The organism is Deferrisoma palaeochoriense (genome assembly GCF_054656955.1).
The window spans coordinates 1-55422 of sequence record NZ_BAAHXI010000009.1 but is presented as its reverse complement, the minus strand read 5'-3'; the positions used below and the strand labels follow the sequence as shown (position 1 = coordinate 55422).

At 70.5% G+C, this 55422-nt stretch carries 48 protein-coding genes and 4 tRNA genes (1 of these 52 only partly in view); 24 read left to right on the top strand and 28 right to left on the bottom strand.

The window, feature by feature from the left end; genetic code table 11:
* Positions 1–1281 carry the 5' portion of a hypothetical protein gene (locus ACYQ8L_RS04300; RefSeq protein WP_459940538.1) on the bottom strand. Its footprint begins 939 nt before the window's first position, so 1281 of the gene's 2220 nt are visible here — the first part of the coding sequence; it begins with the start codon at positions 1279–1281; its stop codon lies off the left edge, out of view.
* A 143-nt stretch (positions 1282–1424) separates the two neighbouring features.
* On the opposite strand from ACYQ8L_RS04300, the gene ACYQ8L_RS04295 reads away from it, so the two are divergent.
* Positions 1425–1910: a WbuC family cupin fold metalloprotein gene (locus tag ACYQ8L_RS04295; RefSeq protein WP_459940537.1), complete on the top strand. Its 486-nt coding sequence runs from the start codon at positions 1425–1427 to the stop codon at positions 1908–1910.
* A 13-nt stretch (positions 1911–1923) separates the two neighbouring features.
* Here ACYQ8L_RS04295 and ACYQ8L_RS04290 read toward each other — a convergent pair whose 3' ends face one another.
* A complete protein-coding gene (locus ACYQ8L_RS04290; protein WP_459940536.1) occupies positions 1924–2472 on the bottom strand; it encodes a peroxiredoxin family protein in 549 nt (182 codons plus the stop codon).
* A gap of 293 nt (positions 2473–2765) precedes the next feature.
* Here ACYQ8L_RS04290 and relB point away from each other — a divergent pair, with 293 nt between their 5' ends.
* Both relB and ACYQ8L_RS04280 read left to right on the top strand, forming a co-directional pair.
* Positions 2766–2975, top strand: a complete 210-nt coding sequence (gene relB, locus ACYQ8L_RS04285; protein WP_459940535.1) for a type II toxin-antitoxin system RelB family antitoxin — start codon at positions 2766–2768, stop codon at positions 2973–2975.
* Positions 2959–3231: a type II toxin-antitoxin system RelE family toxin gene (locus ACYQ8L_RS04280; protein WP_459940534.1), complete on the top strand. Its 273-nt coding sequence runs from the start codon at positions 2959–2961 to the stop codon at positions 3229–3231. Before relB ends, ACYQ8L_RS04280 begins: the two co-directional genes overlap by 17 nt.
* A gap of 330 nt (positions 3232–3561) precedes the next feature.
* Here the strand turns inward: ACYQ8L_RS04280 and ACYQ8L_RS04275 are convergent.
* The 7 genes from ACYQ8L_RS04275 to ACYQ8L_RS04245 form a co-directional block, all read right to left on the bottom strand.
* Positions 3562–3636: transfer RNA gene (locus tag ACYQ8L_RS04275), tRNA-His, on the bottom strand.
* Positions 3637–3665: 29 nt separating this feature from the next.
* Positions 3666–3742: transfer RNA gene (locus ACYQ8L_RS04270), tRNA-Arg, on the bottom strand.
* A gap of 21 nt (positions 3743–3763) precedes the next feature.
* Positions 3764–3840, bottom strand: a tRNA-Pro gene (locus ACYQ8L_RS04265).
* A 57-nt stretch (positions 3841–3897) separates the two neighbouring features.
* On the bottom strand, positions 3898–4905 hold the full coding sequence (locus ACYQ8L_RS04260; protein ID WP_459940533.1) for a TIGR00341 family protein: 1008 nt from the start codon (positions 4903–4905) through the stop codon (positions 3898–3900).
* On the bottom strand, positions 4902–5963 hold the full coding sequence (gene corA / locus ACYQ8L_RS04255; protein ID WP_459940532.1) for a magnesium/cobalt transporter CorA: 1062 nt from the start codon (positions 5961–5963) through the stop codon (positions 4902–4904). The genes ACYQ8L_RS04260 and corA overlap by 4 nt, the downstream gene beginning before the upstream one ends.
* On the bottom strand, positions 5960–6811 hold the full coding sequence (locus ACYQ8L_RS04250; RefSeq protein ID WP_459940531.1) for a mechanosensitive ion channel family protein: 852 nt from the start codon (positions 6809–6811) through the stop codon (positions 5960–5962). The genes corA and ACYQ8L_RS04250 overlap by 4 nt, the downstream gene beginning before the upstream one ends.
* A 15-nt stretch (positions 6812–6826) precedes the next feature.
* Positions 6827–7621, bottom strand: a complete 795-nt coding sequence (locus ACYQ8L_RS04245; RefSeq protein WP_459940530.1) for a DUF432 domain-containing protein — start codon at positions 7619–7621, stop codon at positions 6827–6829.
* A 434-nt stretch (positions 7622–8055) separates the two neighbouring features.
* On the opposite strand from ACYQ8L_RS04245, the gene ACYQ8L_RS04240 reads away from it, so the two are divergent.
* Positions 8056–9087, top strand: coding sequence for a 2-hydroxyacid dehydrogenase (locus ACYQ8L_RS04240; protein ID WP_459940529.1), 1032 nt, complete (start codon positions 8056–8058; stop codon positions 9085–9087).
* Positions 9084–9683, top strand: coding sequence for a flavodoxin family protein (locus ACYQ8L_RS04235; RefSeq protein ID WP_459940528.1), 600 nt, complete (start codon positions 9084–9086; stop codon positions 9681–9683). Before ACYQ8L_RS04240 ends, ACYQ8L_RS04235 begins: the two co-directional genes overlap by 4 nt.
* Before the next feature lie 418 nt (positions 9684–10101).
* Here the strand turns inward: ACYQ8L_RS04235 and ACYQ8L_RS04230 are convergent.
* From ACYQ8L_RS04230 to ACYQ8L_RS04220, 3 genes are all read right to left on the bottom strand, one after another.
* Positions 10102–10178 (bottom strand) — tRNA-Met (locus ACYQ8L_RS04230).
* A gap of 193 nt (positions 10179–10371) precedes the next feature.
* Positions 10372–11259 (bottom strand): sigma-70 family RNA polymerase sigma factor, encoded by an 888-nt coding sequence (locus ACYQ8L_RS04225; protein WP_459940527.1) that lies wholly within the window; start codon positions 11257–11259, stop codon positions 10372–10374.
* A gap of 162 nt (positions 11260–11421) precedes the next feature.
* Complete coding sequence (locus ACYQ8L_RS04220) at positions 11422–11913, bottom strand: cytochrome P460 family protein (protein WP_459940526.1); 492 nt, start codon at positions 11911–11913, stop codon at positions 11422–11424.
* A gap of 128 nt (positions 11914–12041) precedes the next feature.
* Between ACYQ8L_RS04220 and ACYQ8L_RS04215 the strand changes: the two genes are divergently transcribed.
* Positions 12042–12911 carry a YitT family protein gene (locus ACYQ8L_RS04215; RefSeq protein ID WP_459940525.1) on the top strand — a complete coding sequence of 290 codons (870 nt, stop codon included), beginning with the start codon at positions 12042–12044 and terminating at the stop codon, positions 12909–12911.
* Between the two features lie 107 nt (positions 12912–13018).
* Here ACYQ8L_RS04215 and ACYQ8L_RS04210 read toward each other — a convergent pair whose 3' ends face one another.
* The 5 genes from ACYQ8L_RS04210 to ACYQ8L_RS04190 form a co-directional block, all read right to left on the bottom strand.
* Entirely contained in the window at positions 13019–13306 is a 288-nt protein-coding gene (locus ACYQ8L_RS04210) for a hypothetical protein (protein WP_459940524.1), read from the bottom strand.
* 251 nt (positions 13307–13557) lie between these two features.
* The gene (locus tag ACYQ8L_RS04205) at positions 13558–16578 is read right to left on the bottom strand and encodes a cytochrome c3 family protein (RefSeq protein ID WP_459940523.1); all 3021 of its coding nucleotides are present in this window, start codon (positions 16576–16578) and stop codon (positions 13558–13560) included.
* Positions 16579–16596: 18 nt separating this feature from the next.
* Entirely contained in the window at positions 16597–17019 is a 423-nt protein-coding gene (locus tag ACYQ8L_RS04200) for a hypothetical protein (RefSeq protein WP_459940522.1), read from the bottom strand.
* A gap of 80 nt (positions 17020–17099) precedes the next feature.
* Complete coding sequence (locus tag ACYQ8L_RS04195) at positions 17100–17954, bottom strand: cytochrome c3 family protein (protein WP_459940521.1); 855 nt, start codon at positions 17952–17954, stop codon at positions 17100–17102.
* Positions 17955–17971: 17 nt separating this feature from the next.
* Complete coding sequence (locus ACYQ8L_RS04190) at positions 17972–19315, bottom strand: hypothetical protein (protein ID WP_459940520.1); 1344 nt, start codon at positions 19313–19315, stop codon at positions 17972–17974.
* Positions 19316–19694: 379 nt separating this feature from the next.
* On the opposite strand from ACYQ8L_RS04190, the gene ACYQ8L_RS04185 reads away from it, so the two are divergent.
* From ACYQ8L_RS04185 to ACYQ8L_RS04155, 7 genes are read left to right on the top strand one after another with little or no spacing between them, the layout of a single operon-like run.
* Entirely contained in the window at positions 19695–20657 is a 963-nt protein-coding gene (locus ACYQ8L_RS04185; protein WP_459940519.1) for a DUF4388 domain-containing protein, read from the top strand.
* Positions 20654–22702 (top strand): chemotaxis protein CheA, encoded by a 2049-nt coding sequence (locus ACYQ8L_RS04180; RefSeq protein ID WP_459940518.1) that lies wholly within the window; start codon positions 20654–20656, stop codon positions 22700–22702. Before ACYQ8L_RS04185 ends, ACYQ8L_RS04180 begins: the two co-directional genes overlap by 4 nt.
* Positions 22695–23222, top strand: coding sequence for a chemotaxis protein CheW (locus tag ACYQ8L_RS04175; RefSeq protein WP_459940517.1), 528 nt, complete (start codon positions 22695–22697; stop codon positions 23220–23222). The genes ACYQ8L_RS04180 and ACYQ8L_RS04175 overlap by 8 nt, the downstream gene beginning before the upstream one ends.
* Entirely contained in the window at positions 23219–23689 is a 471-nt protein-coding gene (locus ACYQ8L_RS04170) for a chemotaxis protein CheW (RefSeq protein ID WP_459940516.1), read from the top strand. The genes ACYQ8L_RS04175 and ACYQ8L_RS04170 overlap by 4 nt, the downstream gene beginning before the upstream one ends.
* Positions 23676–25082, top strand: coding sequence for a methyl-accepting chemotaxis protein (locus ACYQ8L_RS04165; protein WP_459940515.1), 1407 nt, complete (start codon positions 23676–23678; stop codon positions 25080–25082). Before ACYQ8L_RS04170 ends, ACYQ8L_RS04165 begins: the two co-directional genes overlap by 14 nt.
* On the top strand, positions 25079–27196 hold the full coding sequence (locus ACYQ8L_RS04160; protein ID WP_459940514.1) for a methyl-accepting chemotaxis protein: 2118 nt from the start codon (positions 25079–25081) through the stop codon (positions 27194–27196). The genes ACYQ8L_RS04165 and ACYQ8L_RS04160 overlap by 4 nt, the downstream gene beginning before the upstream one ends.
* On the top strand, positions 27193–28239 hold the full coding sequence (locus tag ACYQ8L_RS04155) for a chemotaxis protein CheB (RefSeq protein ID WP_459940513.1): 1047 nt from the start codon (positions 27193–27195) through the stop codon (positions 28237–28239). The genes ACYQ8L_RS04160 and ACYQ8L_RS04155 overlap by 4 nt, the downstream gene beginning before the upstream one ends.
* Here ACYQ8L_RS04155 and ACYQ8L_RS04150 read toward each other — a convergent pair.
* Positions 28214–29929, bottom strand: coding sequence for a DUF6178 family protein (locus tag ACYQ8L_RS04150; protein WP_459940512.1), 1716 nt, complete (start codon positions 29927–29929; stop codon positions 28214–28216). The genes ACYQ8L_RS04155 and ACYQ8L_RS04150 overlap by 26 nt on opposite strands.
* A 241-nt stretch (positions 29930–30170) precedes the next feature.
* On the opposite strand from ACYQ8L_RS04150, the gene ACYQ8L_RS04145 reads away from it, so the two are divergent.
* The gene (locus tag ACYQ8L_RS04145) at positions 30171–31700 is read left to right on the top strand and encodes a M16 family metallopeptidase (protein ID WP_459940511.1); all 1530 of its coding nucleotides are present in this window, start codon (positions 30171–30173) and stop codon (positions 31698–31700) included.
* A complete protein-coding gene (locus ACYQ8L_RS04140; RefSeq protein WP_459940510.1) occupies positions 31697–33109 on the top strand; it encodes a M16 family metallopeptidase in 1413 nt (470 codons plus the stop codon). Before ACYQ8L_RS04145 ends, ACYQ8L_RS04140 begins: the two co-directional genes overlap by 4 nt.
* A gap of 509 nt (positions 33110–33618) precedes the next feature.
* Here the strand turns inward: ACYQ8L_RS04140 and ACYQ8L_RS04135 are convergent.
* Complete coding sequence (locus ACYQ8L_RS04135; RefSeq protein WP_459940509.1) at positions 33619–34068, bottom strand: putative metalloprotease CJM1_0395 family protein; 450 nt, start codon at positions 34066–34068, stop codon at positions 33619–33621.
* Positions 34069–34196: 128 nt separating this feature from the next.
* On the opposite strand from ACYQ8L_RS04135, the gene ACYQ8L_RS04130 reads away from it, so the two are divergent.
* A complete protein-coding gene (locus ACYQ8L_RS04130; protein ID WP_459940508.1) occupies positions 34197–34985 on the top strand; it encodes a dienelactone hydrolase family protein in 789 nt (262 codons plus the stop codon).
* Positions 34986–35031: 46 nt separating this feature from the next.
* Here the strand turns inward: ACYQ8L_RS04130 and ACYQ8L_RS04125 are convergent, their stop codons facing one another.
* Together ACYQ8L_RS04125 and ACYQ8L_RS04120 are read right to left on the bottom strand one after the other, a co-directional pair.
* On the bottom strand, positions 35032–35781 hold the full coding sequence (locus tag ACYQ8L_RS04125; protein ID WP_459940507.1) for an SIR2 family NAD-dependent protein deacylase: 750 nt from the start codon (positions 35779–35781) through the stop codon (positions 35032–35034).
* A complete protein-coding gene (locus tag ACYQ8L_RS04120) occupies positions 35766–36608 on the bottom strand; it encodes a flavodoxin family protein (protein ID WP_459940506.1) in 843 nt (280 codons plus the stop codon). The genes ACYQ8L_RS04125 and ACYQ8L_RS04120 overlap by 16 nt, the downstream gene beginning before the upstream one ends.
* Positions 36609–37207: 599 nt before the next feature.
* Here ACYQ8L_RS04120 and ettA point away from each other — a divergent pair.
* Positions 37208–38878: an energy-dependent translational throttle protein EttA gene (gene ettA / locus ACYQ8L_RS04115; RefSeq protein ID WP_459940505.1), complete on the top strand. Its 1671-nt coding sequence runs from the start codon at positions 37208–37210 to the stop codon at positions 38876–38878.
* A gap of 828 nt (positions 38879–39706) precedes the next feature.
* Here the strand turns inward: ettA and ACYQ8L_RS04110 are convergent.
* From ACYQ8L_RS04110 to speD, 7 genes are all read right to left on the bottom strand, one after another.
* Positions 39707–42808 (bottom strand): efflux RND transporter permease subunit, encoded by a 3102-nt coding sequence (locus tag ACYQ8L_RS04110; protein ID WP_459940504.1) that lies wholly within the window; start codon positions 42806–42808, stop codon positions 39707–39709.
* Positions 42809–42812: 4 nt separating this feature from the next.
* The gene (locus ACYQ8L_RS04105) at positions 42813–43916 is read right to left on the bottom strand and encodes an efflux RND transporter periplasmic adaptor subunit (protein ID WP_459940503.1); all 1104 of its coding nucleotides are present in this window, start codon (positions 43914–43916) and stop codon (positions 42813–42815) included.
* Positions 43913–44503 carry a TetR/AcrR family transcriptional regulator gene (locus ACYQ8L_RS04100; RefSeq protein ID WP_459940502.1) on the bottom strand — a complete coding sequence of 197 codons (591 nt, stop codon included), beginning with the start codon at positions 44501–44503 and terminating at the stop codon, positions 43913–43915. Before ACYQ8L_RS04100 ends, ACYQ8L_RS04105 begins: the two co-directional genes overlap by 4 nt.
* 511 nt (positions 44504–45014) lie before the next feature.
* Complete coding sequence (locus tag ACYQ8L_RS04095; protein ID WP_459940501.1) at positions 45015–46184, bottom strand: diadenylate cyclase; 1170 nt, start codon at positions 46182–46184, stop codon at positions 45015–45017.
* A 36-nt stretch (positions 46185–46220) separates the two neighbouring features.
* Complete coding sequence (locus ACYQ8L_RS04090; protein WP_459940500.1) at positions 46221–47210, bottom strand: mechanosensitive ion channel family protein; 990 nt, start codon at positions 47208–47210, stop codon at positions 46221–46223.
* 8 nt (positions 47211–47218) lie between these two features.
* Positions 47219–49066 carry an alpha-amylase family glycosyl hydrolase gene (locus ACYQ8L_RS04085; RefSeq protein ID WP_459940499.1) on the bottom strand — a complete coding sequence of 616 codons (1848 nt, stop codon included), beginning with the start codon at positions 49064–49066 and terminating at the stop codon, positions 47219–47221.
* 157 nt (positions 49067–49223) lie between these two features.
* Positions 49224–49658, bottom strand: coding sequence for an adenosylmethionine decarboxylase (gene speD / locus ACYQ8L_RS04080; RefSeq protein ID WP_459940498.1), 435 nt, complete (start codon positions 49656–49658; stop codon positions 49224–49226).
* Positions 49659–49954: 296 nt separating this feature from the next.
* Here speD and plsY point away from each other — a divergent pair, with 296 nt between their 5' ends.
* The 7 genes from plsY to mobA all read left to right on the top strand — a co-directional run bounded on the left by plsY (position 49955) and on the right by mobA (position 55031).
* The gene (plsY, locus tag ACYQ8L_RS04075) at positions 49955–50545 is read left to right on the top strand and encodes a glycerol-3-phosphate 1-O-acyltransferase PlsY (RefSeq protein WP_459940497.1); all 591 of its coding nucleotides are present in this window, start codon (positions 49955–49957) and stop codon (positions 50543–50545) included.
* Positions 50542–51945 (top strand): L-seryl-tRNA(Sec) selenium transferase, encoded by a 1404-nt coding sequence (gene selA / locus ACYQ8L_RS04070; RefSeq protein ID WP_459940496.1) that lies wholly within the window; start codon positions 50542–50544, stop codon positions 51943–51945. Before plsY ends, selA begins: the two co-directional genes overlap by 4 nt.
* Before the next feature lie 112 nt (positions 51946–52057).
* On the top strand, positions 52058–52648 hold the full coding sequence (locus ACYQ8L_RS04065) for a LemA family protein (protein WP_459940495.1): 591 nt from the start codon (positions 52058–52060) through the stop codon (positions 52646–52648).
* Positions 52649–52691: 43 nt separating this feature from the next.
* On the top strand, positions 52692–53429 hold the full coding sequence (locus ACYQ8L_RS04060; RefSeq protein WP_459940494.1) for a TPM domain-containing protein: 738 nt from the start codon (positions 52692–52694) through the stop codon (positions 53427–53429).
* 3 nt (positions 53430–53432) lie between these two features.
* Positions 53433–53885 (top strand): TPM domain-containing protein, encoded by a 453-nt coding sequence (locus ACYQ8L_RS04055; protein ID WP_459940493.1) that lies wholly within the window; start codon positions 53433–53435, stop codon positions 53883–53885.
* A 205-nt stretch (positions 53886–54090) separates the two neighbouring features.
* Entirely contained in the window at positions 54091–54357 is a 267-nt protein-coding gene (locus tag ACYQ8L_RS04050; RefSeq protein WP_459940492.1) for a carboxymuconolactone decarboxylase family protein, read from the top strand.
* A complete protein-coding gene (gene mobA / locus ACYQ8L_RS04045; RefSeq protein ID WP_459940491.1) occupies positions 54354–55031 on the top strand; it encodes a molybdenum cofactor guanylyltransferase in 678 nt (225 codons plus the stop codon). The genes ACYQ8L_RS04050 and mobA overlap by 4 nt, the downstream gene beginning before the upstream one ends.
* Positions 55032–55422: the final 391 nt, after the last annotated feature.

Here is a 55422-nt window from a genome sequence, read left to right as displayed (position 1 = left end):
GCTCAGGAACTCCAGGCTGTGGGGGGCCGTGTGGGCCACGAACTTCTTCTCGGGGCTCCAGCCCCGCCGATCGTTCGCGTAGGTGTAGGCGTAGATGCGCTCCTCGTCCTTGAAGTGGACCGACAGGGGCATCTCGATGAAGGTGGTCCGGGACCGCAGGGCCTCGAACGCCTCGTTGGCGAGGAACATGTTGTACTCGTGGAAGTTCGTGTGCCCGATGATCACCCCGTTGAACGGGATCGGGGGCTGGCCCTCGGGCTTGAAGAACCGGTCCTGGGTGGCAAACAGGAGCTCGTAGAGGAACCGGTCGGAGAGCTTGAGGATCTCGTGGATCTCCACGAACCCGTTGGCGCCCACGCACAGCTCCCCCTTGTAGTCGTGCACCAGGGGGTGCGACTCGCTCCCGAACCGGGGGAGCAGGCTGTAGTCGATGTTGCCCACGAGCGACCCGGCCTCCTGGCTCTTCTCGTCCCGGGGGGTGTAGGAGCCGATGCCGGTCTTGGTGCGGGCGTCGTAGATCATGCGGCGCACCTTGAGGTAGGGTAGGAGCCCGCCGAAGGTGAGGTCCTTGGCCCGCATGAACTCCCGGAGCACGAAGTCGCTGTAGGGGGAGATGAGCCCGTCGATCTCCACCCGGAACACCCCGTCGTAGTGGGGGTGGGCCTCGAAGAAGGCCTCCATGCCCTCGGGGGCGAGGCTGTCGTTGAGCTCCCGCAGGAACATGGGCCGCAGGGTCGGCGGCACCACCTGGAGCGGCCGCTCGTAGATGGGCGCCTGCAGATACCAGATGCCGTCCTCCTCGAAGAGCGCTTTCTCCCGGAGCCGCTCGTCCACCGTGGGCAGAAGCAGGGTGTAGGTCTTGCCCTCGTCGGTGCGGGAGTAGGCGTTCATGGCGGTCTTGATGCCGTCCATCGACCGGGACTTGGCGGCGCCCGGCGGACCCAGGAGGATCCAGAGCCGCTTGGCCGCCTCGAGCCCCCGGCTCGCGTTGGAGATCCGCTCCACCAGGTTCTCCTTGGCCTTCTGCTGGCCGAACACGGCAAACGGCCCCACCAGGGACTCGTCCTCGAAAAAGGCGTAGCGGTGGCGGATGGGCTTCCCGGGAATCACCTGGTACTCCACGCCCGAGCTCAGGAGCATGTCGTGGAGCAACTGGAACATGTTCCGGGTGATCCAGGGCTCCCGCCGCACGAGGTCCAGGTAGGCGGGAAAGGTGAGGATCTCCTCGTCGGGGGTCCGGGTGCCGGCCTGGTCGAGAAGGGTCTGGAGTTTTTCCCACATGGCGTTCGCTCCTGGGTGGGGATGGAGTTATCTGTAAACCTACCGCAGAGAGCCAGATAGGCAACGGTGCCGGGGGCGTGGGGAGCGCCCGCGGCGCCCTCGCCTCCGACCGCAGACCGCAGACCGGAGACGGAAGCATCCCCATGAAACGCATCGACGACGACCGCCTGGCGGCCCTGGCGGCCCGGGCCGCCGCAAGCGACCGCCGCCGGGCCAACGACAACCTGCACCCCGACCTGGGGGACCCGGTCCAACGGTTCCTGAACGCCATTGAGCCCGGCACTTACGTGCGGCCCCACCGCCACGCCGACCCGCCCCGGTGGGAGCTCTTTTTGGCCCTTCGGGGCCGGGCCGCGGTGCTGGGGTTCGATGAGGGGGGCAACGTCGTCTGGCGGGAGGAACTCGCGGCCGAGGGGCCGGTGCGGGGGCTGGAGATCGAGCCCGGCGCCTGGCATGCGGTGGCGGCCCTGGAGCCCGACACGGTCCTCTTCGAGTGCAAGCCCGGGCCCTACCGGCCGGTTTCGGACAAGGATTTCGCCCCCTGGGCCCCGGCCGAGGGGGAACCCGGGGCCGCGGCACTGGAGCGGTGGTACCGAACCGCCGCGCCGGGCGACCGGTGGGAGGGGTAGGCCCCCGGGGGGCTCAGCGGTGCCCGAGTTTTCGCAGCACCCGGTCGATATCCCGGGCCATGGCCTCCTCGAGGCCCACGGTGAAGCCCCGGTACACGGCCTCCACCGTGCCGTCGGGCGAGAGGAGGAAACTCGCCGGGGTGAACGTGACCCCGAAGGCGTTGGCCAGGGTGAACTCGGGGTCCCATGTAAACGGGAAGGGCAGGTCGTAGTCCCGGATGTAGCCCTCGAAGTCCCGGGCCTTCATGTCCACGAACACCCCGAGCACGGCGAAGGCCCCGTTCGACTCGGCGTGGAGCTTCTTGACCGCGAGCATCTCTCGCAGGCACGACCGGCAGGCGGTCTGCAAGAACACCACGAGCACCGGCCGGCCGGCCGAAAGCTCCGCGAGCGAGCGCACCTCACCCTTCGGGATCTCCGCGAACCGGAACCGGGGGACGGCGTCGCCGGGCTGCAGAAGCTTCTCCGTGCCCATGCCGGCCAGGGCGGGTGCGGCCCTCAGGACGGCGAGCAACGAGAGGGCGAGCACGAGAGGTCGGGAAATCGGACCGAATGGGCGCATGACAGGCCTCCTTGCGGACGCGGTCCTGTGTAGCAGAAAGTCTCATTTTTGCAAGGGGGTGGGGGGAAAGGGGGCGGGGCGAGGAGCTAGAATCTTCACCGCCCGGGCACGGACGCGGGTGGGGCACGCCGTGCGGGCGATGGAGAGGGCCGGCGAACGTTAGAGTTGGTCGACGCCCCCTTGCTCGTGTGGTGTAATGGAAAAAGGAACAGCGCCATCGCGGGGGAGCGTTGGCGTGATTTGAGCAGCCCGATCGGATCGTTGAATTCTCTCATCCGGCAGGAGACGCCCCGATGAACATTGAGATTCCCGAACCGATCCGTCGAAGGCTCGCCGCCTTGGCCGCGCAGTTCGGAAAAACCGAAACGGCCTGCGTGGTAGAAGCCCTCCAGGAGTGGGTCGAAGACCGGGAAGACTATCTCGCGGCGGCCGAGCGACTGAAGTGCCCCGGCCGCCGCTTGACCACGGAGGAACTGGAGCGGGAGCTTGGGCTGGCGGATTGAGTGGGACGAGGGGGCCCTGAAGGACCTCAAGGGGTTCGACCGCCAGGCCCAAAGGCGCATCGTCCGGTTCATGGCCGAGCGCGTAGCCACCCGTCCCGACCCAAGAACGATCGGCCGCGCACTGACAGGACCGCTTGGGGAGTTCTGGAGGTATCGCGTGGGGCCGTACCGTATCGTCTGCCGTATCGAAGGCGACCGCCTCGTGGTTCTCGTGGTCCGGGTGGGACACCGACGGGAGGTGTACCGGACCCCCTGACTCTCGCCCTGACCGAACCGTGGGCGGTTGGGGGGACGCCCCCCGGGCGCCCCGGCCCCCTTCGAAAAAGTAACTTCGGCTGGGCGGCTGGGCTGCTTGGCAGTTAGGCGGCTAAGAACATTCCGTGTTCCTGCGGGCCTTGCGGCCCGGGTCGCGCCTTCGACGGCGCTCCCACACCGGGGCCCTGACTTGCACGTTACCGTCCTGCGCCGCGGGACCCCCTGGGGAGCTTCCACATAGGCGATTCGATTCCCGTCTGGCGACATACCCCGAATATACCCGGAAAAAAAGCAAAGGGCTTAGCCGGTTTGGCTAAGCCCTTGTATTCATTGGGGTGAGTGATGGGATTTGAACCCACAACTCCCGGATCCACAGTCCGGTGCTCTACCGTTGAGCTACACTCACCATCGATCCGCTATGGTGGAACCGCCGTGTGGCACGCCTGGAGGGATTCGAACCCCCGACCCGCGGCTTAGAAGGCCGCTGCTCTATCCGACTGAGCTACAGGCGCAACGGGCGATCGCTGGCTGCGTGGTCGGGGCGAGAAGATTCGAACTTCCGACCCCCTGCGCCCAAGGCAGGTGCGCTACCAGGCTGCGCCACGCCCCGACAAGAAGCGAAATGCTATCACATCGCCTCGTCCAGCTCAACGGGGAAAACGGGGGATCAACCGCCCCACCGAAGAGCCCGCGACGCGGCTAGCGCGAGGGCCAGGAGCACGAGCAGGGCGCCCCACGTGGCGAGGCTTCGGCGCACGGCCTTCTTGGCTTTCTCCGCCTCCCACCACCGGTGGGGCCGGACCCCCTTGGCCAGGAACGTGACCACCCCGGCCAGGTTCAGGCACACCCAGTTGGCCACGAACAGGAGCCCCGCGCCGCCGGCGTCCGCCCAGTGCCCGGAGCCGGCGAGTAGCCCCGCCGTCACCAGCGGCGGCAGCAGGGCCACCGCGACCATGACCCCGATGAGCCCCCCGCCGGTTCCGCCCGTGGCGGAGAGGGCGCCGGCGGCGCCCGCGGCCAGGGCCAGCACGAGGTCCCCGAATCCCGCCCGGGTGCGGGAGGCGATCTCGGGGAGGCCGGGGTCCACGGGCAGGATCGCCCCGGCGGCCACGGACAGGGCGAGAGCCAGGCCGGTGCCGACCGCCCCGGCTCGCACGGCCCGGCGCCACAGGGGCCCGTCGCCCACGGTCACGGCCAGCGACGAGGCGAGGATCGGGCCGAGGAGCGGAGCGATCACCATGGCGCCGATCACCACGGCCGGGTTCGACCGCAACAGCCCCACCACGGCCACCACGGTGGCCAGCCCCGTGAGTACGAGGAAGTTCGCCCCGGCATCGGCCCCCGGCTCCACGTCGGCATAGAGTTCCTCGCGGCTGATCCTCCCCCGGGGCGGCGCCGCGGCCTGGGGTGTCGGGGAGGGCGGGGGTTCCGGCCGGGGCAAGGTGGCCTCCACCGGCAGCAGGAGGAGCCGGAAGTCCGGGGTGTGGCCGAAGTGCGTGTCCAGGTGGTCCACCACCTCCTCGGCGTGCTCGGCGTCCAGGAGGGCCCGCACGAGGACCTTGCCCTCGGCCAGATCGTCGATCCAGTGGCCAAGGACAGGCGCCTCTTCCAGGTGCCGGCGAAGGGCGTCCCGATGGGCCCGGGGCACCACGCCTTCGAGAAGCCGTAGGTTCACAACCAGCCCCGCCGCCGGAACCAGCGGACCATGCCGATTCCCACCGCCACCATGACCGCCCAGACCGCCGGGTAACCCCACCGCCATTTGAGTTCGGGCATGTGCTCGAAGTTCATGCCGTACACCCCGGCGAGGAAGGTGAGCGGGATGAAGATCGTGGCGATCACGGTGAGGGTCTTCATGACCTCGTTCATGCGGTTCGACAGGCTCGAGAGGTACACGTCGAGGTACCCGGCCAGGAGGTCCCGGTAGGTTTCCACGGTGTCGATCACCTGCACGCAGTGGTCGTACACGTCGCGCAGGTAGGGCCGCGTGGCCTCGTCCACGAGACCGCCCGCGTCCCGTTCCAGGTAGAGGAGGGCTTCCCGCAGGGGCCACACGGCCTTCCTCACGGCGCCCACGGCCCGCTTGGCCTCGTGGATCGCCTGGAGCACCTCCGGGGACGGGTCGGAGAGAATCGGTTCTTCGAGGCCCTCGATCCGGCCCCCGAGCCCCTCGAGGGCGAGAAAGTAGTGGTCCACCAAGAGGTCGAGGACGCAGTAGGCAAGGTAGTCGGCACCGGCCGCCCGCACCCGTCCCACACCCTTGCGGATCCGCTCCCGGAGGGGATCGAGGACGTCTCCGCTGCGCTCCTGGAAGGTCACGACGAACCCCCGGCCCACGACCAGGCTCACGTGCTCGACCCCGAGTCTTCCCGCCTCCTCGTCGAACCGGATCATTTTGGCCACCACGAAGGCGTACTCGTCGAACCCCTCGGCCTTCGGCCGCTGGCGGGTGTTCACCACGTCCTCGAGCACGAGGGGGTGGATCCCGAGGATTCGCCCCACCGCGGCCACGGCGGCCACGTCGTGGACCCCGACCACGTTGAGCCAGGTCACCGAGGGGCGGGAGAGATAGGCACGCAGGGCCTCGGGGCTTTCGAGTTCGTGCTCCTCCACCCGTGAGGCGTCGTAGTCCAGGACCTGGAGCCGGGCCGGCCCCTCCTGGGGTTCCCCCACGTGGACGAGGCTTCCCGGGGGAAGCCCCACCTTGGCGGCCCGGCTCTTGGCGGCGGTCAAGCCTGTCCCCCCGTGTCGCCCACGAGCCGCACCGGGAAGGGGTCGGTGACGCTGCCGGCGTATAGGGTGCGGTGGGGGAAGGGGATCTCGATGCCGGCCTCGTCGAAGGCCTGCTTGATCTCTTCCTGAATCGAGTTGCGAAGGTCGAGGAAGTTCTGGCGCAGGGCCCACACCGAGAACTGGAGGTCGAGCGACGACTCCCCGAACCCGAGGAAGATGATCAAAGGTTTGGGCTCCTCGAGGTACAGCGGGTTCTTGTCGGCCACCCGGAGGAGTACCTCCCGCACCCGGGAGATGTCCTCCTTGTAGGCCACCCCCACCTTCACGTCGAGCCGGCGGATGGGAAACCGTGTGTAGTTGGATATCTCGGCCTTGATCATGGTTTCGTTGGGGATGCGGACAAACACGTTGTCGAAGGTCCGCAGTTTGATGGACAGCAGGTCCACGGAGAGTACCTCGCCCATGGTATCGCCCACCTTGATCACGTCGCCCACGGTGAAGGGCTTTTCCGCCATGAGAAAGAGCCCGCTGATGAGGTTCGAGGCGGAGGTTTGGCTCGCGAACCCCACGGCCACGGTGAGCACCCCGGCCGCTCCCAAAAGTACGCTGAGTTCGAACCCCAGTTCCCGCAGAGCCGACACGGCTGCGAGGCCCATGACACCCCAGAAGGCCAGCCGCCGCACCATGGCGTGCTCCTGGGCGCCGGCGTACCGGGCGGCCACGCGGCCTGCCGCGTTCGCCGCGACCCGGCCGAGCACCCATCCGCCCGCAAGGAGCAGTACCGCGTGGACGACCGAGAGGAATCGTTCGCCGGTCAAAAGGTCCGTGAGAAGGGCTTTTGCATCCACGAGCGGTTCCTTTCGTCAGCCGATGAGCGCGGAGAGGGCCCGGGTCAGGAGGTTCCGGTCCGGGGTTTCCCGGGCCGGGGCGACCGGGGCCGGCCGAGGGGCCTCGGGCGGCGGGGCCCGGCGGATGTCCATCTGGATCCGGGTTTCCTCCTCCCCATCCCCCTCCATCCGCAGGTCTAAGGAGGGGGTCCAGAGGTTTCCGTCGTCCGCCGCAAACAGAGGCAGGTACACCACCGGCAGGTTCAGCCGTTCCACGGGAACCAGCGCTTTGGTCCGGTTCACCAGATCTACGGGCACCACGGCCCGGTGGGGCCGCCGAGGCACCTCTTCGGCCCGCGTGCGGGCCGAGGTCCGTGCCGCGTAAGCGAGTTCCCCCTCGCGGGTATTGGGGCCGAACCAGGTGTCCGAAGATCGGTAGATGGGCACCTCCCGCAACGCCACGGCGCCGGCCTTGACCCGCACCCACACGGGCACGCTCACGTAAAGGCGGGCCTTTTCCTCGGGGGCGAGGTAGAGGGGCACTGCGGGGCGGGAGACCACGGGACGGTCGGGCAGGCAGGGGTCCAGCCGCAGTTCATCCCCCAGGCTCCGGGCGGGGTACCGGCCCTGTTCCGCTCCCTCGTCGGGGAAGGAGGCGGTCGTGGGAACTTCGATCTCCACGGCGTCGTCGTGGGGATCGTGGGTGGAACGGGCGGCCAGGAGCCACTCCTCGGGCCGGCGCTCGGCCCACAGGGTCAGGGCGCCGATCCGCCAGCGGCCGGCGGTTCCGGCCGGAATCCGATACGCGTTCCACCAGGATCGATCGGCCATGGGTTCGTTCTCCTCCCTCCCTTGCCCGCCCCCGGGGAGTATACGAGATTGGCGGTCACGGGCAATAGGCAACCTCGCGGCGTCCGAAGAGCCTCGAACGTCTTCCTTGGTGTCGCTGCGAGTCTGGGCCGGCTTGGAGACGCCCATACTCAAATGGATTGCCGGATGCGGGTGGGGAACTGGCTCCGGCCGGGGGCGAGTGCAGTACCCGATTCGCCGCGCCTTCCCACGCCGTTATCGGCGCGGCAGGCCGCGGCGCCGGTGACGGAAGTTCCGGATCTTCCAAGGCGATCTAAGCCTGGTGGGGGCGCGGCGACGTGAGGGGCCCCATCCGGCTTTCCACCAGCCCCCCACCCGCCGGTTCCCGTAGCGACGACGGGGATCTGGCGAGACTTTCGTTGATAGTGATATACGATCGCCGAAGGTACGACCTGATGGCCGGGCACCGGCGAAGGGGAAGGAGAGGACCGGACGTGAACCGCGTGTTCGTGACCCGCAGGATTCCCCGGGAGGCGTTGGATCTCCTTAATCCCGCCTGCGCGGTGGATCTGTGGGACGACGACCTGCCCCCGCCCAAGGAGGTCCTGCGGGAGCGGGTCCGGGGGGCGGCCGGGCTCCTGTGCCTCCTCACCGACCCGGTGGACGGGGCGCTTTTGGACGCGGCCGGCCCGGGCCTACGGGTGGTGAGCCAGATGGCCGTGGGGGTGGACAACATCGATCTGGCCGCCTGCACCCGCCGGGGCATCCCCGTGGGCCACACCCCCGGGGTGCTCACGGAGACCACCGCGGATCTGGCCGTGGCCCTGCTTCTCGCCGCGGCCCGCCGGCTCCCCGAGGCCCAGGCCGCGGTGCGGGCCGGGGAGTGGACCGCCTGGAAGCCCCTGTGGCTCGCCGGGCGGGACGTCCACGGGGCCACGGTGGGCATCGTGGGGCTGGGCCGGATCGGCCAAGCCGTGGCGCGGCGGCTCCGGGGGTTCGGGTGCCGGCTCCTCTACACGGGCCCCCGGGAGGTGCCGGAGGCCCGGGAGCTGGGGGCCCGCTACGTGGACCTCGATACCCTGCTGGCCGAAAGCGACTTCGTGACGCTCCACTGCCCGCTGACGCCGCGGACCCGCCACCTGATCGACGCGGCGACCCTGGCCCGCATGAAGCCCACGGCCATCCTGGTCAACGCGAGCCGGGGGGCCGTGGTGGACACCGGGGCCCTCCACGAGGCCCTGGCCGCCGGCCGCATCGCCGGGGCCGCCCTGGATGTGACCGACCCGGAGCCCCTTCCGCCCGACCACCCCCTGCTTGCCCTGCCCAACTGTCTGGTGCTCCCCCACATCGGCAGCGCCTCGGTGGCCACCCGGACCCGTATGGCCGTGATGGCGGCCGAGAACCTGCTGGCGGGTCTCCGGGGGGAGCCCCTGCCCCACTGCGCCAACCCGGAGGTGTACCGATCCCAGGAGGGAACTAGGCGATGACCCCCGTGGAACCTGTTGTGCTCGTGGTGAATGGAAGCCCCCGGAAGGGGGGGAACTCGGATCTGGCCGCCGCGCGGGTGCTCGACGGGGTCCGGCAGGCCGGGCGGCGGGGCACCGAGGTGCGCCTGCGGGAGCTCGCGTTCCGCTCGTGCATCGGGTGCGAAGGCTGCCGAAGGGCGGGCCGCTGTGTCACCGAGGACGATCTGGCCGGGGTGTATCCGGAGGTGGAACGCTCCCAGGGCATCGTGCTCATCTCACCGGTCCACAACTACAACGTTACCGCCTGGATGAAGGCGTTCGTCGACCGGTTGTACTGCTACTACGAGTTCGAGGAGCCCCGGCCGGGGCCTTGGTCGAGCCGGCTCGCGGGGCAGGGTCGGAAGGCGGCGGTGGTGGCGATCGGCGAGCAGCACGCCCGCGAGGACATGGGGTTCACCCTGGAGGCCATGGCCTGGCCCCTCAAAGCGCTGGGATACGAGGTGGTGCGGGAGGTGCCGGTGCTGGGGGTGTTTGGCCGGGGGGAGTTGGCCGGCGCCCGGGACGCCTTGGCCGAGCTCGAGACCTGCGGGCGGGAGTTGGCCGCGGCTCTGGGGTGACGCCGTTGCCCGGTGAGGCGTTCCCGAAATCCCGCGGTGTTCCAAGTAACTTCGGCTAGGCGGCTGGGCTGCTTGGCAGCTAGGCGGCTAGGAACATTCGGGATTCCAGCGTCATCGGGTCGGCCACCCGTTGGGAGCGATTGCCGTACCAGGGGCCAGAATTCGGAGGTCAGAAGTCGAAGGACCCCTGTCCTCTGTCGTCTGGCCTCTGGTACCTGACACGGTCTCCGGTCCCGTCGTCCGAGCGTCTGTGATTCGCCGCTCGCACGACGCGGAAGTGTTGTTTTTGCAAACAGGCCGCGTCCCGCGGCCTGCGGGAGTTTCTGTGTAGCCGCCGGAGTAATAAAACTTTTTGCGAGACGGGCCACTGACATGAAAAACGGGCACCCGGCGAAACCGGGTGCCCGTTTCCGTTGCCTGGTAGCGGGGGCAGGACTTGAACCTGCAACCTTCGGGTTATGAGCCCGACGAGCTACCAAATTGCTCCACCCCGCGACACGCAAGTCGCATTATACGCAGCAGCGGGTTGGTGTCAACCCCTTGTGAACGCTTTTCCTTGACCGGGGCCGCTCGTCACTCGTACTTTGTCTGTTTCCCCCCGACGGTCCTCGGCACGCTCCCTTCCGGCGTTCCCCCACAGGAAAAGGGGCCCCTGCGAGGCCCCTTTCCCAACACGCCCCGGCCGGCGCTAGGCCAGGTCGTGGAACCCGACGCCGTCGGCCTCCAGCGCCTGGCGCATCTTCTCCAGGGCTTCCACTTGGATCTGCCGGATCCGCTCCCGGGTCACCCCGAAGATCTTGCCGATCCGCTCCAGCGTCATGGGTTCCCCGCCGTCGAGACCGAATCGCAGGGTGAGGATTTTCTTCTCCCGATCGGTCAGCACGCCGATCTTGGCGCGCACGAGCTGGACAACCCTCTCGCGCAGGAGGCCCTCGGTCGGGTCCGGGGCGTCGGGGTCTTCCAGCTTGTCCTGAAGGGTGAAATCCCCGTCCACGTCCAGCGCCTGGTCCATGCTCAGGGTGCGCCGCTGGATCTTGAGGAGCCGGTCCACGTACTCCATTCGGAAGCCCGTTTCCTCCGCCAGTTCCTCCACGGTGGGCGTCCGTCGAAGCGCCCGCGTGAGGCTCTCGGTGACCCGACGCAACCGGTCGAGGTCGTCCGAGACGTGCACGGGAAGCCGGATCGTCCGCACCTGGTTCGTGAGGGCGCGTTCGATGGACTGGCGGATCCACCAGGTGGCGTAGGTGGAGAACCGGCAGCCCTTGGAGGCCTTGAACCGTTCCACCGCCTTGATGAGCCCCACGTTCCCCTCCTCGATCAGATCGAGGAACGGCAGACCCCGGTTCACGTACCGCTTGGCAATCTTCACCACGAGCCTGAGGTTCGATTCGATCATGCGGCGGCGGGCCGCCTCGTCGCCCTTCTCGATCCGCAGGGCCAGCTCGATCTCCTCCTGGGGGGTGAGGAGCCGGGTCTTGCGGATGTCCTTGAGATAGAGGGCCATGGAACTGGCCGAGGTGTGGGGATCGCGGCGTTCGGAGGGGGCGGGCGTGCTGGCCAGGGCTTGCGGACTCATCGACGCGCTCCTTTCGGGAAAAGCGATACGAACGAGTCCGCAATATAGCGGTCCGGTGCCCGCGGCCGAAGGGGGGGAGACGGCGTTTTACCCGATCGGGCTCTAAAGATACCCAAACGGTCCACAATGGGGTATCCGTCCGGTTCGCCCCCGGCTTTGCTGCTAGGGCGCCCACCGGGTGAACACGAAATCGTGGTCCTTGACGTTGGCCTCGTGGCAGGGAAAGCAGGTTTCGTAGAGCATCATGTCCCCCACCGGGGTTCCGTCGGGTCGGAACCGGCCGAATCCCCAGCCCCCGGTCTTGGCGAAGCGCTTCGTGTCCTTCTCCATGATCTCCACGCTCACCGGCTCCCCCGGCACGGTGGCCGCCTCCCACTCGGCGCTCTTCACGGCCTTGTACACGAGTTTCGCGATCTTCGAGCCGTCCGGGAAGGGAAGGGTGCCGTTGCGGTACGCCTCGGCCATCACCGGGTTGGCCAGCATCATCCGAATGTGGCCCTTATCGGTCCGAAGGCTCGGCGCCACCGCAGTCCAGTTGCGGTAGTCGGCCGGGAGTTCCACGCCCGTGGGGGCGGTGGGCCCGCCGGCGCCGACGGGAACGGTCCAAAGGAAGAGGGCGGCCAGGGCCAGGAAAACGCGCGTTGCGGGGCGCATCTGGTCCTCCTTTCGTCGCGGTGGCGGTGGTAGGATGTGCCGACCCGAGCCTATCTCCGCGAGAACGGGTGTCAAGGGCGCGGAGATGCCGACCCCTTCGTGGGCGGTTCGGCGAAACGGAGGCCGAGATGGGAAGATCGGACGTCGTGTGGGAGGCGGGGGAACGCCTTTTCCAGAACCTCGCGTTTCTCGCCGCGGGAAGCGCGCTGTGCGCCCTGGCCATCAACGGGATTCTCGTACCCCACGGGTTTTTGAGCGGGGGCGTGGCCGGGGTGGCCCTCGAGATCCACTACCTGTTCTCGAAGATACCGGTGAGCTGGGCCTACCTGGCCCTCAACGTGCCGCTCTTCGCCGTGGCGTGGCGGTTCGTGGGGCGGCGGTTCTTCCTTTACAGCCTGGTGGGCGCCGTCCTGTTCACCCTGGCCTTGGACTGGATCCACTGGGCCGTGCCGGTGGGGGACCGGATGCTGGCGGCCCTGCTGGCCGGGATCCTGAGCGGCGCAGGGTCCGGGTTGATCCTGCGCTCCCGGGGGTCGGCCGGGGGGACCGACGTCCTCTCCGTCATGCTGTACCAGCGCTTCTCCGTGCGGCTCGGCACCACGGTGCTCGTGTTCAACGCGATCGTGCTCAGCGTCGGGGCGGCGATCTTCGGGCTCGACCCCGCCCTGTACACACTCGTGCACATCTTCGTGGCGAGCCGAGGCGTGGACCTGGTGGTCACCGGGTTGAGCCAGCGCAAGGCCGCGTTCATCGTGTCCCGGCGCTGGGAGGAGATTCTTCGGCACGTTTTGGCCGAGATCGGGCGGGGGGTCACGGTGCTCGAGGCCCACGGCGGGTACACCGGGGAGGAGGAGCATGTGCTCTACACCGTGATCACGTTCCGGGAGTGGCCGCGGCTCAAACGGGCCGTGCGGGCCATCGACCCGGAGGCCTTCGTGGTGGTGACCGACACCCTGGAGGTCCTGGGCCAGCGCATCGGAAACGAGCCCCACTGGTGAGGAGGCGGGGAGGCTCGGATCCCGCCCCCTCGGAACTCGGAGCCGGCCTTCTCGGGGGCCGGACGCGTCGGGACATCCGGGGACGCGTTCGCGCCCCGGATGGCTGTTCACGCGCCCGGTGCGGCTTCCATGATGCGCCAGCCGACCCGTCCGTCTTCCTCCATCCATATCTCGTAAGTGACTTCCCCGCGGGTTTCCAGGAGTTCGGCGGCCTGTCTCCGGAGCCTCGGGAAGTCGGCCGTGGCGAGGAACCGCCCCAGGATCTCGACCCTGCGGCCCGACTCCGGGTCCGGTTTGTCTTCGGCCAGGAGCCGGGCGGCGGCCTCGCGGTAGGCTTCGGCGGCAGCGTGCTGGATGCACCGATCCTTTCGGGCCCTCAGGACGACGGGCCCCATCCTTGACCTGCTTTCCCCGTTTTGGCTTCTCACGAAAGCCCTCCGAGGCCCCTGCGGGGCCCTACCACGCGGGAACATGACGGCCGGACCGGGGCACGGTGTGCGAACTCCTAGCGGAAGTCCCACGGATCTCCCTCGGGTCGCGCGTCGCGGGGGACCACGGCGTATCCTCGCGCGGGAGCCGGGCAAAAAAAAGCCCCGGGGGGAGGAGGAACCCGCCCGGGGCGTACGGGGGAATGCGACCCTGTGGATCAGGGTCGGGACAGGGTCTGGAGGAAGCAGCCGGTGGATCCGCTGTCCCCCTCCGGGGTGGGGGTGGGTTGCGGCTCCTCGGCCGTCACCGGCTCCTCGCCCGGCTCCACCGGGGTGAGGCCGGCCAGTTTCGCAAACGCGTGGGCCGCCTCCTCGGTGTGCTCCAGGATCTCGGCCTGGCTCGCGCCGATGAGGTCACCCGGGGTCACCATGCCGGTCGCCGGAACCGTGGAGAAGTCGGGGCTCACGTCGTCCGTGTCGCCGTCGCGGTTTACGTCCACGCCGTGCACGTACCCGATCTCGGGCTCGACCCAGATCTTCCCCTTGGCCACGAGTTCGTCGAAGTTCTCGATGGTCCACGGCAGGAACGTGACCGTGCGGTTCGACAGTCGGGCGTTCATTACCACGTCCGGGTCGCCGCCGTACACGGGGTTCGTCCCCTGGGCGTGGCAGTCCACGCACTGCCGGGTCTTTCCGGCCTCCGCCGCGCCCGGGGGCGGCAGCAGCTTCCCGGTGTCCGGGTCGATCCCGCCGAGCTTGTCGTAGTCCTTGGCCGCCCCCAACGCCTGAGATGCGGGAAGCACATTGTGGGTTACGGTGAAATAGTGGGCCACGATCGCAAGCCTAAGGCCCGTGTCGTAGTCGGGGGAGGGCCGGCCCGCGTATTCGTCTTCCTTCTCCAGTACGGTGACGAGGGCGCTGCGCACGAGGTCAAGCTCGGTCTCGTTGGAGATCTCGGGCCGCAGGTCGAAGTTGTCGTCCCACACGATGGTGGCCGGGTCGTAGTCCGTGATCGTTCCGTTCTCGTCCCGGGTGACGGTGCTCGAGAGCAGCACGATCCCCATCTGGTGCCGGCCGGGCATGACCTCCCGGGACACCGCGCCCGCGAGCATCGAATTCAGTTCCCGCGGGGCCAGCACGCGCATGCTGGCCGGGTCGTCCGGCTCGTAGTACACCCAGGTCACGGCGGCCACCGGGTTCCCGGGGTAGATCTTAATCTTCCCGTCCCGGTCGGGCTTCTTGTAGAGCACCGGGGTGAACTCGAAGTAGCTCTTGCCGTTGGCCGTGGCGAAGAACTCCCCGATGCTCTCCGGCGAGAAGTTCCCCTCGGCGTCCGGGGTGGGGATCGTGGCCGAGCCGTCCGGGTCGGTCATGAGGGTGTAGAACATGGCATAGGGGTCCAGGGGCCGGTCCGTGCCGAACCCCGGCGTCTTCCCGTCCATCTGCAGCTTCGCGGCCACCAGAGGGTCGGGCCCGTTGGGGTCGAAATAGGCGATGGAGGTGACCATGTCCATGCCGAACAGCGGGTTCGACTGGCCGGCCCACTGGAGCCCGCCGATGCCGTAGAAGGGCGCCGCCGCGTAGTAGCCCGGCTGGGGGTCCTGGATGCCGAAGGCGCCGAAGAACGAAAACGGCACCATCTGGCTGACGTCGCCCGGGTCGGCCGGGTTCGGCATGAACCGGGAGTCGAAGTTGTAGGTGAACCCCATGGAGTAGTCGAAGGCCCGGAACGGCCAGTAGCGCTTGTAGGGGATGTGGCAGGTTTCGCAGGCCACGTGCTCGAAGTGGTCCGCCACGATCTCCTCGGAGCCGAAGTTCTCCCGGTGGGCCAGGGTCATCTGCTCGAGCCCGTGGCAGTCGGTGCACACCTTGACCTTCTCGAAATCGAGGTCGTTTCGCACCGTGCCGCCGGTGTCGATGCCCTTGCCAAAGTTGTGGTCGGGCGCGGCCGGCCCCTCGGCCTTGGTGGCGTGGCAGTCCACGCACTCCACGCCCCGGGCGGCGTGCACGTCGTATCCCACGAGGTCCCCCGGGCTTTTCTGCCCGGCCTCCACCTGCTCGAGGGCCCGGTCGTAGTCCTCCTCCCCCTCGTACTCCATCTTCCAGAAGGTTCCCCGCTTGGGGACGTCGGCCTTCATGCCCATGACGTCGGGCCGGATGTAGAGGCCCTTGTTCACCGGGTCGCGGAAGCCCACGTGGCAGCGGCCGCAGATGAGGTCCCACTTGTGGCCGCCGGTGTCGTCGCTCGCCAGTAGCGGCGCCTTCGTGCCGCTTTGGGCCGCGAACAGGGCAAGATCGTCCGGGTCGTAGTAGGTCTCGACCGTGAAGTAGTTTTGGACCTCGTCGGGCACCTGCCCCAGGGTCACCCCCGGCTTTTTCACCAGCTTCACGTAGGCCAGGGGCACGCCGTCGCCGTCGAGGTCGAGGCCCATGAGGCCCCCGGTGGCCGCGTACTTGAAGTAGTACCCGAGGAATTTGCGGCTGCCCCACACCTTGTCGCCGTTCGCCGCCGTCACGACGTTCACGGCCGGGTTGTAGGCGTTGTGCATCTTGAACCCGCTCGTGCCCCCGGCTTCGTCGGGTTTTCCGCCCTCCACCATGGGGACCTTGACCGAGTCGCGGGTGCTCGCCACCGGCGAGTTGGGTGCCGCGTAGAAGTTCCCGCCCTCGAACGTGCCGGACAGCGGGCTCGAGTACCGGTCGATGGAGAACACCTCGTACCCTTCGGGGACCTCCTCGGCCGTCGGATAGCGGCCCACCGAGATCGCCAGGATGTCGGCGTAGTCGTCCCGGGCCTCGTTCATCTTGGCGATAACGAAGATCTTGAGCCGGGGCGCGTAGTTCTGGGCGTCGATGCCGTCGGCCGTGTGGAGCCGGTTCTCGTAGGGGTCCAGGTGGCAGGTGAGGCACTCCGCCTCCAGCACCCCGCTCTCGCCCCAGTCGTGGAGATGGGGGGCCGAAAGCGCCGGCGAGGGGCCGCCGCCCATGAGGTCGCGGGCCATGTGGAAGGGCGCCGCGCCGATGTCCTCGATGTCGTAGCGGTAGTAGTCCCCGTTCAGACGGCCGAACTCACCGGCCTCAATGGCCTCGCGGTTCTCGGTGAAAAACTCGTCGTACCGGTTTCCGAACCGATCGATCTCATAGGCCCCTCCCCCCATGTGGCAGGAGGTGCAGGTGGCGATCTCGTCGGCCGTGCCGATGTCGAACCGGGTGTGGTCCTCGTTGTTCTGTGCCGCCAACTGGCGGTACGAGGGCGGTCACCAGGCCCCGAACTGGCCGGGCGACGAGATGTTGTAGAGGGTCGGCAGGGTTTCGAGCACGCCGCCGGGGCCCGCGAGCACCTTCCCCAGGTCGTCGGCGAACCCGTCGCCGTCGGCGTCCACCCGCTCGTCCAGGCCGAGCTGGAAGTGGTAGGCCGAGGTGATCTTCTCGTAGGAATGGCAGAGGCTGCAGGTTTCCTTCGGGCTCATGGGCGGGCCCGCCACCAGGGCAGCGTCTTGGCCGTTGGCCGGGAGGGTTTTCGCGGCGTCGAGGTTTTGCCGCACCGGGTCCCCCACGCCGTCTCCGTCGGCGTCGGCGTAGGTGCGGATCTCGATGGCCGGGTGCGCCGCGGCGGGCGCCGCCGCGGCCAGGAGCCCGGGCAGGGCGAGGCTGGTGACGAGGATCGGGATCTTTCGCATGGCTCCTCTCCGTGGGGTTGGGTCTGGGGGGCCGGGTGGGCCCCTAGGTCAAAATCGGTGTCGCGGGTCCGCGTTTCGCGTCAGTACCCCTGGGGGTGGCACGCGAGGCACGCGGCCTCGGTGCGGGTGTGGCACACCCGGCAGTTCTCCCGTTCGGCTGCGCCCCGGATCCGGTGGCCCGAGGCGAGCCAGCCGTTGCGGGGCGAGTGGCTCCGGGGGGCCTCCCGGTGGCAGTCCGAACAGAACGTGGCCGTGTGGCACGCCCGGCAGTTGTCCCGGTCGTGCCGGGCCTCCAGGCCGTGGCTGCGGTCTTTCCATCCCAGGGTGTGGCTCCGGGGCTTCTCGGTGCGGTGGCAGGTCCGGCAGGCGTCCGGGCCGGGGTGGCAGAGGCGGCAGGCGGCCTCCGTGAGGTCTTCCCGCTGGCCGTGGCGCTTCTCCCAGAGCCCGTCGTGGGAGGGGGGCTTTTCGCCCACACGGATCCGGCGATGGCAGGTCGAGCACTCGGCCGGCGCCTGGTCGCCGTCGTGGCAGCCCATGCACACCTCCATCCCCGGAAACTCCACCCCGGCCAGGTTCTCCGCCCCGGGGGTGGCGCCGTGGCACCGGGAGCAGTCCACGTCCTCGTGGGGGCCGTGGTCGAACACCACGTCCCCGTACGTGCGGCCCCGTGGTGCCTTGGACACGGCGTAGTCCTCGTCCCCGGACCGGGTGTGGCAGGTGAGGCACGCCTCCGAGGGGTTCCCCTCGTCGATCTCGTGGCACTCCTTGCACGGTTCCATGCCGGTCCGAAGCCCGTCCGCCCGGTGGCAGTCGGTGCAGGCCGCCTCCCCGGCGTGGAGGGCGTGGGAAAACCGCAGGCCCGTGTCCTCGCGGCACCCGGCGGCGAGGGCGAGGGCGGCGGCGAACGCGGCTATCGAAACGGATCGCAGCTTCATGGCGTATCCCCTGGGCATCAGAACCGGACCGTGAGGCGGGTTTCCAGCGTGTGAACCTGGTCCACGCCGTAGAGGTCCTCGAGGAGGTCGTCGGTTTCCCGGCGGTAGACGAGGTCGGCCGACCACCGGGACGCGTGGCGGTACCCCAGCCCCAGTTCCAGGCTGTGGGCAACCAGGTTTTCCAGGTCGTTGTTCAGGTCCTCGTCCTTGCGATAGTAGGAGGCCGAGGCGAGGAACGAGCCGAGGAAGGCCTGCTCGGCGTCCGCCCAGTAGGAGAGGCTTCGGGCCTCGTGGCCGGCCAGTCGGTCCTCCCTCCACCACGAAACCCCGCCGCGCAGCACAAATCCCGGGATCCCGGGTTCGAAGAGACCGAGCCCCAACTGCACCACGTCGAAGCTCGTGTTCGAGGGGTCCTCGTAGTGGTCCTCGTCGATGAGGTCGCGCTTGGTGTAGGCGCCACTCAGGGTCACGTGGCGTCCAAGGGCCTGCTCCACGGAGAGGCGAACCTGGTTGTACGGGCCCTGGCGCTCCAGGCTCAGGCGCTCGAGCCGGTAGCGGCCGGGATCGGCGTCGGCCGTGAAGTCGAGGAGAAAGTCGTCGTCCTCCTCGTTGCCGATCTTCTTGTAGATCGAGGCGGTGACCTCGGTCCCCGTGGGGTCCCACCAGGCCGTCACCGACGCCTCGGCCTCCCGCAGATCGCCGTTGACCCACTCGGCGGTGGCCTTGCTCCACGCCAGGTCCGCGAGCCGGTGCCGGAGGGTCAGCCGGGTGAGATCGTCGAACGAATCGAGGTAATCGGCCCGCGCGGTCACGTTCCACGGAAGGCCGAGCTCGAAAGCCCCGCCCCACACGTTGTCGTGTTCGAGGTCGTCGTAGTACTGGACCAGCCGTCCCCCGAACCCCTCCAGGGCCACGCGACCCATCGGGCCCGGGCCTTTCGCCGTGAAGCGCGCGGCGCCTCCGTCCAGGTGCACGGCCTCCGCGCTCTCCCAGGAGAACCGGCCGGCCGTGAGGCCCGCCCACGGCGCCGGGTTCACCTCGAGCCCCAGGTCGTAGACGAACAGGTGGCGCCCGTTGGGAAACCGGTCCACGGAGGAGTAGAAGACCGAGTCCTCGCCCTCCTGGCCGAGATCCCACCGGAACGCGCCCGACGCGAACGCCCGGGCGCCCAGGGGCAGGCCGTCGGCCTCGAGGACCAGAAACTCGGAGCCGTAGGCGCCCCGATCGTCCTGGCCCGGGTCCGCGTCGGCCCAGGAAGTCCGGAGCTCGGTGCGCGAGGTGCCCGAGAGATCCCAGGCCGGGGCGGGAGCGGCCGGGGTGATCCAAAGAACCGTGCCCAACACCAAGAGGGTTCGTTTCATGGCTTCCTCAAGAGCCGGGGTGGGGGGGACGGGTTACGCACGAAGGGCGCCTTGATGCAGGCACCGTACCACCGAGTGCCCCAGGCGCAAGAAAAGTCATAACCTGTTGAAATGCCGTCAGGTCTAGACCGTCTCCGCCCCGCGGCCAGGCCGCGTTCCGAGGGGTAAATGTTTCAGGTGTTGCGCGTTTCTGAAACGCAAAGAAACGTTTGGTGAAAAATTGCACTAAATCTGCGGCGATCTCCGCAGGTATTCATCTTAATCCGACCGGGGAATGACCACCCCGACCTGGACGGCGCGGGCGATGGCGCGGCTAAAGCCCGGGGCCCTCCGCGCCGATCCGGTACCCCGAGCGCTCGTTTTCGGGGAGAGGACCGTCATGCCGCTGGAAGGGACGCTGAGCTACCGGGATCTGGCCCACCTGCTCCAGGTGGTGGGCAGTTCCAGAAAGTCGGGAGTGTTGGAGATCCGCCACGAGGACCGGGTGGCCCGCCTCGTGTTCCGGGACGGTCGGCTCATCCGGGCCGAGTCGAACCAGCGCCATCCGGAGATCGGGGAGCTCCTGGTGCGCGCGGGGGCGTTGAGCCCCCAGGATCTCCAGCGGGCGCTGACCCTGCAGCGGGCCACCGGGGAGGACCGGCGGCTCGGCACGCTCCTGTGCGAGGAGTTCGGGGTGGCCCCGGAGGCGATCCAGGAGGTGCTGGCTCGGCAGTTCCGGGAGATCGTGTTCGATGTGCTGCGCTGGCCCGGGGGCCGGTTCCGGTTCGAGTTTGGGGCCCCGGACGAGGTGATGGACCGGTTCTCCCTAAACCCGTCGGCCTTCATCTTGGAGGTCGGGCTCCAAGCCGGGTTCCTGGCGGAGGAGGGGCTGGCGGACGACGACGAACTGGGCGTGCCCAAGGTGGTCATTGATCTGGGCACCGAGAGCCTTCGGGACGCCTGTGCCGATCTGTTCCGGCGGAAGGGCCGGGAGGTGGTCCTGGTGCCGAACCCCGAGCGGCTCGGCGCGGTGCTGGGAGAATGGCCGGTTCGGGCGCCCTTGCCCTGGATCGTGACCGGGTTGCCGGCCGAGCCCTCCGAGGCCGACTGGGCCCGGCTCGAGGCGATCCGGGCGGTGCAGCCGGCGGTGGCCCTGGTGGTCGTGGGCGAGTCCCGGGAGCCCGCGGTGCGGTCCCGGGCCCGGGCGGCCGGGGCCGACGCCTACGTGCCGGCGCCCCGGCCGGGCGATCTGGCCGGGCCCCAGGCCGAGGCGCATCTCGAGGTGTTCCTGCTCCAGCTCCAACGGGCGATGGAGCAGGCGTCGGCGGGCGGGCCGCCCAGCGCCCGGGAGGCCGAGGCGTGAGCGCGGCCGACGCGAGCGTCCAAGAGTTCTTGGCCGAGGCCGAGGACATCCTGGAGCACCTGGAGGACGACCTCGCTTCGCTGGAGCAGACCGCCGAGGGGGACGAACCCGACCCCGAGGTGGTGAACAGTATCTTCCGGGGCGCCCACAGCCTCAAGGGCATCTCGGCCATGTGCGGGTTCTCCCAGATCACCGAGGTGGCCCACAAGACCGAGACCCTCCTCGACGCGATCCGCATGGGGCGGGTGGGGTGCTCCCGGCCAGTCATGGACCTCCTCTACCAGAGCGTGGACCTCCTCAAGACCCTGTGCGGCCGGCTGGCCGGCGGGGGGGAGCCCGAGGACCCCACGGTGCCGGGGTTCGTGGAGCGGTTGATCCGGGCGGCCGAGGGGGACACGGCCGAGCCCCAGGATGAGATGGCCGGGTTGGGGCTCGGCGAAGACGTCCTCGCGGTGCTCACCGAGTACGAGCGGCACCGCCTCGAGGCCACCCTCAAGAATCCCAAGCGCACCCTGGTGCGGGTGCGGGTGTCGTTTCCGTTCGAAACCTTCGACACCGACCTCGAGGTCCTGAACGCCACGCTCAAGGAGCTCGGGGAGATCATCTCGACCCTGCCGGGGGCCGGCGACGCCGCCCCCGACCGCATGGAGTTTCAGCTCCTCGTGGGGCTCAAGGCCGACGTGGAGGCCGCCCGGAGCGCGGTGGCCCTCCACGGGGCCGAACTGGAGGTGATCGGGCCGCCGAAGGCGGCGCCCGGCTCTGCGGCGCCGGAGCCGCCCCCCCCACCGCCGCAGGAACCCGCGGCCCCCGAGCCGGTCTCCGCCGGCCGGCCCGACGCGGCCGGGGGGGAAGGGCTTCGGAGCCTGAGCCAGTCGATCCGGGTCGATCTGGGCAAGCTCGACGCCCTCATGAACCTGGTGGGGGAACTCGTGGTCACCCGCAGCCACATCCACCTCGTCGTGGACCGGCTCCGGCAGGAGCAGGGCCTCACCGGGGACGTGCTCGAGCTCGCCAAGGCCCAGAAGGCCCTGGACCGGCGGCTCGCCGAGCTCCGGGAGGCCGTGATGGAGGTGCGGATGGTGCCCCTGGGGCAACTCTTCTCGAAGCTCCAGCGCACCCTCCACAAGATCCTGCGCACCATCGACAAGGAGGTGGACCTGGAGATCCGGGGCGCCGACACCGAGATCGACAAGCTGATCGCCGAGGAGCTCAGCGACCCCCTGATCCACGTGATCCGAAACGCCGTGGACCACGGCATCGAGCCCCCCGAGGAGCGCGAGGCCAAGGGCAAACCCCGCAGGGGCCGGATCGAGCTCGCCGCGTACCAGAGGGGGAACCACGTGGTGATCGAGGTGGCCGACGACGGGGCCGGCATCTCCCGGGACCGGGTGCTCCGGAAGGCGGTGGAACGGGGCCTGGTGGAGCCCGGGGCCGAGCTCACGGACAAGGAGGTGTTTGCTCTGCTGTTCCAGCCGGGGTTTTCCACCAAGGACCAGGCCACCGAGATCTCGGGCCGGGGGGTGGGCATGGACGTGCTGCGGAAGAACATCGCCCGCCTGTCCGGCATGATCGAACTGGTGAGCCAAGAAGGGCGGGGCACGAAGGTCACCGTGGTGCTCCCCATCACGATGGCCATCATCCAAGCCCTGATCGTGCGCACGGGGGATGCTCGGCTCGCGGTGCCCCTGAACAGCGTGCTCGAGACCGTGTCGCTTGAGGAGGCCGAGACGGACCGGATCGAGGGCCGGCCCGTGCTGCGGCTGAGGGCCGATACCCTTCCGCTGGTGCGCCTGGATCGGGCCCTGGGGATCTCGGGCACCGCGGAGCCCGACGGCGGCTACGCGGTGGTGGTCGGCGTGGCGGAGAAGCGGATGGCGTTCGCCGTGGACGAGTTGTTGGTGCAGCAGGACGTGGTGATCAAAAGCCTCGGGTCCCGGCTCAAGGAGGTGCCCGGGATCGCGGGCGCCACGGATCTGGGCGACCAAAGGCCGATTCTGGTGGCCGACGTCGCGTCCCTGGTGAAGGAGGCTGCGGCCCATGCCTGAGGCGGGTGACGGGCTAGCCCGGTGGCGGGAGCGGCTTCGGGCCGCCCTGGACGCCGACGCGGCGTCCGAGGCGGGGGGGCCGGAGGCGCGGCCGGCGGACCGGCTCGAGTTCCTCGAGGTGGAGTCGGCGGGAGAGCGCTACGGCTTCCCGGTGGGAGCGGTGGCGGAGATCCTACGGCCCCGGCCCGTGACCCCGGTTCCCCGGACGCCCCCGTGGGTCCTGGGCATCGCGAGCCTGCGCGGGGCGATGCTGCCGGTGGTGGACCTTGCGGCGCGCATCGGGATCGGGCCGGGGGGAGAGGCCCCCGGGGAGCGGATCGTGGTGCTCCGGGACGGGGCCGAGGCGATGGGGTTTCGGGTGGACCGGGTCCTGGGGGTGGTCCGGTTCGACCCGGCAGAGGTCCGGCAGATGGAGGACGACCCGTTCCTCACCGGCATGGCGAGCGATCACGAGGGGCGGACCCTGGGGATCCTCTCGCCCGGGGGGCTCTGCGCGTTTCGGGTGGAGGAGGCCGGATGACCGAGGGCGCGTTCCAGTTTCTGTGCCTCGAGGTCGGGGGGCGCCGGTTCGCCTTCGACATCCGGGTCGTGGGCGAGATCCTGACGCCCCGGCCCCTGGTGCCGGTGCCGGGGTCCCCGCCCGAGCTCCGGGGGGTGTTCAACCTGCGGGGCGAGCTCGTGCCCGTGGTCGACCTGCACCGGATCCTGGGCCAGCCCGGGCCGCCCGAGGAAGGGGAGGAGGCGAAGCTCCTGGTGCTGCGGTGCCGGGGACGCACCTTTGCCGTGGGGGTGGACCGACTGGGCGAGGTGGAAACCGTGTCCCCCGAGGGTTTGGAGCCCATTCCCGGGGTGGAGGACCCGGCCCGGGGGCTCGTGGTGGCCATGTTCCGGCGGCGGGATGCGGCCGAAGACGTCGTGTTGGTGATCCGGGCGGGCGCGGTGCTGCCAGGCCCGGCGGGTGAGGAGGTGGTGCATGGACCGCTCTGATGCCAAGTGGTGGGCCGCAGCCGGCATTCTGGCCGGCGCCTCCGCCGGAGCGGGGCTCGCGTTCGGAACCTGGGCGCTCGCCGCGGCAGCGGCCGCAGGGGTGGGGCTCGGGGTGCTGGGAGGGCGCGCCGTGCGCGAGGCGTGGGCGAATCGGGAACGCGAACTCGAGGCCGCGGTGCGCGACCCCGACCGACCACGGCCCGCCTGGCTCGCCGAACTCGTGGAGGAACTGGAGGAGGTCCGCCGGGCCCGGGCCGAGGCCGAGGCCCGGGCCGCAGCCGCGGAGGCCGAGGCGGCCGCCACCCGCCAGGCCGCCGAGGCCGAACTCTCGGAGATCCGCGCCACCGTCCGGCAGGTGCTCTCCCAGGCGGCGCCGGCGCAGCCGGCGGAAAACCCGTGCCGGCTCCTCGACCCCGTGCTCTCCGACGTCCTGGCCCACGCCGAGGAGCAACGAAGGGGGATCGAGGACCTGGCCGAGGCGCTCGCCGAATGGGTGGGCCGCATGGGGACGGCCGCCCGGGAGTGGGAGGAGACGGCCCGGGCCCTGGAGGATCTCTCGGCCTGGCACGAGGGGGCGGCGGGTGCCCTGGGGCTGTTGGAGACCGTCTCCTGGCCCGCGACCCGGGTGCCGGAACTGGAAGCCATGGCCGAGGCCGCGGGACCCGTGGCCCAGGGGCTCGAGGACTGCGTGCGACGGTTCGAGCGGCTGCGGGCGCGGTGGGACGAGGCCACCTCGGCCATCGGAACCCTGGGAGAACGCATCCAGTCGGTGGGGGCGATCCTCACGGTGATCGAGGACGTGACCGAGCAGACGAACCTGTTGGCCCTGAACGCGGCGATCCTGGCGGCCCAGGCCGGGGAGCACGGCCGGGGGTTCGCCGTGGTGGCCGACGAGATCCGGGACCTGGCCGAGCGCACCGCGGAGTCCACAAAGGAGATTGGGAATCTCGTGGAGACGATCCAGGCCGAGTCGGCCCGGGCCGTCCGGCTCCTGAACGACGAGCGGACCGCCCTGGCCGACGGGGTCGAAGGACTGGCGAAGGCGGTGGCCGGTGCCACCGGGTGGGTCCGGGGGCTCGGGGAGGTCCGTGAGGCCCTGGGGGGCTGGGCGGCTGAAATCGAGGCCCTCCACCGCCGGGTGGAGGAGGTCACGGGGAGGCTTCGAGAGGCGCCGCCGCCCCCGAACGCCCCGGCCGTGCCCGAGGTGCCCGAGGATGCGGACGCTCTGGGCCTCGCCAAGGTCCGGGACCTGTGCGAGGAGGGGGCTTTCCTGGCCGGGCGGCTCCGGGACGCCGTGGAGGAGGCGGCTGCGGAGCATGAGCGAAGCGTGCCGGATCCGGCGCAGTTGCTCGAGCCCCTGCGCCGGTTCGCGGGGGAAGGGGGAGCGCCATGACCCTGGGGCTTCGCTTCCGGATCACCGCGGCCGTGGCCGCCGTCCTCCTCCTGGGGAGCGGCACGGCCTTCGTGTGGTACGCGGTCTACCGGTACAACGGGGTTGAGGCCGAGGCCGTCCACTACGGCCGGGCCTTGGCCGACGGGCTCTCGGCCACGGTGGAATCCCATCTGACCGAGATGGACGTGGGCGGTTTGCGCCACACTTTCGCGGCGATGGCCTCCACCGGGCTCTACGAGTCGGCCGCGGTGGTCGGCCGGAGCGGCCGCATCCTGGCCTCCTTTCCGGAGTTGCCGGACCGGGTGGACCCCGACGAAGAGCCCCGGTGCGCCGGGTGTCACGGCCAAAGGCCGCCCCTTCCCTACGAGCACCTCGACCGCACGGTGGCGGATCACCCGGTGGCCCGGGTGTTCCGACCCATCGCCAACGGACCCGACTGCCGCGGGTGCCACCCCGGAGACGAGGCGGTCCTGGGTTATCTGTTCCTCGACGCCGCGGTCGGAACCCCCTACCAGAGGCTCCGCCGGGAGGCGTGGACCGTGCTCGGCGCCGGGGGGGTCACGATCGCCCTGGTCCTGGTCGGAACCTTCCTCGCCGTGCACACGCTGGTGACGCGGCGGCTCGGCCGGCTCGCCGAGGCCGTGGAGCGGTTCGAGGCGGGTGAGCCGCTCGACGACGTGGCGGAGACCCGCGACGACGAGTTGGGCCGGGTGGAGCGCGCCCTGGTGCGGGCGGCCGCCCGGCGGCGGGAGATTCTCGACGAGGTCTCGGGTCTTGCGTCCATGCTTCGGGACCGGAGCGTGGAGGTCCAGCTCGCACTGAGCCGGGTGCGCGAGGGGGTCCAGCGGGGGCGCACCGCGGCCGAGGCCATCCTCACGGCCGTGCAGGGGCTCGACCAGGCCATGGAGGACACTCGGTCGCACCTGGACGCGATCGCCTCGTCCACCAGCGACAACTCCACGAGCCTCGTGGAGATGTCGGCCAGCATCGACGAGGTGGCGGGAAGCGCCGACGAGCTCGCCCAGCAGGTCTCGGCCACGGCCGCGAGCGTGCTCCAGATGGTGCAGTCCATCGGGGAGGTGGCCGAGAACGTGGAGGGGCTGGCCCGGGAGACCGAGCTCACGGTGTCGTCCATGAGCCAGATCGACGCCTCCACCCGGCAGATCGAGCAGAGTGCCCGGGATGCGGCGGAGCTCGGGGTGCGCATGGCCGAGGCCGCCGAGGAGGGGGCCCGGGCCGTGGAGGCCACCCTGGGGGGCATCCACGACTCCTACGAGGTGATCCAGGACACGGCCCGGGTCATGGGCGAGCTGGCCGAGGCAAGCCGCGCCATCCGCCGGGTGGTGAAGATCATCAACGAGATCAACGACAAGACTAAACTCCTCGCCCTCAACGCCGCGATCATCGCGGCCCAGGCCGGCGAGCACGGCAAGAGCTTCGCCGTGGTGGCCCACGAGATCCAGGGGCTTTCCGACCGGACCTCGGCAAGCACGGGGGAGATCTTCCGGCTGGTCCGGCGGATCCAGGACCAGGCCGAGGCGGCCAACGAGGCCGTGGCGCGGGGGCAGTCGGCCACGGCCCGGAGCGTGGAGCTGGCAGAAACCGCGGGCCAGGCCCTGCGCCACATCCTGGAAACCGCCCGGACCTCCAACGAGATGAACCAGCGGATCCTGGCGGCCACCGAGGAACAGGCCCGGGGCAGCCAGAGCGTGATGGGGTCGATGCAGCAGGTGGCGGCCATGGTGGAGCACATTCGCCAGGCCGCCCGGGAACACCGGAAGAGCGGCGATCTCGTGGGCCGGTCCACCGAGATCATGCGGGACCTGACCGAGCAGGTGAAGCTCGCCACGGCCGAGCAGGCCGAGGTGAGCCGCTACATTTCGGACGCCGTGTCCGCCATCGACCGAAACCTCCAGGACCTCCTCGGAGCCGTGGAGCGGGAGCGGGAGGAGACGGAGCGGATCCTGGCCCACATGCAGGAGCTCTCCGGCCGCACGGGTGACCAGGACGCGGGCGTCCAGGGCGTGGAGGAGGTGATCCGCGAGCTCCAGGCCCAGATCGAGGGGCTCGACCGGAGAGCCCGGGCCCTCCTGGGGGGCGGAGGCGAGGCATGAAGACGGCCCGGGTCTTGGTGGTGGACGATAGCCCCTACGTGCGCCGGTTCCTGCGGGAGGCCCTGGAGGGCGAACCCTGGGTGGCCGGGGTCGAGGGCGCCACGAACGGCCAGACCGCCCTGGCCAAGGCCCTCCACGCCCCCCCCGACCTCGTGACCCTCGATCTCCACATGCCGGTCATGGACGGGTTCACGTTCCTGCGGCTCTTCCGCCAGCGGTCCCGGGCGCCCGTCCTGGTGGTGAGTGCCTACGCCGACCTGGAGAACGTGGACCGGGCCATGGAGCTCGGGGCCAACGGGTTCATCTCGAAGCCCGAGGACCCGTACCGGGATCTCGAGTCCATCGTGGAGGAGGTGCGGGCCAAGGCCCGGGGGGCCCTGGGGCTCTGGGCCGAGCCGGACCCGGCCGGGCCCCCGCCCCAACCGGCTCCCGCCGACCAAGACGGGTTCCCGGTGCTCGCCATCGGGGCCTCGTCGGGGGGGCCGCCGGGGCTCCAGTATCTCCTGTCGGCCCTGCCCCCGGAGCCCCGGGCCGCGGTGCTCATCGCCCAGCATATGCCGGCCGGGTTCACAGCGGCGTTCGCCAAGCGGCTCGACCGGGTGCTCCCGTTTCCGGTGCGCGAGGGCCGCGACGGGGCGCCGGTGCGGCCCGGGGAGGTGTGGATCGCGCCGGGGGGGCGCCACATGGTGGTCCGGGACGGCCCAGGGGGCGTCCGCCTCGGCCTCGAGGAGGCCGCCGGGAGCCTCTACAGCCCCAGCGTGGACCGGCTGTTCGAGACCGCGGCCGAGGCGTTCGGGCCCCGGCTCACGGCCGTGGTGCTCACGGGGATGGGCCGCGACGGGTCCGTGGGGGTCCGGGCCGTGAAGGCCCGCGGGGGCAGGGTGATCGCCGAGTCGGCCCACACCGCCCTCATCCACGGCATGCCCCGGGAGGCCGCGGCCACCGGGTGCGTGGACGAGGAGCTCCCCCTGCCCGAGATCTCGGTGCGGCTGCTCCGCCTGGCGGCCGGGGAGCGGCTCAACGGATCCAGAGTCCCCGCGTGAACCGGGGGTCGGGCACCTCGTCGGGCGCCAGGTGCCCGAACTCCTCCTCCAGCAACCCGAAGCAGTCCCGCACGAACTCCTCGAGGAACATCCGGTCGGTGCCCTCCAGGGGCATCAGGAGTGCCACCCACTCCACCGAGGCATCCACGAGCGACGGCTTCACCCTCCGGGGCGGGCGGTCCTCTTCCCAGACCCGGGCGAGCCCCTCCCGGGCCCTCTCCCGGGGGATCGGGGCGAACCGGAATCCCCGGTCGAGCGCCGCGTTCACGAGGGCCGTGAGGAACACCGTAGAGGTCTTTAGGAGTTCGGGTTCCAGGTCCCGCAGGGCGTTCTTGCAGTCCTCGAGCCGGAGGTCCACCACCGAGAGCAAGAACCGCCCCAGGAACTCCGCCTTGTCCACGGCCCGCACGGCCCGGTCCACCTCGGCCAGGGCTCGGAACTCCCGGTAGGCCGGAGACGCGTCCTCCCCCTGGTACCAGAGGGGATGGGGCCGCAGGAGCCCGTCGAGGATCTCGCCGAGGGGGGGGTCGAGGAACAGGAGCCGCTCCTTGTGCCCCTCGGGCCAGCCCTTCCGGAACACGTGGCGGGCCCGGTTTCGGGCCTCGGCGACCCGCGACCACCCGGCCCGAAACAGGTGTTGGAGCCAGTGGCGCTCCAGGAGCCGCGCCGCGGCCTCCTCGTCGGGTCCGGCCAGGGCCTCGAGCCCGATGGCCAGGTACCCGGCCACCTTCGAAAGGGCGCGGCCGTAACTCTCCAGCCGGTCCAGGTCGAGCCGGTCGGCCACCAGCACCCGGTTCGTGAGGGTGGCGAGCTCGGTCTGGATGGATTCGGCCACGGCGGGGTCCCGCACCCGGGCGAGGGCCCGCACGACCAGGTCGGGGGCCACCGAGGGCGCGGCGATGGGGTAGCGGGGCGCGGCCTCGGGCTCCCCGTCGGGGTCGGGGACGAGAGACGGGCTGCGCACGGGCAGCTCTGCCGGGCTCGAGACCGCCAGGGGCACGTACACCTCCATGGCCTCGTCCCATTCGGGAAACCCGCGCACGGCGAGTCGTCGGACCCGCTCCTGGTACACGTGCTCCTCGAGCTCTGAGTCCACCTCCCGGTGGAGCGCCTCCATGAGCCGGAGGTAGCGGTCGGGGTCCTTTTCCCGGAGCACCAGGAGGAGCGAGCGCACGAGCCCCTCCCGGTCCTTGGGGCAGCGCACGTGGTAGAACCCGTCCACCGTGATGGGGGCCCGGCCCTTTCCCTCCTGAAACGGGTCGTCGTCCGGGTCCTGGGGTCGTACCACCCGGAGGATCTGCCCGAGGTAGAGGGTCAGGTCCGCCAGGTCGAGCTGGGAGAGCCACCGGCCGAGCGGGGCCTCGCCGCAGGAGGCCAGGAGCTCGAGCCACGGCCCCACTCGGGCGGGCCGCACCCGGTCGCCCCTCCAGAGTTCCAGGTCCAGGAAGAACTCCACCTGCTCGGGACGGGCGTGGACGAGCACCAGCGGCACATGGTCCGGGTCCATCTCTTTGAGGGTGAAGTAGAGTTCCTCGGGTGGCATCAGGGCCACCACGGCCGGAAGGTGCGGGCTCGCCAGCAGCCGCTCCTCCCGGGCCTCGCCCCGTAGGCTCAGGATCTCGTCGAGTTCCCGCCGAAGCGGGGTGGCGACCACCACCCCCCGCCCGGCCGGCGTGAGCGCGTCGGTCATCGGAACCTGCCCTTTCTGGGGGTGTCCGGTGTCGGGTCGTTCGGTTCGCAGGGCAAGAAGCCTAGCACGCCGGCGCGCCGGCCCGCCAGGTCCGGTTGCCGGGGCCCCGGGAACCCGATACCATCGCCGGCTTGGCGGCTTGGCGGCTTGGCGGCTTGGCGGCTGGCGGCTGGCGGCTGGCGCGGTAGTGCCGCGGGAATAGCGCGGACGTCCCGGCACGGGGCGATCGGAGGAGAACAGGGTGAAACGGATACGAAATGCGCGATCCGCACGGGTCGGAGCGGTGCTCGTGGGGCTCGGGCTCCTGGGGGCCGTGGCGGCCTGGGCGAGCCCCGGCGGCTCCCTCGAGGGCCGGGTCCAGGAATACCGGCTGGCAAACGGGCTCACCGTGCTCACCCTTAGGAGGGGCATCGCGCCGGTGGTGAGCCTGCAGATGACCTTCCGGGTCGGCGGGGTCGATGAACCCTCGGGCCACACCGGCATGGCCCATCTCCTGGAGCACCTGCTCTTCAAGGGCACCCGCACCCTGGGCACCCGGGACTGGGCCCGGGAGCGGCCGCTCCTGGAAGAGATCGAGCGGGTGGGCCGGGCCTTGGACCGGGAGCGCCGCAAGGGGGGCCGGGCCGACCCGGCCGAGGTGAGGCGCCTTCAGGAGCAACTCGGCCGCCTTCAGGAGAGGCACCGGGAACTCGTGGTCAAGGACGAGATCGACGCCATCTACACCCGAAACGGCGCCGTGGGGTTCAACGCGTTCACGAGTTCGGATCTCACGAGCTACATCGTGAGCCTGCCGTCGGACCGCCTGGAGCTCTGGGCCCGCATCGAGTCCGAGCGCATGCGCGACCCGGTGCTCCGGGAGTACTACGTGGAACGCGAGGTGGTGATCGAGGAGCGCCGTCAGCGCTACGGCTCCGACCCCGACGGCCGGCTCTACGAGGCGCTCCTGTCCACGGCGTTCGTGGCCCACCCCTACCGGGACCCGGTGATCGGCTGGCCCTCGGACCTGGAAACCCTGGACCTCGGGGCGACCCGGGAGTTCTTCCGCCGGTACTACGGTCCGGACAACTGCGTCGTGGTGGCCGTGGGCGACGTGGATCCGCCGGCGTTCTTCCGGCTGGTGGAGCGGTACTTCGGCGACCTGGAGCCCCGGGGGGCGCCGGACGACCGGCCGATTACCCGGGAGCCGGCCCAGGCCGGTCCCCGGCGGGCCGAGGTGTGGTTCGACGCCGAGCCCCGGCTTGCCGTGGCGTTCCACAAGCCCACGCTGCCCCACCGGGACGACTACGTGTTCGACGTGATCGAGGCCGTGTTGACCGACGGCCGTAGCTCCCGGCTCGTGCGCGAGCTCGTGGACCGCCGCCGGATCGCGGCCTCGGTGAGCGCCGCCAACGGGCTTCCGGGCGCCCGGTACCCGAACCTCTTCGCCGTGTTCCTGACCCCGCTCCAGGGGGTTGCGCCCGAGGAGGCCGAGCGGGCCCTCCTGGAGGAACTCGACCGCCTGGGCCGGGAGCCGCCCACCCCGGAGGAGCTCGAGCGGGTGCTCCGGCGGCTCGAGGCCGACCGGGTGAAAAGCCTCCTCTCGAACGGCGGGCTCGCCCGTAGGCTCGCCTACTTCGAGGCCGTGGCCGGCGACTGGCGCTACATCGAGGAGCACCCCAAGGTGCTTGGTACCATCACCCCCGAGGAGGTGGCCCAGGTGGCCCGAAGATACTTCACGCCCGAAAATCGCACCGTGGTGGTGCTCCGGCCTGGGCGGGAGGGGCGGCCATGAGGCCCGCGTCCTTGCGGGCTCTGGCCCTTGCGGTTGGGATCCTGACCCTCGCCGCCTGCGCCGGGCGCCGGCCCCTGGATCCCCGGACGGCGGTCTATCCCCCGCCCCGGTTGCCCGAGATCGAGGTCCAAGGCGGCCGGCTCGCCCCCGGGGGGGCCGAGTGGTTCTGGGTGGAGGACCACGACGTGCCCCTCATCCGCCTCTATCTGGCCGTTCGGGGGGGCGAGGTGTACGACCCGCCCGAGCTCGCGGGGCTCGCCCGGGTGGCGAGCCTGGCCTGGCGGACCGGGGGCGCCGGGGATCTGGACCCCGAGGCGTTCGACCGGGCCCTCGAGAACCGGGGCATGGACCTCTCGGTGCACCTGGGCCGGGACAAGGGCTGGATCACCCTGACCGTGCTCCCCGAGGACCTGGACCGGGGGCTCGACCTCTTGGCGAAGCTCCTCTGGGAACCGGCGCTGCGGGCCGACCGGGTCGATTGGGCCAAGGCCCAGGTGGCCGAGGCCCTGCGCCGGGAGGCCGACGAGCCCCAGAGCCTGGGCTTCCGGGAGATGCGGCGGGCCCTGTTCCGGGGCCACCCCCGGGGCCGGGTGCCCACCGAGGAGACGGTGGGCCGGATCGGCCGGGACGACCTCGTGGAGATCCACCGCCGGCTGGTCTCGGAGGGAACCTGGGCCCTGGGCGCGGTGGGGGATTTCGAGCCCGAAGACCTGCGGGAGAGGCTCGCGGCCCGGTTCGGCCGGCTTCCCGGCCGGGGAGGCGCGTTCCCGCTCCTGACGCCCCCGGCGGAACCGCAGCCGACCGTGGTGATCGTGCCGAAGGCGCTCCCCCAGACCACGGTGATCTGGGCTCGCATCGGGCCCGCGCGGTTGTCGGAGGATTTCGCCGCCCTGGAGGTGTGCGACCACGTGCTGGGCTCCGGCGGGTTCACGGCCCGGCTCGTCCGGGAGATCCGGTCCAACCGGGGGCTGGCCTACAGCGTGGGGAGCTTCTACCAGGCCCTGCCCCGGTTCGGGGTGCTGGGGGCCTACGGGCTCACGAAAACCCAGAGCGCGGGGGAGGTGGTGGACCTCATGCGGGCCGAGATCCGGAACCTGGCCGACGGCATCACCGCGGCCGAGGTGGAGGAGGCCCGTCGCAGCCTGGTGACCCGCCACGTGTTCCGGTACGACGACCCGGCGAACCTCGTGCGCGACCGCCTGGAGAATCTCCTCGACGGCCTCCCCCTGGATCTCGGGGAACGCTACCCGGACGAGGTCGCGGCCGTGACCCTCGACGCGGCCCGCCGGGCCGCCCGCAGCCATCTCGATCCGGCCCGGGGCGTCTGGGTGCTCGTGGGGGATCTGGACCCGGCCGACCCGCGGTGGGGCCGCATGGGGGCGGTGGAGGTGGTGAAGCCGGGGGAATAGTACGGCCTTCAGCACCGTTGCCGGGGGCGGGTGGGGGACTGGTTCCGGCCGGGCGCGAGTGCGGCACCTGATCGCCGCGCCTTCGCATGCCGTTGCCGGCTCGGCAGGTCGGGGCGCCGGCGGCGGAAGTTCCGGATTTTCCAAGTAACTTCGGCTGGGACGCTGGGAGGCTAGGAGGCTAGGACGCGAAAATACTTTGCGATTCCAGCGTCATCGGCTGTGCCAACCTGTGCGAGCGGCTTCCAAGCCGCGACGCCCTTTCCTTCGGGCCTTCGGCCCGGATCGCGCCTTGGAAGGCGCTCCCACACCGAGGCCCTGACTCGGACGTTGCTGTCCTGCGCAGTGGGGCCCCGAAGGGGCCCTGGGGAGCTTCCAAGTCGGTCCAAGCCTCTGGGGCGCGGCGACGTGAGGGGCCGCACCCGGCTCTCCACCAGCCCCCCACCCGCTGGTTTCCGTAGCAACCACGGGGATCTGACAACACTTCCGTTGGTGTTGTTAACCGGGGTGGGTCAGGCCTTGACGTCCAGGAGGTTTCCCTTCGTGGGGTCCCCGTCGGGCGCCCGAAGGAGTTCGGCCCGGGCCCGGGCCTCGGTCTGGGCGGCCTGGGCGGCCACCGCGAGGTCCTGGGCCGAGGGGCGGGCCGGGGCTAGGGCCGCCCGGCGCACCCGCTCCATCTTCGCGATTGTGGCCTCGGGGTCGCCGGGTTCCGGGGAGGAGTCGATCTGGACCTCGCCGGCCACGGCGTAGGGCCGGCCGTCGGGGCCCATGCGGTACCGGAACGAGGGCCCGCCCCGCACGAGCCCCCCGCCCGCGGCAGCATGGGCCGCCTCGTGGGCCCGCACCTCCCGGTCGGTCCGGCGCAACTCGGCGAGAAGCGCGCGGACCTGGGGGTCGGACACCTGGCTCGCCCGAGCCCCGTTCCCCCCGTGAGCGATCGAGACACCCGCTTCCACCCGCACGGCAGCCCCACCTCCTCGCCACCCCGATCGGCAGGTTAAGGGTCGGGCTTGAGCCGGCCTTGACGCCGACCCCCGCCGGGGTACGGTGGAGGCCTCTTGGCCCGATCCACCCCTGCCGGAGGGTTCCCATGCCTCGGACGGTCTTGATCTTTGTCGCGTTGCTCCTTGGGGTTCCGGCCCCGTCCCCCGCCGGCCTCGTCACCCGGAGCGTCGAGTACCGGCACGGCGACGCCGTGCTCGAGGGGTACCTGGCCTACGACGACGCCGTCGCCGGCAAACGGCCGGGGGTGCTCGTGGTCCACGAATGGTGGGGGCTCAACGAGTACACCCGGATGCGCACCGAGCAGTTGGCCCGGCTGGGGTACGTGGCGTTCGCCGCGGACATCTACGGCAAGGGAAAGCGGGCCGCCGACCCGGCCGAGGCCCGGCACCTGGCGGGGCTGTTCCGCAAGGACCAGGCGCTTTTACGGGAGCGCGCGCTGGCCGGCCTCCGGGTGCTCCGGGAGCACGAACTCGTGGACCCGGACCGGGTCGCGGCCGTGGGGTACTGCTTCGGGGGAACCACGGTGCTGGAGCTCGCCCGGGCGAACGCGCCGGTGCGGGGCGTGGTGAGTTTCCACGGGGGGCTTCGCATGGCCGACCCGAAGGCCACCCGGGAGGTGGGGCCCCGGGTGCTCGTGTGCCACGGTGCGGACGACCCGTTCATCCCCGAGGAGGACATCCGCGCCTTCCAGGAGGAGATGCGCAGGGCCGGAGCCGACTGGCAGATGATCTTCTACGGCGGCGCGAAGCATAGCTTTACGAACCCCTGGGCCAAGGGGAAGCTCGCCGGCGCCCAGTACCACGAGCCCTCCGCGAAGCGCTCCTGGGAGCACATGAAGCTGTTCTTGGCCGAGCTCTTCCGGGAAGGGACGTGAACGGAGAGGGGGGGTACCCCTCAGGGGGCCCGGGACTCCCAGCCTTCTACCCCTCCACGTACGCCGCCACCCGTTCCCCGAGGTCCCGGAGCACCCGGCCGGCCTTGCCCTGGAGGAACACGTCGGTGATCGAGCCGGTGAGGTGGGTGGGCTCGAGGTTCACCTCGATCACGGCGGCCCCCGCCTGCTTGGCGATCCAGGGCATCTGGTTCGCGGGCGCCACCTCGGCCGAGGTGCCCACGACCAGCATGACCCGGCACGAGGCCGCGAGCCGGTAGGCCTCCCGCAGGGCCTCCTCGGGGATGGGCTCGCCGAAAAAGACCACGTCGGGTTTGAGGACGCTGCCGCACTCGCAGGCGGGCGGCACCCCCCGGCGGCGGGCCTCCTCCCGATCCACCCGCCCCCCGCAGGCCAGGCACGACAGGGTGCGGTGGCTTCCGTGGAACTCCACCACCCGGCGGCTTCCGGCCGCCTGGTGGAGCCCATCGATGTTCTGGGTGATCACCCCCTGGACGATCCCGGCCTCCTCGAGCCGGGCCAGGGTTTCGTGGGCCGGGTTCGGCCGGGCCGCGTCGAGCACCGACTCCATCTCGGCCAGCATCTTCCAGACCTTGGGCGGGTTGGCCCGGAAGGCCTGGATCGTGGCGTATTCGGCCGGGTCGAACCGCTCCCACAGCCCCCCGCGGCTGCGGAAATCGGGGATCCCGCTCTCCACGCTGATCCCGGCTCCGGTAAGGGCCACGGCCCGGCGGCGCACCGCGAGAAGGCGGGCGGCCTCGTCTAGCTTTGCTTCCACGGCTCCCCTCCGTTTCGGAAGGCCTCGACCTTCGCCTTGATCTCCCGGATCCGGCCCTTGAACCGGGGGCCCGAGGGCAGGATCCGGTCCGAGAAGTGGTGCTGCATGGACTCGTCGCTCCACCGGGCCGGGGCCCCGGGCCGGGGCACGAACCGGACCCGGCCGTCGGCCTGCTCCCAGGTCCCGGGTAGGTCGCACAGGAGGCAGAAGGCGGTCCCGTCGGGCCGGGTGGTCACCTGGTCCAGATGGCACACGGGGCAGACGCCGGGGTCCCCCCGGTAGGCCGTCTCCCCCCGGCCCAGGGCCCGGCCGGCCGCCAGCGCCCGCTCACAGGCCGGGGCGTCGTCGAAGATCTCGCCCGGCCCCTGGGCGTGGCCCACGAACTGGTCCACCACGGGCATGCCCAGAAAGAGGAAAAACAGGCTCGTCTGGGCGAGCGCCAGGGGCTCCCAGCCCGGCACGCCGGCGGCCACGAGGGTGAGCCCGGGTTTCCCCTGGAACTCCCGGCGGATCCCGAACCGGATCATGCGGTCGTGGAGGTTTTTCACCTGGGCCGTGGCCCCGAGCACGTAGCACGGCGAGCCCAGCACCACGGCGTCGGCCCACCGCATGGCCTCCAGGAACTCGGGGAACCGGTCCTTCTGGACGCAGTCGGTGTCCTTGAACACGCAGGCCATGCAGCCGCGGCAGGGGCCGAGTTGGAGGTCGGGGATCCGCAGGAACCGGGTCTCGGCCCCCTCGGCCTCGGCCCCCCGCAGGGCGAGGCGCACGAGAAGGTCGGTGTTTCCCCAGGGGCGGCAGCTGGCGCTCAGACCGAGTACGTTCATGAGGGAACGCTCCGTTGGGAAAGGTGGGAAAGCTGGGACGCCGGGAGGCGCGGACGCTAGGACGCAATGCTCTCTGTCGATTCCAGCACTCCCTCCCGTCCCACCGTCCCCGCCCCCTCCGTGTCCTCCGTGTCCTCCGTGGTTCTTTTCCAAGTCACTTCGGCTAGGCGGCTGGGCGGCTCGGCAGCCAGGCGGCTAAAAACCTTCGGGATTCCGGCGTATTCGCGCGGGCCGACCCGTGGGAGTGGCTGCCGGGTCAGGGGCCAGAATTCAGAAGTCAGAGACCCCCCTGCCCTCTGTCGTCTGTCCACTGATTCCTGACACGGTCGCCGCTCCCCAGCTGCCGCACTCGCGCCCGACCGGAACCGGGCCCCCAGCCGCCGTCGGCAAGACCTTTGAAGTCGCAGGAACTTCTTCGTTGGGGCCAAGGGGCCGTTCGGCCTTCTGGCTTCCTGGCTTCCCAGCCGCAGCGTACATCCGTACCACAGGTGCCGGCGGTCCGTCACCCGCCCCGGGGAAGATTTTCCCTGGCCCGCCGGCGTGAGCCCGGGTACAATCCGCGGCCGTTTTCCCCCCGACCTTGGAGGAGCGAACCCGAGATGGCGCAGTACGTCTACGTGATGAAGGGCCTCACCAAGACCTACCCCCCGAACCGCACGGTGCTCAAGGACATCTGGCTCTCGTTCCTGCCGGGGGCGAAGATCGGGGTGCTGGGCCTCAACGGGGCGGGGAAATCCACGCTCCTTCGCATCATGGCGGGGCTCGACACCGAGTTCGACGGCGAAGCCTGGCCGGCCGAGGGGGTGCGGGTGGGGTATCTGCCCCAGGAGCCCGAACTCGACCCGGGGAAGACCGTGGCCGAGGTGGTGGACGAGGCCGTGGCCGAGACCCGGGCGCTCTTGAGGAAGTTCGACGAGATCAACGCCCGGTTCGCCGAGCCCATGGAACCCGAGGAGATGGAGGCCCTCCTGGCCGAGCAGGCCCGGGTGCAGGACGCGATCGACGCGGCCGGGGCCTGGGACCTCGACCGCAAGCTCGAGATCGCCATGGACGCCCTGCGGTGCCCGCCCCCCGACACCCCGGTGAAGACCCTTTCCGGCGGGGAGCGTCGGCGGGTGGCCCTGTGCCGGCTTCTCCTCCAGCAGCCCGACCTCCTCCTTCTCGACGAGCCCACGAACCACCTGGACGCCGAGTCGGTGGCCTGGCTCGAGCGGCACCTGGCCGAGTACCCGGGCACGGTGGTGGCCGTGACCCACGACCGGTACTTCCTCGACAACGTGGCCGGGTGGATCCTGGAGCTCGACCGGGGCCGGGGCATCCCCTGGGAGGGGAACTACTCGTCGTGGCTCGAGCAGAAGCAAACGCGGCTGGCCCAGGAGGAGAAGCAGTCGGCCGCCCGGCAGAAAACCCTGGAGAGGGAGCTCGAGTGGATCCGCATGGCGCCCCGGGCCCGCCAGGCCAAGGGCAAGGCGCGGCTCCGGGCCTACGAGGACCTGCTGCGCCAGGAAACCGCGGGCAAGGTGGAGGCCGGGGCCATCGTGATCCCGCCCGGGCCCCGGCTCGGCGACGTGGTGATCGAGGCCGAGGGGCTCCGGAAGGCCTACGGCGACCGGCTCCTTTTCGAGGACTTTTCGTTCCGGCTCCCCCCGGGGGGCATCGTGGGGGTGATCGGCCCGAACGGCGCCGGCAAGACGACCCTCCTCCGGATGCTCACGGGCGCCGAGAGGCCCGACGCCGGCACCCTCCGGATCGGGGAGACCGTGGTCATGGCCTACGTGGACCAGAGCCGCGACGCCCTCGACCCCAACGCCACCGTCTGGGAGGAGATCACCGGGAAAGAGGAGTTCGTGGAACTCGGAAAGCGCCGGGTGCCGTCCCGGGCCTACGTGGCCGCGTTCCAGTTCCGGGGCGCCGACCAGCAAAAGCGGGTGGGCGACCTCTCGGGCGGCGAGCGAAACCGGGTGCACCTGGCGAAGCTCCTGAAGCGGGGGGCGAACCTGATCCTCCTCGACGAGCCCACCAACGACCTCGACGTGGACACCCTGCGGTCCCTGGAAGAGGCGCTCTTGGAGTTCGCCGGGTGCGCCGTGGTGGTGTCCCACGACCGGTGGTTCCTGGACCGGATCGCCACCCACATCCTGGCCTTCGAGGGCGACAGCCGGGTCGTGTGGTTCGAGGGGAACTACGAGGCCTACGAGGCCGACCGCCGCCGGCTCGGGGCCGAGGCCGACCGGCCCCACCGCATCCGCTACAAGCCCCTGGTGCGGTAGGGCGGGGCGGGAGGAAAACCACGGAGGGCAGGGAGGGCGGCGGGACGGTGGGAGCGGCGGCCATGTCGGGAGTCAGTGGACAGGCGACAGGAGGCTTCTGTCATCTGTCCTGTGACTTTTCGCTTTCGGTCACCGGGTGAATCGCCGCGGCCTGGGCCAAGGGACGGGAGACCGTCGACCGTGGACCGAGGACCGAAGTGACTTGGAAAACCACGGAGGACACGGAGGACACGGAGGGGCGGGGGGCGGCGGGAGTGCTGGAATCGACAAAGGTTTTTGCGTCCTGGCGTCCCAGCCACCCAACGTCCCAGCGGGAAGTTGCGTGGAACCTCCCGCATGCCGCGGGACCGCCCGTTCGCACGAACAACGCTCTCGGCCACAGGGTGAATCGCCGCGGCCTGGGCCAAGGGACGGGAGACCGTCGACCGTGGACCGAAGTGACTTGGAAAACCACGGAGGGCACGGAGGACACGGAGGGGGCGAGGGGCGGGGGGCGGCGGGAGTGCTGGAATCGACAAAGGTTTTTGCGTCCCGGCGTCCCAGCCACCCGACGTCCCAGCGGGAAGTTTCGTGGAATCTCCCGCATGCCGCGGGACGGCCTGTTCGCAAGAACAACGCTTTCGGCCACAGGGTGAATCGCCGCGGCCTGGGCCAAGGGACCGGAGACCGCCGACCGTCGACCGAGGACCGAAGTGACTTGGAAAACCACGGAGGGCATGGAGGACACGGAGGGAGGGCGAGGGCGGTGGGGCGGACGGGAGTGTTGGAATCGCCAAAGATTTCTGCCTCCCAGCGTCCCGGCCTCCTAGCCTCCAGCCTTCTAGCCTTCTAGCCGCCCATCCTCACCTTGGCCCGGCCCATGAGGAGGGAGCCCATCACCGGTACGATGCCCAGGGTCACCAGGGTGCTCACCAGCAGCCCGCCGATCACGGCGATGCCCAGGGGGTTCCACATCTCGTGGCCGGTCTGGCGCGACAGGGCCATGGGCAGCATGCCGAATGCCGTGGTGAAGGTGGTCATCAACACGGGCCGGAGCCGGGTGCGCCCGGCCCGCAGGAGGGCCTCCTTGAGTTCCAGGCCCCGGGCCCGCAGTTGGATCGCGTAGTCGATGAGCACGATGGCGTTGTTGACCACGATCCCCACCAGCATGATGATCCCGATGAAGCTCATGAGCGACAGCGGGGTCCCGGTGGCCGCGAGCCCCAGGAACGCTCCGGTCAGGGCGAAGGGCACCGAGAAGAAGATCACGAACGGGATCACCAGGCTCTCGAACTGGGCCGCCATCACCATGAACACGAGGATCATCCCCAGGGCCAGCAGCTGGAGGAGGTCCCGGAACGCGTCGGCCTTCTCCTTGACGTCCCCGCCGAACCGCACGGTGATCCCCTCGGGCAGATCGAGGCCGGCCAGGATCTTCTCCACGTCGGCCGTGACCTCGCCGAGGCTCCGGCCCACCACGTCGGCCGACACCGAGATCAGGCGCTGCTGGTTCTTCCGGTCGATCTGCAGGGGGATCTCCCCCTCCTCGATCCGGGCCACGTCCCTCAAGCGCACCATCCGCCCGGTGATGGTCTTGAGCCGCAGGTCCTCGAGCTCGGAGCGCCCGGCCCGGTCCTCGGGCCGGAGGCGCACCGTGATGTCGTAGTCGTCGCCGGCGTCCCGGAACTGGGTGTACTCGGTGCCGAACACGGCCGTCCGCACGTCCCGGGCCACCGCGGCGAGCGGCAGGCCCAGCCGGCCCGCCTTCTCCCGGTCCACCTCCACGAGCCACTCGGTCTTCGAGGGCTTGAGCGACCAGGCCGCGTCCCGCACCCCCGGCACCTCCTTTACGCGGTCGAGGATCTCTCCGGCGGCGCCCCGCAGCCGGTCCCAGTCGTTCCCCAGGACCTCGATCACCAGGGGTTTCGCGCCGCCGCCGAAGAAGATCTTCTGGGCCGCCCCCACGGTGCGCACGCTCAGCTTCTCGATGTCGGGGATCTCCCGGTAGCGCCGCCGCAGGGCCTCGGCGATCTCGGTCACGGAGCGCTGGCGGTCGGCCTTGTCCACCAGCTTCGCCCCGATGCGCACGACGTGGTTCCCCTCCTCGAACCCCACGGCCGTGGCGATGCCCTGGCGGCTCTGGCCGGTGAGGGCGTAGAGGGCCCGCACCTCGGGCACCTCCTCGTAGAAGATCTTCATGAGCCGCTCGACGACCCGGGTGGCCTCCTCGATCCGCACGTCCACCGGGAGTTCCGCGTTCACCTCGATCTCGCCGGTGTCGGTCTGGGGCATAAACTCCGAGCCCGTGTGCCGGGCGGCCGCGAACCCCCCGGCGAGCACCGCGGCGGCGAGCACCAGGGTCACGGCCCGGTGCCGGAGCATCCAGCCGAGCACCGCGCCGTACAGGCGCTCGAGCCCGGCCAGCACCGCCTCGCTGCCCCGGAACAGGGCCCCGAGCACGCCCCGGTAGGCCGCCTGGGGTTTCAGGAGCTTGCTCGCGGCCATGGGGGTGAGGGTGAGGCTCACCAAAAGGCTCGCCAGGAGGGTCAGGGTCACCAGGAACCCGAGCTGCTTGAACAGAATTCCGGCGATTCCCCCCAGGAACACCAGGGGCAGGAACACCGCGATGGTGGTCAGGGTGGAGGCCGAAACGGCCAGACCCACCTCGTTCGCCCCGTCCACGGCCGCCGTGGCCGGGCTCGGGGCGCCCTCCTCGATGTGCCGGGTGATGTTCTCCAGTACCACGATGGCGTTGTCCACCACCATGCCGATGGCGATGGTGAGGCTCATGATGCTGATCAGGTTCAGGGTGAACCCGAAGAGGTACATGGCGAAAAACGTCACGATCATCGAGAACGGGATGGTGAGCGCCACCACCAGGCTCGGCCGGAGCCGCCGCAGGAACACGAAGGTGACCACGATCACCAGAAGCCCGCCCAGGTAGAGGCTGGACTTCAGGTTGTTCACCATGTTCTCGATGTCCTCGGCCGAGTCCATGATCGTGCCGAGCTTCACGTCGGCCGGGAGGTTGCGCTCGATCTCCGGAAGCCGGCGCCGGATCTCCCGCACCACGTTCACGGTGTTGGCGCCCGACTGCTTCTGGATCATCAGGAGGATGCCGGTTCGGCCGTTGGTGTAGATCTCCTCGTACTTCTCCTTGAAGTCGTCGGCCACCCGGGCCACCTCCCCCAGGTGCACCACCCGGCCCTGGCGCACGGCCACCGGCACGGCGGCCAGCTCCCGGGGCGACCGGAACCGGCCCGGCACCCGCACGGGCACGGCGCGCTTGCCGATCTTGACCTCCCCGGCGGGCATGTCGAGGTTCTCCCGCTCCAGGGCCTGGCCCAGGTCGTCCAGGGAGAGCCCGTAGGCCGCGAGCCGGTCGTTGTCCACCTCGACCCGGATCTCCCGCTCGAGCCCGCCCCGGATGATCACGGCGCCCACGCCGGGGATGCGCTTCAGCACCGTGGCGATCTGCTTGTCCACGATCTGGTAGAGGGCCCGGTACGACTCGGTGGCCTCCACCGACAGGAACAGGATCGGGAAGTTGGCCGACGAGAACTTGAACAGGAGGGGGTTCTCGATGTCCTTGGGCAGGTAGAACTTGGCGATGTCGAGCTTTTCGCGCACGTCGTTGGCGGCCTCGCCCAGGTCCGAGCCCCATTTGAACGTGCAGGTCACCACCGACAGGCTGTCCTTGGAGATCGAGGTGATCCGGTCCAGGTTCGACACGATGCTGAGCCGGTCCTCGATCACCTTGGTGACGTTCGATTCCACGTCCCGGGCGTTGGCCCCCGGGTAGTAGGTGATGACCGAGATGGCCGGAGGGTCGATCCGGGGCAGGAGGTCGATGTCGAGCCGGGGCAGGCTCCACAGCCCGAAGAGAAGGAGGGCCAGGAGGCCCATGAGGACGGCCACAGGCCGCCGGACCGAAAGGGACGGCAGGCTCATGGCGCTACTCCCCCAACCGCTCGGTCACCCGCACCGGGGCGCCGGTGCGCACCACGCCCTCCCCCCGGACCACCACGTCCTCCCCCGGTTCGAGGCCCGAGCGCACCTCCACCCGCTCCCCCAGGGCGAGGCCGGGTTCCACGTCCCGGCGCTCGGCCTTGCCCTCCGGGGTCACGACGTACACGAACCACACCCCGCTTCCCGGGATCTTTCGCAGGGCGTCCCGCGGCACGGTGACGCCCTGGTGGCTTCCCACCTCGATCCGGGCCCTGGCGAACATGCCGGGCCGGAGCGGGGTGCCCCGGGCGGGCAGGACGATCTCCACGTCGCCGGTGTGGGTCACGGGATCGAGCCGGGGAAGCACCCGGGACACCTTGGCCTCGAACCACCGGTCCCCCAGGGCGTCCACGGCCACCCGGGCCCCCTGGCCCCGCCGCACCCGGGGCACGTCGGCCTCGGCCACGTGGGCCCTGAGCTTGAGCCGGTGGAGCCGGGCCACGGTGAGCACGGGCCGGCCTCCCACCGTGTCGCCCGGGTCCACGCGGCGGGCGGTCACCGTGCCGTCCCAGGGAGCCGACACCACGTGGTACGAGAGCCGGAGCTCGAGTTCCTCCAGGCTCTTGGCCAGGGCGGCCCGCTCGGCATCCAGGGCGGCCCGCTCGGCCCGGGCCACCTTGAGTTCCGCCTCCACGTGGTCGAGCTGCTGGCGGGGGCTCACCCCCCGTTCGAACAGGGTGCGAAACCGTTCGGCGTCGGTCTCCAGGAGTCCGATCCGGGCGTCCAGGGCCCGGGCCTTGGCGTCCAGCGCGTCGATCCGGGCCTTCACCCCCTCGATCTGGGTGCGCACGAGCTCGTCGTCGAGGCGGACGAGCACCTGGCCCTTTCGAACCCGGTCCCCCTCGTCCACGGTCACCTCGGTCACCGTGACCCCGGCCACCCGGGGCACGAGGTCGGCCGTCTCAAAGGCCTCGAGGGTGCCGGTGCCCTCCACGGTCTCCACGATCCGCTCGGCCCGGGCCGGGGCCACGGCCACCGGCACCGCCTCCTGGGCCGCGGCGGACGCCGCCACCAGCCCCACCGCCAGTACCACGCCCGCGATGCGCTTCATCGGCTCATCCCTCCCCACACCAGCCGGGCCACCAGGGCCGGCCGGCCGGACAGTCGGTCGGTTCGGTCGGCGTTGAGGTCGTGCTCCACGAGCCCCCAGAGCGTGCTCAGGAAAAACACGGCCGCGTCCTCGCCCGTGATCCCCGGCCCCAAGCGGTCGGCGTGCCCCTCCAGGAACCCGGCGACCCGGTCCCGGTGGGCCTGGATGCGGTCCCACAGGGCCGCGCCGATCACCTGCCGGAACGCCACCCGGCTCCCGAGGGTCTCCTGGGCCACGGCCCGGCACACGAGGGGTTCGGCCACCACCCGCTCCACGGCCGCCCGGGCGTAGGCCTCCAGGGCGTCGGGCAGCCGGGCCGCGGGGTCCGAGAGCACCTTCTCGGTGGCCTCGAACACCCCGGTCAGGAACCGGTCCACCATGGCCCGGAACAGATCCTCCTTGCTGGGGAAGTGCTTGTACAGCGTGCCCACGCCCATGCCGGCCTCCCGGGCGATCTCGGCCATCTGGGCGCCGGAAAACCCCCTTTCGGCGAACCGGCGGGCCGCCACCGCCAGGATCCGCTCCCGGGTCTCATCCAGGGTGCTCATGGGGATGCCTCCGTTCGAATGAAGATTCGAACGGAGATTCTGGGCCGGGGTGGCGCCGAAGTCAAGGGGCTTGCGGTGGGGCGGGAGGGGGCGAAGCGATCCCGAGGGCGTTCGGGGGCGGCCACCGTACCAGGGGCCAGAAGACAGAAGACAGAGGACAGGGGTTTGCTGACTATCCTGGGTAAGCCCCCGGCTCTGCCGGGGGACTCCCAGAGTTTGACAGTTCCCGGAGTATGCCGTTGTTCATTGCCCGTCGGCTCCACTCCCCGGGGATTCCGGTTCGGCTGGGGTCCATATTGCTGGGGGCAAGCGAGATGTTTGGGTTCAAAGGGTTTTGACTTTCCGGTTGCGATCAAGCCCCTTCGAGAGGCCAGCAACCGCAAGCCCCCGGCTTTGCCAGGGGTACCTGACATCTGTCCTCTGAATTCTGACCCCCGGTACGGCAGCCGCTCCCGCATGAGATGACACGGAAATCCCGAAGGGGTTCAGCCGCCGAGTGCCCCCGCGGACCCTACATCGAACCCGAGGCATTGGTTTGCCGCAACGAGATCCGCACCGTGGGCGGGTCCACCCGCACCGCCGAGACCCCGGGCGGGGTTTCGACGTTCTGGGGCCCGATCTGGAAGGTGCGGCGGCCGAGGCGGGCCAGCACGGCGTCCACCCGCACCTTCACCGCGTCCGGGGTGAGTCGCTCCACGGCCCGGCGCTTGCCCTGCACGACCACGGTCACCTCGGGCGGGGTCACGGATTCGAGTTCGTAGCCGGCGGGGAGGTTTTCGAACAGCACGGCAACCTTTCGCTCCGCCTCCACGATCTCGCCCCCCGGCCCGATGGCGGTCCAGGACACGAGGGCGAGCACCACGGCGGCCAGGGCAAACGGCCATTCCCGGCGGGCGCGGGCCCGCCACCGGTGGAGCTCGGGCCCCGGGCCCATCTCGGCAAAGAACTCCCGCAACACCCCGGCGAGTTCCTGGGGCCCGGCCAGGGTGCGAAGCTCCCCGTTTCGTGCCACGGACACCGTGCCCTTCTCCTCCGAAACCGCGACCACCAGGGCGTCGGAGCGCTCCGCCAGGCCCAGGGCCGCGGCGTGGCGGGTGCCGAACTCCCGGAGCCGCTCCGACTCCGCCGAGAGCGGCAGCCGGACGGCGTAGCGCTCCACCCGGTTGCCCCGGAGGATCACCGCTCCGTCGTGGCCGGGGGAGTGGGGATCGAACAGGCTGAGGAGCAGAGGTTCCGAGAGGACGGCGTCGAGATCGATCCCGCCGGTCAGGTGCCGGCCCAGGGGCTCCCGGCCCGGGAGCACGATCAGTGCGCCGGTGCTGGTCTGGGCGAGGCGGCCCACCGCGCGCACGAGGCTTTGGACGACGGGATCGGTGGGGTGGGCGGCCTTGCGGCGGGGGAGGCCCCAGGAGCCGAGGCGATCGAGGAGCCGCCGCAGGTCCGACTGGAACACGACCACCACGAGCACGAGGAACGCGGCCGACACCACCTGGAACAGGCGGGCCGTGAGGAGAAGCCCCAGCGCGTTCGCCCCGAGGTACACGGCCCAGAGCACCACGAGGCCCACGAAGGCCGAGATGGCCCGGGTCTGGCGGAGCCAGGCCAGGACCCCCCAGTAGAGGAACGACGCGAGGAGGATGTCGAGGACATCCCTCCACCCGATCACGAGGTCAGCGCTCATGGCCGTGGCATCTCCGCGGCAAGCGTGGTCAGCGGTTTACGGTTGGCGGCCCCCCGTTTCGCTCCCCGGCGGCCCCGGCGCTTCCCCCGATCGGGGGTCCGCGGGGGCCGGAGCCTCCCGGAGCGCGGGCTTCCCCTCGGCGGCGTGGTCAAAATACCGGCGGGTGGGGTACGCGAAGTCGATCCGCGGTTCGGCGGCAAAGGCCTCCAGAATGGCCTCCCAGAGGGCCTGCTCGGTTCCGCGCCGGCGCCGCGGCTCGCAAAGGTACCGGATCGTGAGCAGCACGCCGCTGTCGCGGACCGCCGTGTACACCGTGGGCGTAAGGGCCCCGTACCGGATCATGTAGCGCCGGGCCGCGGCCCGCAGCTTTTCCTGGGCCGCCGAGCCCAGTTGCCCGGCGTGGGTGCGGGCGATCTCGAGGAGGATCTCCTTGGCCCGCCTCCAGTCGCTTTCGAAGGTCACGAGCACGGGCAGTTCGTTCCAGATGTACCGGAACCCCTTATCGTAGTTGGCCACGGCCTCGCTGAACACCCTCCCGTTCGGGACGTGGACGATCCGGCCCGTGCTCTGGTCGGCCTCCACCCATCCCCCGATCTCCAGGAGGGTGAACTGGAAGATCCGGATATCGATCACGTCGCCCGCGACCGCGCCGATCTGGATCCGGTCGCCCACCTCGAAGGGCCTGCGCCACACGAGAAACAGCCACCCGGCCAGGTTCACCAAGAGGTCGCGCAGGGCGATGGCCACGCCGGCCGACAGAAGGCCGAGCACCGTGGCGACCGACTGGAACCCCCGGATCCAGATGCGGCCCACGAGCAGCACCCCCAGGGCGGCAGCCGCATAGGCGGTCCCCTTTCGCCAGTGGTAGAGCTTGTCGGGGTCGTCCACGCGCCGGTCCACGAGGCGCAGCACCGTCCGGCGCAGGGCCCAGAGCCCCAGGACCACGCCGGCGGTCACGGCGAGGTCCCACGCCACGCCGGGGGGCAGGGGAAGCGCCTCGAAAACCGAACGCAGCCGTTCGACCATGGGGGAGTTCACTCCCCCTCGGCCCGGAGCCAGGCGATGCCGTACGGCGGAAGCTCCAAACGCAGCGTTCCGTCGCGCACCTCGGCGCGGGTCCCGGAAAGGAGGTCCGTCCAGCACGTTGGGGGTTCACCCAGCTTCTCGGCGGGAACCTCCAGGGCGAGGGGCCGCGCCACCACACTCGTCACCGCCAGGAGTCTCCGTCCCGATGTTGGGGCGCGGCGCAGCACGGCGAACACCTCCTCGCCGAGGTCCAGGACCTCCTGGGAGGCGTTGGGGTGGAACTCCGGCGCCGAGGTCCTCGCCTCCAGGAGCCGCCGGAACCCGGCGAGAACCTGGTGCTGCCGGGTCGTGGGGTCCCGGAACCACCGCTCCAGCACCCCGTGGTAGATCTCTTTGCGGTTGATGGCCCGCGGTTCGGCCCCCCGGGCGATGGCCTTGGAATCGTTCTTCGCGCCGAAAAGGCTCGGCAGGTAGATCCCCGGCACCCCCCGCAGCGCTAAGGCCACCGACCGGCTGGCGAGATACCGGGCCACCTGGAGGTCCCGGGACTCCCCGCCGCGATCCCGGTTGAGGGCGCTCCACCAGGTGATGTTGAGCTCGTAGGGGCTGAGGGCGCCGTCTTCCGCCTGGCGCTGGGAGACGAGTCCGCCGTGCTCCCGGCAGCGCTCCACGAGAAACCCGATCTCCTCGTCCGGCAGGATGCCCCTAGCCCCGAGAAGGCCGATGCCGTCGTGGGACGAGAGGAAGTTGAGATAGTTGGCCGTGTCGGAGGGGTACTCGAGCCCCGCCGCCCAGCGGGTGAGGTGGCGGCTCGTGCCGCGCAGGAAGGCGTGGAGGACCAGGGGCGGCAGGGCGAAGTTGTAGACGAGCTGGGCCTGGTCCGTGCCGTCGCCGAAGTAGCGCACGTTCTCGGCGTGGGGCACGTTGGTCTCGGTGATCAGGGCCACCTCGGGCGCCACCACGTCGAGGGCGGCCCGGAGGAACTTCACGAGGGCGTGGGTCTGGGGCAGGTTGGCGCAGGAGGTGCCGATGGCCTTCCACACGTAGGTCACCGCGTCGAGCCGGACGAGCTCCGCCCCGTGGACCAGGTAGTTGAGGAGGATCTCCAGCACCCGGAAGAGCACCAGCTCGTTTCGGAAATTGAGGTCCACCTGGTCGCGGCTGAACGTGGTCCACACCCAGCGCGTGCCGTGGATCGTGGGAAACGCGCTCAGGAGCGGGGTGGGCCGGGGGCGGAGAACCTTGCGGAGTTCCGCCGGCGGGATCGCGTCGGGCCGGGAGAACGCGATGAACATCGCGTCGTACCCGGGCCTGCCGTTCAGGAACCGCTGGAACCACCGGCTCTTGGCCGACACGTGGTTGAACACCCCGTCGAACATGAGCCGGAAGTCACCGGCCAGGGCTTCCACGTCCTCCCAGGTGCCCAGCCGGGGGTCCACCTGGTCGTAATCCAGAATCGAGAAGCCCCGGTCCGACGAGTACGGGAAGAACGGCAGGATGTGAACCGTGTTCACGAGACCCCGCAGGTGCTCCGTCAGGAATTGGCGCAGGGCCTCCAGCGGGCGGAGCTTCCGGTTGATGAGGAGATCTCCGTAGGTGATCAGGATCACGTCCCGCTGGTCGAACCGGGTTTCCGGCCGGAACCCGTGCACCGCCTCCTGGGCCTCGGGGGTTCGGTGGGCGAAATACACCCGTAAAATCCGCGTGACCTCGGGCATGGCGGTCCGGGCGCGCCTGGGGCCGTAGAGAAAGGCGAGGAGGTCCTCCAGGCGCCGTTTTTGCCCGGGCGTCAGATCCAGGAGGGGGCGGGTGTAGTCGGGCTCCGGAAGGTGGAGGAGCGTTCGCGGCCGCGGCATGGTCAGGTCGGTCTCGGCACTCGCGGTAGGGGGGATTGTCGCCGGTAGGATAGCACGCCCAGCGGCGGGGGCGTACCGCTCCGCGGGCGCGCGAGCCAAAAAAGAGGCCCCGCTTTCGGCGGGGCCTCTTCGTGGAATCGGTGAATCAGCCAGGGGACTACGCGGTCCCCTCGATGATGCGCAGTTGGGGCGCCTCCGGGTCTTCGGAGGTCCAGACCTTCTCCTCGGACTCCTCGGAGGCCACGAACCGAGACACCTCCCGGATCCGGACCTCGCCCAGATCGAGCTCTTCCTGCAGATACCGGAGCACCTCGGCGGGGCTCGTGTTGCCGCAGGTGAACACGTCCAGGGCCACGAGGCCGTCGTCGGCGTAGCTGTGGGCCGACACGTGGCTCTCGTCGAGGAGCACCATGGCGGTGAACCCCGGCGGGGAGTTGTGGCCGAAATGATAGCGCACCTGGGAGATCACGTTGGCGCCGGCCCGGGTGGCGGCCCGGGCCATGGCCTCGAGGAACCTCTTGTCGTCGAGGCACACCTCCCGGCTCACGTTCCAGCAATCGACGAGAAGATGGCGGCCCTTGCCCTGGTTCATGGCGCGACCCTCCGTGCTTGGGGCCCCGTGGGGGCAACGAGGTGCGGTGGAAAGCCGCGCCATTATAGGGATGGGGCCGGCGGTGTAAAGAAAAAAACGAAAGGCCTGAGCCCCCGGACCGAGCCGGACGGAAAACCCTAAAACTCCAGTCGGTTGCGGCAAGGTTCCCCGGGCCTCCCGGAACCCGGGCGGCGCCCGGGGCCCGGGGGTGGCGGCCGTTGTCGGTTCCGGCGCCCTGTGTTAGGTTTCGCCGGTTCCAATCCTGCGCTTGCCGCACCGGAGGGAGGAGGGTCGCCGTGCGCTGGGTCGTGTTGGTCCTGTTCGCGTATCTCCTGGGGTCGGTGCCCACGGGTCTCGTGCTCGCCAAGGCCTTCGGATTGGGGGATCCCCGCCGGGCCGGGTCGGGGAACATCGGGGCCACGAACGTCGGCCGGACCCTGGGCAAGAAGTGGGGCGTGGTGACGCTCGTGGGCGACGCCCTCAAGGGGTTCATCCCCACGGCCCTGGCGCTGGGAGCGTTTGGCTCCCCCTGGGCCGTGGTCACGGTGGGGTTCGCCGCCTATCTCGGGCACCTCTTCCCCCTGTACCTCGGATTCCAGGGCGGGAAGGGCGTTGCCACCGGCCTCGGCGTGTTCCTGGCCTTGGCGCCGGGGAGCGTGGTGTGGGCGGCGTTCGTGTTCGCCGTGCTCGTGTGGCGGTTTCGTTGGGTGAGTTTGGGAAGCTTAGGGGCGGCCGCGGCCCTGCCGCTGATCCTGGCCTACGCCGACCACCCCCTGTCGGTGGTCGTCCTCGGGCTCGCGGTGGGGGCGCTCACGTTCTGGAAGCACCGGGACAATATCGAGCGGCTCCTCGACGGCACCGAGCACCGCCTGGGGCAGCCGGGATGAGCGCCGGGGATCTGCGCCGGTTGCCGGCGGTGGAACGGGTGCTCCAGCACCCCCGGGTCAAGGCCGCCGTGGAGGCGGGGGAGGTGCCGAGGCCGGTGGCGACCGATGCCGCACGGGAGGTGCTTGCCGCGGTGCGCGAGGAGGTGCGGGCGGGCCGGGGCGACGTCCCGGACCTCGACGCGGTGGCGAACCGGGTTCTCGACCGGGCCCGGGAGCGCACGGCGGCCCGGCTCGTGCCGGTGATCAACGCGACGGGGGTGGTGCTCCACACGAACCTCGGGCGGGCTTCTCTGGCCCTCGAGGCCCGGCGGGCCCTCGAGGTCGCCGCCGGGTACTGCAACGTGGAGTTCCGGCTCGCCACGGGCGAGCGGGGCCACCGCCACGAGGTGGTGGAGGCGCTCCTCCGGGAACTCACCGGGGCCGAGGCCGCCTGCGTGGTCAACAACAACGCCGCCGCCGTGCTCCTGGGGCTCGCCGCCCTCGCACGGGGTCGCGAGGTGGTGGTGAGCCGGGGCGAACTCGTGGAGATCGGGGGCTCGTTCCGGATCCCCGAGGTGATGGAGCAGAGCGGGGCGGTGCTCAGGGAGGTGGGCACCACCAACAAGACCCATCTCCGGGACTACGAGCGGGCCATCGGGCCCGAAACCGCCCTGCTGCTCAAGGTGCACACGTCCAACTACCGGATCCTGGGGTTCACGGCCTCGGTCCCCGCGGCCGAGCTCGTGGGCCTGGCGCGCCGCAACGGGCTCGCGGTGATGGAGGACCTGGGGAGCGGGTGCCTGGTGGACCTCGCGCGCGCCGGCATCGAGCCCGAGCCCACGGTGGGGGAGGCGTTGGCCGCCGGGGTCGATCTCGTCACTTTCTCCGGCGACAAGCTCCTCGGGGGACCCCAGGCCGGCATCCTGGTGGGGCGGCGCGAAGCCGTGGAGGCCTGCGCCCGGCACCCCCTGATGCGGGCCCTGCGGCCCGACAAGCTCACCCTGGCCGCCCTGGAGGCGACCCTGGCCCTCTACCGGGATCCGGTGCGGGTGTGGGAGCGGGTGCCGGCGCTCCGGATGCTCTCGGGGCCCGTTTCGGAGTTGGAGTCGCGGGCCGAACACCTGGCCGGAGCGATCCGGGCCCGGCTGGGCGGGGCGGCCGAGGTCCGGGTGGCCGCCGACGTCTCCCGGGTGGGGGGCGGGGCGTTGCCGCTGGCCGAGATTCCCACCCGGGTCGTGGAGATCCGCCCCTCGGACGGGGGAACGGCGGAGCTCGAGGAGCGGCTCCGGAGAGGGCGGCCGCCGGTGGTGGGCCGGGTGCGGGATGGGGCCCTGGTGCTGGACCCCCGCACCGTGGCCCCGGAACAGGAGGAGGCCCTGGTGGAGGCGGTGGCGGAAGCGGCTAGGCGGCTAGGCGGCTAGGCGGCTGGGCGGCTGGGCGGCTGGGCGGCTGGGCGGCTGCCCGGCGCGTGGTTGTTCGGCGCACTGGCTTCCCAGCTTTCCGGCTTTCCAGCCAGAAGAAAGGAGGTCTGCCGTGCAGAAGAAATGGATCGCGTTGGGGGCCGTGGTTCTGGCCGTTCTCCTTTTGTACGGGTGGGTCAAGGGCACCTACAACGGCCTCGTGGCAGCCGAGGAGGCCGTGGCCAAGGCCTGGGCCGACGTGGAGAGCACCTACCAGCGGCGGGCCGACCTGATCCCGAACCTGGTGGAAACGGTCAAGGGCTACGCCACCCACGAGAAGGAGGTCCTAACCCAGGTCACCGAAGCCCGGAGCCGGGTGGGCCAGATCCGCGTGGACGCCCGGGGGCTGGCGCCCGAGGCCATCGAGCGGTTCCAGAAGGCCCAGCAGGGCCTGAGCGGGGCGCTCTCGCGGCTTTTGGCGGTGGCCGAGCGATACCCGGACCTCAAGGCGAACCAGAACTTCCTCGACCTCCAGACCCAGCTCGAAGGCACCGAGAACCGCATCGCCGTGGCCCGCCGGCGGTACAACGAGGCCGCCCGGGCCTACAACACCCGGATCCGGTCGTTCCCGGCGAACCTGTTCGCCCGGGCGTTCGGGTTCGAGCCCAAGCCGTATTTCCAGGCGGAAGAGGGCGCCGAAGCGGCGCCCAAGGTGAAGTTCTGACGTGGTCGCCGGTCGCCGGTCCCCGGTCTTCAGTCGGTGGGGGATGCCCGGGGCGGTGTGCGCGCTGGTGCTCCTCGCCTTCGCCCTCGCCGCGGCCGGCCTCGAGGTGCCCCCGCGGCCCCTGGGGAGGGTGAGCGATTTCGCGGGGCTTCTGAAGCCCCAGGAGCGGGCCCGGATCGAGGCGAGGCTCGCGGAGATCGAGCGGACCACGTCCAACCAGTTCGCGGTCGCCATCTTCCCGAGCCTCGAGGGGGAGGACCTGGAGGACTTCTCCATCCGGCTCGCCGAGGCCTGGAAGATCGGCCAGAAGGGCCGGGACAACGGGGTGATCCTCCTCGTGTTCCTCGAGGAGCGCAAGGTGCGCATCGAGGTGGGCTACGGCCTGGAGGGGGCGATCCCGGACGTCCTGGCCGGCCGGATCATCCGCGAGGTGCTGGCCCCCCGGTTCCGGCAGGGCGACTACGCCGGCGGCATCCTGGCCGCCGTGGACGCCCTGGACCGGGCGAGCCGGGGGGAGTTCACGCCGGCGGCCAAGCCGGAGCGATCCCAACGGGTGCCGCCCTTCGTGGGGGTCCTGCCGTTCGTTCTTTTTGCGATCTTCTTCCTCTCGGCCGTGGCCCGGTCCCGTTCGACCCACATCGGGGGGCGGCGGGTGAGGCGGGGCGGGTTCTGGTGGTTCGGGCCGGGCGGCGGGTTCGGGGGGGGCGGCTTTGGCGGGGGCGGCGGGTTCGGTGGCGGGGGGGGAGGTTTCGGGGGCGGCGGCGCGAGCGGAGGGTGGTGAGCCATGGCCGAGCGGAAGAAAAGGCCCGCGGCCTTTTTGACCCCGGAGGAGCGCGCGGCGGTGGAGGAAGCCATCGCCGAGGCCGAGGGGACCACCAGCGGGGAGATCCGGGTGGTGATTTCCCGGAGCGCCAAGGGCGACCCCCTCGAGGCGGCCCGAAAGGCGTTCGTCCGGCTCGGGATGCACCGGACCCGGGAGCGGAACGGGGTTATCATCCATCTCGCCACAGCCGACCGGAAGTTCGCGATTTACGGCGACGAGGGCGTCCACCGGATCGTCGGGCAGGAAGGGTGGGAGCGGATCCGCGACGGCATGGCCGAGCGGTTCGCCCGGGGTGCGTTCGGCGAGGGCCTCGTCTACGCCGTGCGGGAGGTGGGAAAGGTGCTGGCCCGGCACTTCCCCTGGCGCCCCGACGACGTGAACGAGCTCCCGGACGAGGTCGTCGAGGAGGATTGACCCCCGGCGGCGGGAGGAACCACGGAGGGAGCGGTTTCGTGTGGCCCCGAGGAAGGGCTTGCTCTGGACAAAGTGGGTCACGGGCCCTGGAGGCTCTTGGTGTATACCTGGGCCATCGCCCTAAGACCGCCGGCCTGAAACGGGGGGCTAGAGAACGCCGAACCCTTCCCCATTCCCGATTCCCCACCCCCCACGGAGGCGTCCCATGGCAACCCACGAAATTCTGAAGTTCCAGTTCGAGGACGTGCTCGACCCCAAGACCCGGGAACTGTGCGCCCTGGCCGCCGCGGCGGCCGGCGGATGCGCCCACTGAACCCAGATGCACTTCGCGGGCGCGAAGAAACAAGGGGCGACCGAGGCGGAGATCCGGCAGGTGCTGGCCATGGCCATGATGGTGGGGGCGGCCCGGGTGCGGAACTTTGTGACGGAAACCCTGGGGGTGGGGCTCAAACCGGGGGAGCCGGGGGAATGACCCCAGCGATTCCGCTCGCCGCGATCCTGGCCGGGGGGAAATCCCGCCGCATGGGCCGGGACAAGGCCCCCATGGAGTTTCTGGGAGTCCCGCTGATCGAACGGGTCTGGCGGGTGGCGACGGCGGTGGCCCAGAAGGTGATCGTGGTGGGCGGAGCGGGGTACCTGGCCGACAAGGGCGTGCCCACCGTGCCCGACCGATTTCCCGGGGCGAGCGCCCTGGGGGGCGTCGCCACGGCGCTGGGCTGGGCCCGGGAGGAGCTGGGGCCGGGGACCTGGGTGCTCTGCCTCGCGTGCGACCTCCCACTCGTCCGGCCGGAACTCCTCTCGCTCCTCTGGGATCTGCGAGACGAGGCGCAGGTGGTGGTGCCCCGGGTCGAGGCCGGGTACGAGCCCCTGGTGGCCCTTTACCGGGAGGACGGCTTGGGGGTCTTGGAGGAGCAGATCCGGGGTGGGGATCTGAGCATCCTCCGGGCGTTTCCCCGTTTGCGCACCGTGGAGGTGGGGGAGGAGGTCCTGCGCCGGGCCGACCCGGAGTTGCGCTCGTTCCTGAACCTGAACCGGCCCGAGGACGTGGAAAAGGCCCTGCGGTTGGCTACGCGGATCGGCGGTGCCGGTGCCAGTGGTCCAGGTACCTCTCCCCCTGGCGGCGCCAGTCGGCAATCCGCCGGGTGAGGAACCGGAGAATGGGGGGGAGGGGGTTGCGTCTCAACCAACGACTCCGCAGCATGGTAGACCGTCCGTCGCCGTCGCGATGGTGGTTTGCGGAACCTTTAAAATGCAGGGATCGTGCCCGCGCCTTCCATCCGCAATGGCAAGAATAGGGTAATCCGTTTCCCAAAGAGGGAAAAGTCCCGGAGCACCCACCCGCCGGAGGGCGGGGTTCGGGGTGCAGGGTTCGGTCACTCCTCGGGGGCCGGAGGGGGCGATGCCGCGGCCGGGCCGTAAGGCCCGCAGGAACGCCGGTCGCGGCTTGGAAGCTCCCCAGGGCCCCTTCGGGGCCCCCCCTACGCAGGACAGTACCGTCCGAGTCAGGGTTTAGGGTGGGAGCGGCGTCCACGCCGCC

Excerpts from the sequence above, each read along its gene's own strand:
- ACYQ8L_RS04295 (WP_459940537.1), top strand. The coding sequence starts at position 1,425 with ATGAAACGCATCGACGACGACCGCCTGGCGGCCCTGGCGGCCCGGGCC.
- ACYQ8L_RS04290 (WP_459940536.1), bottom strand. The coding sequence starts at position 2,472 with ATGCGCCCATTCGGTCCGATTTCCCGACCTCTCGTGCTCGCCCTCTCG.
- relB (WP_459940535.1), top strand. The coding sequence starts at position 2,766 with ATGAACATTGAGATTCCCGAACCGATCCGTCGAAGGCTCGCCGCCTTG.
- ACYQ8L_RS04245 (WP_459940530.1), bottom strand. The coding sequence starts at position 7,621 with ATGGCCGATCGATCCTGGTGGAACGCGTATCGGATTCCGGCCGGAACC.
- ACYQ8L_RS04240 (WP_459940529.1), top strand. The coding sequence starts at position 8,056 with ATGGCCGGGCACCGGCGAAGGGGAAGGAGAGGACCGGACGTGAACCGC.
- ACYQ8L_RS04235 (WP_459940528.1), top strand. The coding sequence starts at position 9,084 with ATGACCCCCGTGGAACCTGTTGTGCTCGTGGTGAATGGAAGCCCCCGG.
- ACYQ8L_RS04225 (WP_459940527.1), bottom strand. The coding sequence starts at position 11,259 with ATGAGTCCGCAAGCCCTGGCCAGCACGCCCGCCCCCTCCGAACGCCGC.
- ACYQ8L_RS04220 (WP_459940526.1), bottom strand. The coding sequence starts at position 11,913 with ATGCGCCCCGCAACGCGCGTTTTCCTGGCCCTGGCCGCCCTCTTCCTT.
- ACYQ8L_RS04215 (WP_459940525.1), top strand. The coding sequence starts at position 12,042 with ATGGGAAGATCGGACGTCGTGTGGGAGGCGGGGGAACGCCTTTTCCAG.
- ACYQ8L_RS04210 (WP_459940524.1), bottom strand. The coding sequence starts at position 13,306 with ATGGGGCCCGTCGTCCTGAGGGCCCGAAAGGATCGGTGCATCCAGCAC.
- ACYQ8L_RS04200 (WP_459940522.1), bottom strand. The coding sequence starts at position 17,019 with ATGCGAAAGATCCCGATCCTCGTCACCAGCCTCGCCCTGCCCGGGCTC.
- ACYQ8L_RS04195 (WP_459940521.1), bottom strand. The coding sequence starts at position 17,954 with ATGAAGCTGCGATCCGTTTCGATAGCCGCGTTCGCCGCCGCCCTCGCC.
- ACYQ8L_RS04190 (WP_459940520.1), bottom strand. The coding sequence starts at position 19,315 with ATGAAACGAACCCTCTTGGTGTTGGGCACGGTTCTTTGGATCACCCCG.
- ACYQ8L_RS04185 (WP_459940519.1), top strand. The coding sequence starts at position 19,695 with ATGCCGCTGGAAGGGACGCTGAGCTACCGGGATCTGGCCCACCTGCTC.
- ACYQ8L_RS04175 (WP_459940517.1), top strand. The coding sequence starts at position 22,695 with ATGCCTGAGGCGGGTGACGGGCTAGCCCGGTGGCGGGAGCGGCTTCGG.
- ACYQ8L_RS04170 (WP_459940516.1), top strand. The coding sequence starts at position 23,219 with ATGACCGAGGGCGCGTTCCAGTTTCTGTGCCTCGAGGTCGGGGGGCGC.
- ACYQ8L_RS04165 (WP_459940515.1), top strand. The coding sequence starts at position 23,676 with ATGGACCGCTCTGATGCCAAGTGGTGGGCCGCAGCCGGCATTCTGGCC.
- ACYQ8L_RS04160 (WP_459940514.1), top strand. The coding sequence starts at position 25,079 with ATGACCCTGGGGCTTCGCTTCCGGATCACCGCGGCCGTGGCCGCCGTC.
- ACYQ8L_RS04155 (WP_459940513.1), top strand. The coding sequence starts at position 27,193 with ATGAAGACGGCCCGGGTCTTGGTGGTGGACGATAGCCCCTACGTGCGC.
- ACYQ8L_RS04150 (WP_459940512.1), bottom strand. The coding sequence starts at position 29,929 with ATGACCGACGCGCTCACGCCGGCCGGGCGGGGGGTGGTGGTCGCCACC.
- ACYQ8L_RS04140 (WP_459940510.1), top strand. The coding sequence starts at position 31,697 with ATGAGGCCCGCGTCCTTGCGGGCTCTGGCCCTTGCGGTTGGGATCCTG.
- ACYQ8L_RS04130 (WP_459940508.1), top strand. The coding sequence starts at position 34,197 with ATGCCTCGGACGGTCTTGATCTTTGTCGCGTTGCTCCTTGGGGTTCCG.
- ACYQ8L_RS04120 (WP_459940506.1), bottom strand. The coding sequence starts at position 36,608 with ATGAACGTACTCGGTCTGAGCGCCAGCTGCCGCCCCTGGGGAAACACC.
- ettA (WP_459940505.1), top strand. The coding sequence starts at position 37,208 with ATGGCGCAGTACGTCTACGTGATGAAGGGCCTCACCAAGACCTACCCC.
- ACYQ8L_RS04110 (WP_459940504.1), bottom strand. The coding sequence starts at position 42,808 with ATGAGCCTGCCGTCCCTTTCGGTCCGGCGGCCTGTGGCCGTCCTCATG.
- ACYQ8L_RS04105 (WP_459940503.1), bottom strand. The coding sequence starts at position 43,916 with ATGAAGCGCATCGCGGGCGTGGTACTGGCGGTGGGGCTGGTGGCGGCG.
- ACYQ8L_RS04100 (WP_459940502.1), bottom strand. The coding sequence starts at position 44,503 with ATGAGCACCCTGGATGAGACCCGGGAGCGGATCCTGGCGGTGGCGGCC.
- ACYQ8L_RS04095 (WP_459940501.1), bottom strand. The coding sequence starts at position 46,184 with ATGAGCGCTGACCTCGTGATCGGGTGGAGGGATGTCCTCGACATCCTC.
- ACYQ8L_RS04090 (WP_459940500.1), bottom strand. The coding sequence starts at position 47,210 with ATGGTCGAACGGCTGCGTTCGGTTTTCGAGGCGCTTCCCCTGCCCCCC.
- ACYQ8L_RS04085 (WP_459940499.1), bottom strand. The coding sequence starts at position 49,066 with ATGCCGCGGCCGCGAACGCTCCTCCACCTTCCGGAGCCCGACTACACC.
- speD (WP_459940498.1), bottom strand. The coding sequence starts at position 49,658 with ATGAACCAGGGCAAGGGCCGCCATCTTCTCGTCGATTGCTGGAACGTG.
- selA (WP_459940496.1), top strand. The coding sequence starts at position 50,542 with ATGAGCGCCGGGGATCTGCGCCGGTTGCCGGCGGTGGAACGGGTGCTC.
- ACYQ8L_RS04060 (WP_459940494.1), top strand. The coding sequence starts at position 52,692 with ATGCCCGGGGCGGTGTGCGCGCTGGTGCTCCTCGCCTTCGCCCTCGCC.
- ACYQ8L_RS04055 (WP_459940493.1), top strand. The coding sequence starts at position 53,433 with ATGGCCGAGCGGAAGAAAAGGCCCGCGGCCTTTTTGACCCCGGAGGAG.
- mobA (WP_459940491.1), top strand. The coding sequence starts at position 54,354 with ATGACCCCAGCGATTCCGCTCGCCGCGATCCTGGCCGGGGGGAAATCC.